The sequence below is a fragment of the Bradyrhizobium sp. HKCCYLRH3097 genome, assembly GCF_051167875.1.
GTDB lineage: Bacteria > Pseudomonadota > Alphaproteobacteria > Rhizobiales > Xanthobacteraceae > Bradyrhizobium.
The window spans coordinates 1023491-1078139 of sequence record NZ_JBNPTX010000001.1 but is presented as its reverse complement, the minus strand read 5'-3'; the positions used below and the strand labels follow the sequence as shown (position 1 = coordinate 1078139).

The window sequence follows — 54649 nt, the reverse complement described above, 5'->3', positions numbered from 1 at the left end:
GCCAGCGTCTCCGCGAACATGTGCCCGGTGTCGAGGAAGATCACCGGGATCGCCGGATCGACGTCGGACGTCACCTTCAGGAGCGCAGCCGACTCCGTTCCAAACGACGACACCACCGCCAGCCGCTCGCGACCGATCGCCGCGAGAGCAGCGGCAATGACCTCATGCGGCGCGGCGGTGCGCAGCGCGGCGTCGAGCGCCGCGACCGGGATCTCCGCAACGGAAGGCGATGCAGCCAGCGTGCTCACAGCCCGGCACTCTCCGAATGGCGCAGTTGCAGGCGCTGATGCAGCGCCGAGATCCGGCCGTCGCCGGTCGGCTGGTAGAACACCGAATAGCGCTTCACGGTCTCGGTGAACGCCTCGGCATCGGCCTGCTTCTTGACGTCGAAGGCATCGAAGCCGGCGCGCAGCATGAACACGAACTGATCGCGCAGCACCTGCCCCGTCGCGCGCAGCTCGCCGCGGAAGCCATGGCGCTCACGCAGCAGACGCGCCTGGGTATAGGCGCGGCCGTCGCGAAAACTCGGAAACACCAGCGCGACCAGCGCGAGCCGGTCGAGATACGGCACGAGATCGTCGACGTCGCGATTGTTCGGCCAGATCACGCCGAGCTTGCCACTGGAGCGGCTGACCAGCGCGTCGGGGCCGGCGAGAAAACGCGTCTCGGAGACGAGGATCGCGCCCTGCGCCGGCAGTTCGGCATCGTCGGTGAGGCGGACGAACGCGTCCGCGATGATGTGTCCGCCCTTAACGAGTGGCATAGACCCGCTCCCTGAATGGTTCGACCCCGAGCCGCTTCACCGTGTCGACGAACAGCTCCTCGGGGCTCGCGCGCAGCGCAAGATAGGCTTCGACGATGTCCTCGACGACATCGGCCACTTCGGCATAGGGCACCGCGGGTCCGATCAGGGTGCCGAGCACGGCGCCCTCGTCGGCACGGCCGCCGATCGTGATCTGATAGAATTCCTCGTTGTTCTTCTCGACGCCGAGGATGCCGATATGGCCGACATGATGGTGGCCGCAGGCATTGATGCAGCCGGAGATGTTGATGTGCAGCCGGCCGATCAGGTTCGCCGTGTCGTGATTGGCGAAGCGGCGCGTGATCTCCTGAGCGATCGGGATCGAGCGCGCGTTCGCCAGCGAGCAGTAGTCCAGGCCCGGGCAGGCGATGATGTCGGACACGAGGTTGACGTTGGGAATCGCGAGGCCAATGGCCTCAAGCGCCTTCCACACCGCCGGCAGGTCGCGCTTGCGGACGTGCGGCAGCGCCAGGTTCTGCTCATGCCCGACGCGGATCTCGCCGAACGAGTATTTGTCGGCGATGTCGGCCAGCGCATCCATCTGGTCGGCGGTCGCATCGCCAGGCGGCTTGCCGATGGGCTTCAGCGACACGGTCACGATGGCATAGCCCTGCACCTTGTGCGGGAACACCGAGTTCTTGCGCCAGGCCTCGAACTTCGGATCGTGCGCCGCCTGCTTCAGCTCCTCCGGCATGTGCGGCAGCGTCTCGTAGGCCGGATAGAAGAAGCGCGAGCGGATGTCCTCGATGATCCCCTGATCGAGCTTGAGCACGCCGTCGCGGATCTGCTGCCACTCCTCCTCGACCTCGGCGGCGAACTTCTCGATGCCGAGCTCATGGACCAGGATCTTGATGCGCGCCTTGTAGATGTTGTCGCGGCGGCCGTACTGGTTGTAGACGCGCAGGATCGCCTCGACATAGCTGAGAATGTCGTGGCCGTGGACGAACGGCTTGATGGTCTTGGCGATGAACGGCGTGCGGCCGAGGCCGCCGCCGACCAGCACCTCGAAGCCGGTTTCGCCCTGCTCGTTCTTCTTGAGACGCAGGCCGATGTCGTGGATCTTGATCGCGGCGCGGTCGTGGTCGGACGCCGTGATCGCGATCTTGAACTTGCGCGGCAGGAACGAGAATTCCGGGTGAAGCGTGGTGAACTGGCGCAGCAGCTCCGCCCAGATCCTGGGATCCTCGACCTCGCCCGGCGCGACGCCCGCCCACTGATCCGAGGTGACGTTGCGCATGTTGTTGCCGGAGGTCTGCATCGACTGGATGCCGACCTCGGCGAGGTCGGCCATCGCATCCGGCAGCTCGGCGAGCTTGATCCAGTTGAACTGGATGTTCTGCCGCGTCGTGAAGTGACCGTAGCCGCGGTCGTAGCGGCGCGCGACATGGGCCAGCCGGCGGAGCTGGTTCGACGCCAGCGTGCCGTAGGGGATCGCGATGCGATACATGTAGGCGTGGAGCTGCAGATAGACGCCGTTCTGCAGCCGCAGCATCTTGAACTCGTCCTCGGACAATTCGCCCGATAGGCGCCGCTTCACCTGGTCGCGGAATTCGGCGACGCGCTCGTTGATCAAGGTGCGGTCGATTTCGTCATAAGCGTACATGACAGGCCTTCAGACTTGAGCCGGGAGCGCGATGGAGGCGCCCGTGAGCCGGATGTGTTCGCGCATATTGCCGGGTTTGACCGCACCGTCGGCGCCCACCTCGACCGGCGCGATGTAGGGACCGATCGCACCGAGATCGTCGGCCACCGCTTCCGACAGCAGGGCGCGCGCCTCGTCGGCGGTGCGGACGATCGCCGCATCGGAGAGCTCATCCGACCAGCTCTTGGTGCCGGTGCGGTAGATCACCGCGCCATCCCAGGTCCGGTTCGCGGTGATGATCGAGGGACCGGTGATCTTGATCTTCTGTTGCAGCGGGGAGGTCATTCAGACGGGTTCCAGGAGTTGTGCGATCACGCCACTGATAGTCTGCTGACGCCACGGCGCGGAGTGCGCCACGACGTCACCGATGATGAGGATGGCCGGACCGCCATCGATTTGGCCGACGAGATCCGGCAACTGATCGAGCGTGCCGACCGCCGCCTGCGCATCGGGGCGCGTCACCTTCGCGAACACACCGACCGGCGTCTGCGGCGAGCGGCCCGCCGCGAGGAGCCCTGCGCGCACCGCCGGCGCCGCGGTCATGCCCATGTAGACGACGACGGTCATCTTGGTGTCAGTCAGCGCCGACCAGTCGACCGCCTCGGCATCGCGCTCCTTGTGCGCGGTGAGGAAGGTGATGCGCAGCGCCTTGCTGCGGAAGGTCAGCGGCACCTCGAACTGCGCGGCGGCGCCGAGGCCGGCGGTGATGCCGGGCACGATCGTGTAGGACACGCCCGCCTTGCGCAGCGCATCGACCTCCTCGCCGCCACGGCCGAACACGTAGGAGTCGCCGCCTTTCAGCCTGACCGCGCGCTTGCCCTCGCGTGCCGCTTCGATCAGCAGCCTGTTCACAGCGTCCTGGCCAATGCCGGGCTTGCCGACGCGGCGGCCGACCGGCACGCGCGAGGCATCGCGGCGGATGCGGTCAAGAATCTCAGGCGTGACCAGCTCGTCGTAGAACACGACATCCGCGTCCTGCAGCGCGCGCAGCGCCTTGATCGTCAGCAGGTCGGGATCGCCGGGACCGGCGCCGACCAAGGTCACATGGCCGTTGCTGCGGCCGGCATGATCGGCGCCCGCAAACGCCGTGGGATCGGCAATGCCATGCAGCGCCGCCTCCGCTTCCTGCTTGCGGCCCGCCAGCACCAGTGCACCGATCGGGCCGTCGACGATGCGCTCCCAGAAGCGGCGGCGCAGCGTCATCTCGGCGATCTGCGGGTTGATGGTCTTGCGGAAGTCGCCGATGAAGCTCGCGAGCTCGCCGATCCGCGCCGGCAGCAGCGCCTCGATGCGCTCGCGCACGCGGCGTGCCACGACGGGCGAGGAGCCGCCGGTGCCGATCGCCACCACCACGTCGCCGCGATCGACGATCGCCGGAAAGATGAAGCTGGAATGCGCGAGGTCGTCCATCACGTTGACGGGCAGACCAACGCTGCGCGCCCGCGCCGACATCGCAACGCCGATGTCGCCAGCGCCCGCGCACAGCACGGCGATGACGCCAGTGAGATCGGCGCTCAGCGGGTCGCCTTCGGCGCGCTCGATCTGGCCGTGCTGATCGCGCAGACCCGCGAGATCGAAGTCGCCGTCGGTGGCGAACCAGCGGATCCGTGCGCCCGCGGACAGCAACACGCGAAGCTTGGCGCGCACGAGCTCGCCCGCGCCGATCAGCAGCACGGGGCCGGTCTTCAGATCGAGAAACACCGGCAGATATTGCATTGCGTTCTTCAGCTTCGGCACTTGGGGGTTGACTGGAATTATTTTCTATATAAGTGTCCCGCCTACGACGTAAAGAGAAAATTATTCCTTGGCTCCGCCATAGAATTTTCTCCCAGGCAGGCGATGGCTGATAGCATGCACATTCTCACAAACGACGTTTCCAGAGATCGGTTGCCCTCCTCCGAGATCGAGCAAGCATCTTCCATGCCGCGCGTCCTCAACGCCGCACCGACGATGGACCATCTCGACGAGCTGGAGGCGCAGAGCATCTACATCCTTCGCGAGGCCTTTGCACGGCTGAAGAAGCTGGCGCTGCTGTGGTCGCTGGGAAAAGATTCCAACGTGATGATCTGGCTGGCGCGCAAGGCGTTCTTCGGCCGGGTGCCGTTCCCCGCCATGCATGTCGATACGGCCAAGAAGTTTCCCGAGATGTACGCCTTCCGCGACACCTACGCGAAGGAATGGGGCCTCGATCTCAAGGTCGAGCCGTGCCCGCCGATCGATGCCGTCGATCCCACCCTGCCGCCCGCCGCACGCTCGGCTGCGCGCAAGACCGAAGGCTTGAAGATGGCGCTCGCCAAGCATGGCTTCGACGGCCTGATCGCGGGCATCCGCCGCGACGAGGAGGCGACGCGCGCCAAGGAGCGCGTGTTCTCGCCGCGCGGGGCCGAGGGCCATTGGGATGTGCGCGACCAGCCGCCGGAATTCTGGGATCACTTCAACGCCTCGCCGCCGCAGGGCGCTCACTTGCGCATCCATCCGATCCTGCATTGGACCGAGGCCGACATCTGGGCCTACACGGCGCGCGAGAACATTCCGATCATCCCGCTGTATCTGTCCAAGAACGGCAAGCGCTATCGCTCGCTCGGCGATCAGGACATCACCTTCCCGGTCGCGTCGAACGCCTCGAACATCCCCGAGATTCTCGCCGAACTCGAAAGCACCAAGGTGCCCGAGCGTGCCGGCCGCGCGCTCGACCACGAGACCGAAGACGCCTTCGAGCGGCTTCGCGTCGCCGGCTATCTGTGAGGGGGAACGAGGCGATGAACATGCGAGTCCCGTCAGCCGTCCCCGCCACGCCGAACGGCACCACCCGTCCGCAGGTCCGCATCGTGATCGTCGGCCATGTCGACCACGGCAAGTCGACCTTGGTCGGCCGTCTGCTGCATGAGACCGGCAGCCTGCCCGAGGGCAAGCTGGAGATGCTGCAGGCCGTCTCCGCCCGCCGCGGCATGCCGTTCGAATGGTCGTTCCTGCTCGACGCGCTGCAGACCGAGCGCGACCAGGGCATCACCATCGACACCACGCAGATCCGCTTCCGCACCAATGCGCGCGAGGTCGTGCTGATCGACGCGCCCGGCCACGCCGAATTCCTGCGCAACATGATCACCGGCGCCTCGCAGGCCGATGGCGCGGTGCTGATCATCGACGCGCTCGAAGGCGTGCGCGACCAGACCCGCCGCCACGGCTATCTCCTGCATCTGCTCGGCGTGAAGCAGGTCGCGGTCGTCGTCAACAAGATGGACCGCGTCGATTTCGGCGAAGACCGCTTCGACGCGATCAAGGCCGAGATCTCGGCGCATCTCGAAGGCCTCGGCGTCAAGCCGGTCGCCGTCATCCCGATCTCCGCGCGCGACGGCGACGGCGTCGCCGAGCTGACCTCGCGGATCGGCTGGTACGACGGTCCGACCGTGGTCGAGGCGCTCGACGGGCTGGAGCCGGCCAAGCCGCTGTCGAGCCTGCCGCTGCGCCTGCCGGTGCAGGCGATCTACAAGTTCGACGACCGCCGCATCGTCGCCGGCCGCGTCGAGGCCGGCGAGTTGCGCGCCGGCGACGAGATCGTGATCATGCCCGCCGGCAAGATCGCCAAGATCAGGACCGTCGAGGGCTGGCCGCAGACCCCGGTGACCACGGCGCAGGGCGCGGGCCGCTCGGTCGGCATCACGCTCGATCGCGAGCTGTTCATCGAGCGCGGCGACGTCATCGCCCATGTCGGCCGCGAGCCGCAGGCGGCGCGCCGGCTGCATGCGCGCATCTTCTGGCTGCACGACCAGCCGCTGTCGAAAGGCGACAGCATCCTGGTCCGGCTCGGCACCCGCGAGGCGCGCGGCAGCGTCGTCGCGATCGCGAAGGCGGTCGACCCGGGCTCGCTGTCCAACGAAGAGAACGCTTCGATCGCGCGCAACCATGTCGGCGAGATCGAGATCGCACTGACCCAGCCGGTCGCCGTCGATCCCTACACCGAGAATGCGCGCACCGGCCGTCTCGTCATCGAGGTGCAGGGCCGCATCGCCGGCGGCGGGCTGGTGCTGTCGATCGCCGCTGGCAAGCGCGCCGCACCGGTCGACATCATGCCGGTGGAATCGGCGCTGCAGCCGCAGGAGCGCGCCGATCGCTATCGCCACAAGGGCGCCGTCGTGTGGATGACCGGCCTGCCCGGCGCCGGCAAGTCGACCCTGGCGCGCGCGCTGGAGCGGCGGCTGTTCAGCCGCGGCGGCGCCCCGGTGCTGCTCGACGGCGACACCGTCCGCGCCGGCCTCAACAAGGATCTCGGCTTCACGCCGGAGGACCGCGCCGAGAACATCCGTCGCCTCGCTGAGGTCGCGACCCATCTCGCCCGCAACGGCCACATCGCGATCGTCGCCGCGGTATCGCCCGCGCGCGAGGACCGCGCGGCTGCGCGCCGCGTCGCCGGCGACCTGTTCCGTGAGGTCTACGTCGCGACGGCCGCCGAGATCTGCGAGAGCCGCGACCCCAAGGGCCACTACGCCAAGGCCCGCGCCGGCAATCTGCAGAACTTCACCGGCATCGGCACCGACTACGAGCCGCCGCTCGATGCGGAGCTGGTGATCGACACCGCGACGCGCGGGATTGCGGACGCCACCGACGAGCTCGAGGCGCTGCTGTCGCGGACATCCGTGCTGTTCGACGACATCGCCGATCTCGGCGCGAATATCTGACGTCTGCTTCCAGACTTGTCATGCACTCCGTCATTCCGGGGCAAGGCCGCAGGCCTTGAACCCGGAATCTCGACATTGTCTTGCGCTCAATCCCCAATCACTTCGAGATTCCGGGTTCGATCGTCGACGCACAGCCGCTTCACGGCTGCGCATTGCCGATCGCCCCGGCATGACGGTGAAGCGCGACCCAGCTCAGCCGGACGCTACAGCGCGCCGACATAGGCGGTGAGATCGTCGAGCTCGGCCTCGGTCGGCAGTCGCGTCTCCATCTTCTTGGCATAGAACTCCCACATCAGCTTGACGGCGTCGCGCAGCGACGCCGTGCGGCCGTCGTGGAAATACGGCGCGGTCGACGCGGCCGCATGCAGGGTCGGCACCTTGAACTTGCCGCCGGTGCCGATGTCGTCTTTGCTCTTCTTGTCGAAGCTCGGCAATTGATGGCAGGTGCCGCAACCGCCGTCGCCGATATAGAGCTCATAGCCGCGCCTGACGGCCGCGCTGGCATCCTCCCTCGGCGTGCCGTCCCCCTTGACCTGCCAGTTCGCCGGATAGTTCAGCGTGCGCACATAGGCGACCAGCGCCGCCAGGGTCTCCGGCGACGGCTCCGGCCCCTTCATGCGGTTGACGATGATGCCGCGGATGCTGTCCTCCAGGGTCGGCGCCTGGCCGGCCCAGCCGAACACCGCGCGCTCGCCGACGCCCCACAGCGTCGGCGTATTCCGGCCATTGGGATCGCCGTCGGCGACCACGTCGAGGCCGACATAGGTCTTGTTGTTGGTATGCCCGGTCGAGAAGTGGCAGGTCGCGCAGGACGCCTTGCCGCCGCCGGAGAGGCTCGCGTCGTTGAACAGCTCCAGCCCCTTGGCGGCGAGCTCGGCTTCGGAGAGCTGGGCCGGTGGCGCCACGGCGGCGCCGACCGTGGTGGGCTCGGCCACCGGCGCCTCGGTCACGGCAGGTGCTGACGGCGCCTTCGGCTGCTTCCTCACCGCCGCGGTGGCGTGGCGGATTCTCGGCCTGTGCTCGGACGACGCCGCGTGCGCCGATTTCGGCTTCAACGCTGAAGCCAGCATTTGCAGCAAGGTCGGCTTCTGCGGAGCTGCCGCGAGATAGGGCGCTACAGATTTGTCCGCCGCAAGCGCGGGCAGGGCGAGCAGGCCAAGACACAAGACGACCGACCGCAGCCCCGTGAACGACATCGCCCGTCTCCCCCGACATCCCCTTGATGCAAATCGTTATCGATAGCTTTTACGTCCGAAGTGGGACTGTGCGGGGGCAATGAATCGGCGCAGGCGGGATTGAGCGGCGTCAGTGCACGGCCTGACCGCCATCGGCGGACGCGATGCCGGCGTGCGTCGAGAACAGCCGGCGCGGCGAATGTGAGAACCTGTCGCCTCCATCGACGACGGCGCGCCGGCGCGTCAGGCGATGCGCGCATCCTGGCCGGAGAACTACGGAGGAGTGCGCCGGCTCGTGCCTGGACAGCAGTTTGCCCACGGCGCGGCCGCCGCATCGGCAAGCAGAAATTAGCACTTGATCCGCACAGTTCACGCCACCCGCAGCAACGCGGTCGAGGCGCATGATGGAGCATCTGGCGGCCTATTGGTCGACGGCCGAACTGGAGACGAACGGGATTCTGCTGCTGCACCTGATGGGTGCGGCGGCCGTCGGCCTGCTGCTGGGCTACGAGCGCACCTATCACGGACGCGCGGCCGGCATGCGGACCTACGCCCTGGTTTGCGTCGCATCGACCTTGCTGACGGCGATCAACGGCTTTCCCGGCAGTTGGTATGGCGGAATGGCGGTGTCGCCGACCGTCTCCGATCCGACGCGCGTGATCCAGGGCCTGATGACCGGCATCGGCTTCCTCGGCGCCGGCGTCATCATCAAGGACGGCTTCACCATCCGCGGCGTGTCGACGGCCGCCTCGATCTGGATGACGTCGGCGATCGGCATCATCATCGGCATCGGCTTCTACGGCACCGCGCTTTGCGCCACGGCATTGTCGCTGGCCGCGATGACCCTGCTCGGCCAAGTCGAGAAATGGCTGCCGCATCAGACCACGCTGTCGCTGTCGGTCGTCTACCGCCATGGCCTGCAGCCGAGCGAGGCCGAATTGCGCGAATGCATGCGGGCCTATGGCTTCGACGTGCTGGACTGGTGCTACGAATACAGCGAGACGAAGCGGCAATTCCATTTCGAGCTGGTGCTGCAGGCCGCCGGCCGGTTTGAAACCGCCCAGATGGCGCGCGACCTGTCCGGCGCAGAGGACGTCGTCGAATTCCGCCTGGCGCCGTCGCGGACGTGAGGGTAGCGCGTAGCCGCATGAGCCAGGCGACATCCGGGACTGGTCTTGCCGTATCGCGGCACGCTCAAGCAACACGCCTGCGTCACATTCGGCAATGCGGTCCCTCAATGCCGCTTTATGGTCCCATCGGGCCGCCACCTTTTCGGCTTCAATGTTCAGTGCTATGTTCCCATCATGACAACCGCCGAAGAGATCGAAAAGGCCGTCCAACAGCTCAATCCAGACGAACTCGCGCGCTTTCGCGCATGGTTCGAACGGTTCGATGCTGCGTCATTCGATGCTGCGATCGAGCGTGATGCTCATACCGGGAAACTCGACGCCTTGGCGGACGAAGCTCTTGCGGCGCATCGAGCTGGCCGCTCCCGGCCATTGTGACCCATTTCGCATCTCCGAAATTTTGGGCGGCCTACGAGTTGCTGCCTGAAGCCATCAAAAGGCTCGCCGATCAGAATTTCGAGCTTCTGAAACGCGATCCACGTCACCCTTCACTCCAGTTCAAGAAGGTCGGACGGTTCTGGTCCGCTCGGGTCGGACTACGCTACCGAGCCCTCGCGACCGAGGTCGACGACGGCTATTTGTGGTTCTGGATCGGCTCACACGCCGACTACGACAAGCTCGTTGGATAGCCTAGGCGCGGACAAAGGAAAGCGCCATGCGGATTGATGGTTTGCTATTCATTCAGCGACGCGCCTGCGATCTTTTGCGACCATCGGGTGGGCAAAGCGGCGCGGGCAGGCGGCGCGTGCCCCCCATCTCAAACCGGTGAAGCATGGTGAGCACGGCGCTCCGCGCCTTTGCCCGGCCCACGAGCGACCTGCGCTTGCCTGCAGCAGAAGGTGTCGGATAGTTGGATGATGTCACAGACTTCAGACCAACTCCTTCAGAAAATTCTGGACTTCGTCAGGGCCGAGACCGGGATCCGCGAGCAAATCTCTGACGAGTCCGACATCGCCGGAGACCTCGGCGTCGACGGCGATGATGCGCGCGAATTCATGCTTGCATTCCAGCGGGCGTTCGACGTCGACCTGTCCGGCTTCGAATTCGACCGCCATTTCGGACCGGAGGGCCTGTCGCTGACCCGGCTTGTCCTGACCGTTCTTCGCCTGCGCCGCCCCCAGTTGCCGCTGACGATCGCCACACTCGTCGATGCCGCGAGACAAAAGCGCTGGCCCAATGAAGCGACATCGATCGCCGTCTCGCCGGAAGGCCGCACGGCACCGCCGGAGATGTGAGCCTGACCGCCGCGTTCCAAATCCAAGTCTGCCCCTATTGCGGAACGAGGCTATCGACCCTGGTCAAACCGTCGACCCTCAGGGCGTTCCGCGCATTAGCGCAGGATCATGGGCGGACGATTTTTGATAGGATTGAATCACGTCGTGCCAGGCATTGCGCTACATCATCATGGAAGACTGAGGAGTCTTGCGACATCGCTGGACTGACAAAGCGACACCAAAGGCGGCGCGTGACCACAGTGCCAGAGCAAGCAAGCCCTGACGTCCAACAGGGGAGGCCAAATGAGCCAATCATCGCACGTGGCTGCTGATGCCGTGTCATCGCAGGCGAAGACCTTGATGACATTGCTCGCGAGCATCAACCGCGACATGGCGAAGCTGGCACACGATCTTCGCCAGCGTCCATCAGTCGCTGAGGTCAGGCACGGCTGCGATCTCCGCGAGTACAAGGATGCGTTTCGTTATGAGGATCAACCCTTTTGCGCGTTCGAAGTCTATGTTGAAGCCGATCTTGTGGACGGCACTGCACGCTGGTGGCTCCTCGATGTCAACTGCACCCCAACGGGATGGGAACTCAGTCGCTCCATCACCCATGATAGCGCCGCGGGACAAGACACCGAAATGCTGAAGATGCTTTCCTCACCTCACTTCACCGAATTTGCTGCGCGAGCGCCCGTTGCGCTGTTCGAGCTGCTAGAACTCGCGCGGTCGGGTATCCCCGGCTCTGAGCAGGCATAGCACGGACGGCCCGGATCGACGCAGCGACCCGTCTGACGGTCACGAATGGCTTTTTGCATCCGCAAAACCCAACCGTTTCACGAATGCTGGCATTTGGGAGCACGGAGGGGAGTCGCTACCAAGTCAATTCCGGACGCCGCCATCGACCTGAGGAGCGGCCAAGCCCGCTTCCGGACCACGCCTACAGAGCACCCGCGCTCACGAGCGCGGTGCGGAGGTCGATCCGAGCAGCTTCCTCGCCTGTTCAGCGGCGCGATCCAATCTGATCCGGTCCTTGCCCTGGCCGATCTCATGGCGAAATTCCTTTAAGCTCTGAATTCTGACTTCTGTCAGAATCATCGGATCACGCCCGCGCGCCACATCGAAGCTCACGACAGAATGATCATCGACAAGGATGGTATAGACGTCTTCAGCCTGCTCGGGGATATGCCTCAGCACATGATGGATTGATCCTCCCGGACAGAGGCGATCAATCAGTGTCAGGAGCTCCGCACGACGTGCATCTTCCGGCAGCAGCGCATTGAGTTCGTATCGATCTTTCAGGCGAGCCATCGACATGGGCTCCGTTGTGCGAACACTCTGCCGGCGCGGACGTCATATTCGAAGGTTCTCACAAAGCCAACAGGCAAGACCAGATGGAAGCTCGGTCGGCACTAGCTCGCCAGCTTGCCCTGCCCCGAAGTCCGCAAAATCTGCCTGCGCAGAAAAGCCGAATTGCTCAGCCCCATCAACCCGATTTGCCCTGTCCAGTCCCCGCGCCAAAAATATTCTTCTTTCTTTTTTTCAGAAATCATGCTTATCTCTCCGCATCCCGTCCCACACGAGGGACAGTTCGCGACCGTCACGGACGTCGGGTGCGGGATGCGGTGGGCGCTTTGGGCTGCGGCGTGAGCAATCATGTCGACGGACAGTCCCGAGGCGCACGGCCAAGCCGTGGGGTCCTGGCATCCCGACGCTGATGCCACGCAAGCTGCGACGCCGACGCGTCGCGCGGGCAACGGTGACCAGAAAGCCCGGCGCACCGGGGAGACCACGGAGCAACCGTAGAGCCATCGCGCAGGGAAGGCCGGATGTCCGGCTGAACCTGTGGTGACTGCCGCCTGCATTTTTTTCTGCAGGCGGGCCATGGGTGCAGCCTGCACCCGGCCTTCCCTGCGCCTCTCGTGACCGAGAGGCGGCAAGTGTGCAAAGCTCGGACGCGAACAGGCGCCGCGAGGACGAAGTTGCATGAGCCATCACCACCACGAGCGATCACCTTCGTTGAGTTGTCCGCAGCCGTTTGGTGTACGTCGAAACGCCATTTGCGGCACGCTGTGCGTTGTCACCCTACCCTGGAGGGGGAGGGTGGCAGCGTGCCCGATCCGAGGGCTCTGCACGGCTGTGGGCTCGCGGCCGAACTCTGAGGCGGTCCTGCGAAATTACTTGTCATCACTCCGCCCGGAACCAGCCCGCCTGTCCGCTGCCCTCCCCCGACCAACTGCGATACCCCTCCCCCCTTTCGTGGCCCCCGCTTTGGCGCTAAATGCACTGCACACGCCGCCTTCGAGGCGGCCATTTCAGCACGCCCAAGACACGCGCAACGTCGCCCTATTCGAGAGAAACGTCTCATCATGACCCGTATCGACGCCCATGGACTGAAGATCGCCCCCGTTTTGTTCGACTTCATCGCCAAGGAGGCCGCGCCGAAGACCGGGATCGATCCGGACGCGTTCTGGGCCGGCCTTGCCGCGATCCTGCGCGATCTCGGCCCTAAGAACCGCGAGCTGCTCGCCTTCCGCGACGCCCTGCAGGACAAGATCGACGCTTGGCACCTCGCCAACAAGGGCAAGGCCTTCGACCTCGGCGCCTACACCGCATTCCTGAAGGAGATCGGCTACCTGCTGCCCGAGCCGGCCACGCACAAGGTCGAGACCGCCAATATCGACGAAGAGATCGGCAAGATCTGCGGGCCGCAGCTCGTGGTGCCGCTCACCAACGCCCGCTACGCGCTGAACGCGGCGAATGCGCGCTGGGGCTCGCTCTACGACGCGTTCTACGGCACCGACGCCATCCCGCACGATCCGAGCGAAGCGGGCAAGGGCTACAACAAGGCCCGCGGCGACAAGGTGATCGCCAAGGCCAAGGCCTTCCTTGACGCCGCCGTGCCGCTCGCCACCGGCAGCCACACCGACGTCACCGCCTACAGCGTCATTGCCGGCCAGCTCTCGGCCAAGCTGAAGAGCGGCAACGCCACTGCGCTCAAGAACGCCGACCAGTTCGCCGGCTATCAAGGCTCGGCCGACGCGCCCTCCGTGATCCTGCTTGCCAACAACGGGCTGCATGTCGAGGTCGTGATCGACCGCAGCCATGTCATCGGCAAGGACGATCCGGCCGGCGTCTCCGACATGATCCTGGAAGCCGCGGTCTCGACCATCCTCGACATGGAGGACTCGGTCGCCGCCGTCGACGCCGAGGACAAGGTGCTAGTCTACCGCAACACGCTCGGCCTGATGAACGGCACGCTGTCGGCCGACTTCGAGAAGGGCGGCAAGACACTCACCCGCGCGCTGAACAGCGACCGCAGCTACACCACGCCGTCCGGGGGCAGCCTCACGCTGCACGGCCGCAGCCTGCTGCTGATCCGCAATTGCGGGCATCACATGTTCACCGACGCCGTGCTCGACTCCCAGGGCAAGGAGGTGCCGGAGGGCATTCTCGACGCCGCCGTCACCGGCCTGCTCGCGATGCACGACCTCAAGGGTCTCTCCAAGGTCAAGAACAGCCGCACCGGCTCGATCTACATCGTCAAGCCGAAGATGCACGGCCCGGACGAGGTGGCGCTGACGGTCGAGCTGTTCGCGCGCGTCGAGAAGATGCTCGGCCTGCCCGAGAACAGCATGAAGGTCGGCATCATGGACGAGGAGCGCCGCACCACGGTGAACCTCAAGGCGTGCATCCAGGCCGCGTCCAAGCGCATCGTCTTCATCAACACCGGCTTCCTCGACCGCACCGGCGACGAGATCCACACCTCGATGGAAGCCGGTCCGATGATCCGCAAGAACGAGATGAAGGCGCAGCCCTGGATCAAGGCCTACGAGGATTGGAACGTCGACAACGGCCTGACCTGCGGCCTGCCTGGCCATGCCCAGATCGGCAAGGGCATGTGGGCCGCGCCGGACAAGATGGCCGACATGCTGGCGCAGAAGATCGGCCACCCGCAGGCCGGCGCCACCACCGCCTGGGTGCCGTCGCCGACCGCGGCGACGCTGCACGCTTTGCACTATCACCAGGTCAACGTTCACGCCCGCCAGGCGGAACTCGCGAAGGGCGGCCCGCGCGCCAAGCTCGGCGACATCCTCACCATTCCGGTGTCGCAGTCGAACTGGGCGCCCGACGACGTGCGCCAGGAGATCGACAACAACTGCCAGGGCATTCTCGGCTACGTCGTGCGCTGGATCGACCAGGGCGTCGGCTGCTCCAAGGTGCCCGACATCCACGATGTCGGCCTGATGGAGGACCGCGCCACCTTGCGCATCTCGAGCCAGCATCTCGCCAACTGGCTGCACCATGGCGTGGTCAGCAAGGAGCAGGTGATGGATTCGCTGAAGCGCATGGCCGTCGTGGTCGACAAGCAGAATGCCGGCGATGCGCTCTATCAGCCGATGGCGCCGTCGTTCGACGGCGTGGCGTTCAAGGCGGCCTGCGACCTCGTGTTCGAAGGCCGCACCCAGCCAAACGGCTACACCGAATACATCCTCACGGCGCGCCGCCGCGAGGCGAAGGCAAGCGCCTGATGCGAAAAGCCCCGGCCATCCGCCGGGGCTTTTTTTGATCTGCCGGAGGTAACATGATGCCAGATCATATCACCGCGATGAATCGAAGCAGCGAGATCACGCCGAGCACGATGACGATCACGCGGCAGATCTGCTTGGCCCGGCCGTCGATCGGCAGCAGGTTGATCAAATAGAGGATGAGGATGACGACGAGAAAGGTGACGAGAGCACTGACGAGCATGAATGAGCCCCTGAACGAGAGGAGGATGCGCTGGCGGTGATCAGCTAACACGCTCGGCGGCTGGTAGTTCCACTCCCGGAACCTGAGTGCTCAACGACTGTCTCCGTAGTTCAACGGAGCCAGCCCTCATCCAGATTTTTACGGGTCTGCGGTCAAATGCGGTGAATCGGAGATCAACATGCTGAACCGCCTGACCATTTCCACGACGTTGAAGGCCATCATCCTGGTGACGGCATGCCTGTTTGTCGGCCTGTTCGCCTCGCGGGCCTACAATTCGTGGCAGCAGCTCGAGCTCACCGCGCGCATCAGCTCGATCGTCGATGCCTCCGAAAGCATGTTCAAGGCGATGGACAAGCTGCGGGCCGACCGCTCGACCTCGAACCGCATGGTGACCGTGGACGAGAAGGTCGAGCCAGAGACCGAGCGATACGTCCGCGGCCTGCGCGACGTCGCCATGCCCGCCATGGGCCGCGCGCTGGGCACCCTTCCGGGCATCGAGTTTGCTGACAAGGCGGCGCTGCTCTCGCAATTCCAACAACTGCTGACAACGCTGAGCGATCAGCAGAGGGAATTCTGGCAGGAGGTCGCCAAGCCGAAGGCGTCGCGCCGATTGGCGCTCGGCAAGGAATACATGCAGACCGAGGACAGGCTGCTGGAGACGCTGGAGAAGATCCAGGCCATTCTCGCCGCCGAGGTCAACCATGCGGATCCGACCATCGATCAGCTGTTGCAGATCAAGCAGATCGCATGGCTGCTGCGCAACACCGCCGGCGATGCCTCCTTCCTGGTTTCGAACGGCCTCGCCGCAGGCAAGATCACGCCCGAGGCGCGGCTGAACTATACCAAAGCGGTCGGCGGCGCCGAGGCCGCATGGAAGGCGCTCGAACTCGCGACCAGCGGCGCAAAATGGCCGGCCGCGATGACGGCCGCGCTGGAGGCCACGCGCAAGGCCTATTTCGAGACCGAGTACACGGCGCTGCGCGATCGCCTCGTCAACGCGCTCGCGAGCGGCGAGACGCCAGAGATGGTCGCCAACAAATGGAGCCCGTTCACGGTCGGGCGCCTCAATGCGGCGGTTGCGGTCGCCGAGACCGCGCTCGAGACCGCAAGGACCTATATCGAGGAGCAGCATGCGGCGGCCATGCGGACCCTTGGGGTCGAACTCTGCCTCCTGATCGCGGCGACCGTGATCGGCGGCACCGCGCTGATGCTGGTGAGCCGCCGGGTGATCCAGCCCCTCAACAGAATGCGCGATGCCATGCTGGCGGTTGCGGGCGGCGACCTCAGCGTCGAGACGGGCTACATGCAGCGGCAGGACGAGATCGGTGCGCTGGCGGGCGCGCTCGAAACGTTCAAGCAGCAGGCCAAGGACAAGCTCGCGATCGAGGCCCAGGAGCGCCAACGCAACGAAACGACGGTCGCGCGCCAGCGGGCGATCGAAAGCTATGTGAGCGAGTTCGAGGGGCTGGTCCGCGACTCGCTCGAGCAGCTCGGCCGCGCCTCCACCGACATGCAGGCGACGTCCGCCGGACTGACCAACGTCTCGCGGCAGACCAATGCCCGCGCCGAGGAGGCCTCGAAGGCCTCCAGCGATGCGTCGACGAGCGTGCAGACGGTCGCCTCGGCCGCGGAGGAACTGAACGCCTCGATCGCCGACATCAGCAAGCAGGCGTCGCATGCGGCCGGAATCGCCAGCCGCGCAGTGGAGCAGGCCCGCATGACCGACGGCACGGTGCAGGGGCTGGCACAATCGGCCAATCGGATCGGCGAGGTGGTCGGGCTGATCAACAGCATCGCCTCGCAGACCAACCTGCTCGCGCTGAACGCGACCATCGAGGCAGCGCGCGCCGGCGAGGCCGGCAAGGGTTTTGCGGTCGTCGCCTCCGAGGTGAAGACGCTGGCGAGCCAGACCGCGAAGGCGACCGACGAGATTTCCGAGCAGATCGCCGACATCCAGCGCGTCGCCAATGACGCGATCGACGCGATCAAGCGCATCGGCGGCATCATTGGCGAGGTCAACGAGGTGGCGACTGCGATCGCCGCGGCGGTGCAGGAGCAAGGGGCGGCGACGCAGGAGATCTCACGCAGCACCCAGTTCGCCGCCGACGGCACCAAGAACGTTTCCGACAACATCACCGGCGTCAAGTCGGACGCCGATGCCGCTGCGGCGGCGGCCGACAACGTGCGCTCCGCCTCAGAGACGCTGGAGAGCCAGAGCAGGAATCTCGGTCATCAGGTCAGGGACTTCCTCGGCAAGATCCGCGCCGCCTGACGACCTCGCAGGATCAGTCGGACGCCGTCACCGGCGCGCGCTCGTATTTCGCGCGCAACGCCGCGGGCGCCGGCGAGAAGTTCAGCTCGGCGCGCTTGCCGCTGCCGGTCCGGTTGGCGACCTTGAGGCCGTCGTCGCTGGCGACGACGTCGCCCTTGCGCAGGGTCGGATCGTTGTCGATCGACACCTTGGCAAGGCCGAAATGGTCCTTGCCGTTGCAGGTGCAGCCGTCGACGATCTCGGTGCGATACTTGAAGGCGTTGGGCAGCGCCGAATACGGCTTGCCGCCATCGGTCTCGGCACCGTCGATCGAGCTGCCATAGACAATCTCGGTCTTGGCCGCCGGGCAGAAGCTGTTGCAGGCGGCTTCCTTGCTCTGGTCGCCGGTCGCGCCGAGCGGGAAGTAGCGGCCATCACAGGTGCGGACACACCAGGCGACGCTGCTGCTGCCGCCGCGATAGGTGACGTCGCCCCGCGGGGCCGGCCGTGGCGCCGGTGGCGCCTCGTCGGCGAACGGCATCCGGATATAGGGCGCCTGACGCTGCGGTGCGTTGAAGCCGCCGAACAGCGCCGAGAAAAAATCCTGCGCGCCCGCTGTGGTCGGCGCTGCCAACGCACCCGCGGTTGCCATGGTTGCCACTGCAATGGCGGCGAGTGCACGTCGACCGTTCATCATTCCGCTCCCATATCAATTGACGGCCGAGACGGGCAGCGACATCGCCTGCCGCCCCGACGGCAGCGACGTCACGCGCGGCGTACGGCCGGCATTGGTGCGCGCCTGCAGCGAGCCGGCCTTCGGCAGCACCACGACCTTCGTCCCCACCTGCACGCGGCTGAACAGGTCGGAAACATCCTCATTGGTCAGGCGGATGCAGCCCGACGACACGAACTTGCCGATCGTCGTGGGGTCGTTGGTGCCATGGATGCGATACTCGCTGGACCCGAGATACATGGCCCGGGCGCCGAGCGGATTGCCCGGGCCGCCGGCCATGAAACGCGGCAGATAGGGCTGGCGCGCGATCATCTGCGCCGGCGGATGCCAGTCCGGCCATTCCGCCTTGCGCGTCACCGTCTGGACACCCGACCAGGTGAAGCCCTGGCGCCCCACGCCGACGCCGTAACGCAGCGCGCGGCCGCCGCCGAGCACGTAGTACAGATAGGTATTGCCGGTATCGATGATGATCGTCCCCGGCGCCTCCCGCGTATCGAGATTGACGATCGTGCGCCGCAACCTGTCGGGCAGCCGGCTGTCCTCGTCCTGCTCCACGGCGGGTGCAGTCGCCTCGTCCGGCGGGAAGGCCTGCTGCTGTTCGACCGACGCATATCCGAGGCTCTGTGCGTGAGACGCGGTGGGACCAGCAACAAGAAGAACCGCGACGCAGGCGATCAGCGAAGCGGTCCGCGCAAAGCTGCGGTGATCGGAAACGAGCTGTGTCATGGAGTGCCCCTGTCAGACGAGCATCGCGGTACGATGCGTGATTGCTTTCCAAACGCCGAACGTCTCGCCGTAGTTCCGGCCCGGTGTGGTCGCCCTGCGTCAGTCAAGCGTATGAGTTCTCACGTTTGCGCGACGGAACCGGATGGCCCCTCGGTTGTTGGATGACGAGAACGTCACCACGCGAGCTGTGCGCGAACGACTCGATCGGGAGATTCATGGTGCGTGTACTTCCCACCGAGCGGCTGCTCGCCAGCGGGAACGACGATTCAGCCTTGAATGAAAGTCACCAAGAAGTACCGCCCGTGATCAGGCGGGCTGACGTCGTCGCCATCGCTCTCGTCATCCTCACGGCCGTCTGCGTGACGGGTGTCCTCTATGTCGCCCGGGGGTTTTTCCTGCCGATCGTCATGGCCTTCGTGGTCGGCACCATGCTGTCGCCGGCCGCCAACTTCCTCGAACGCCATCACGTGCCGCGCGGCGTCGGCGCCGTGTTGATCGTGATCGCCGTTGCCACCGGGCTCGCCTTCATCATTGGCCTGATTTCGGCGCCTGTGCTCGACTGGACCAATCGCCTTCCCGAGCTTGCCACGACGCTCAAGGCCAAGCTGCACGTCTTCGATCGACCGCTGGCGCTGTGGCACGAAATGCAGGCGGCCGTCGGCGGCGGAAGCGCACAAGCCTCGGCCAGCCTGGAGCTCCCCAAGTTCGATTGGGTTCAGCCAACGATCGAATTCCTGTCGCCGACCTTCACCGAATTCCTACTGTTCTTCGCGACGCTCGTGCTGTTCATCGCAAGCTGGCGCGATCTCCGGCGAGCGCTGATCATGACCTTTGGTGATCACGAGGCACGGCTGCGGACGCTGCGCATCCTCAATGAGCTCGAGCTGCACCTCGGCAACTACCTCCTAACAGTGACGCTCATCAACACCGGTGTCGGTATTGCCGCCGGCCTCGCCTGCGCCCTCGCCGGCATGCCCAATCCCGCCGGCCTCGGGGCGCTTGCGGCAACGCTGAACTTCATCCCCATCATCGGGCCGATCGCGATGTTCGCGGTGCTCGTCCTGGTCGGCGCAATCGCATTCCCGACCTTGAGCGCCGGCATGGTCGCGCCCGCCATCTTCGCCGTGATCACCTTCATGGAAGGCCACTTCGTCACGCCGACCATCATCGGCAGGCGGCTGGCTCTCAACGCACTCGCGGTGTTCATCGCGCTGGCATTCTGGACCTGGCTGTGGGGCCCGATGGGAGCCTTCCTTGCCTCGCCGCTCCTGATCGTCGCCCTCATCGTCAAGGAGCATCTGCTGCCGGACGACTCGCCGCAACTGCCGGCAGACTAATTCGGTTTCCACCGTCGGAACTTCGGCTGAGACCCCGCGTTTGTCGAGCAGACGCAATCACCTTGCTCCGGGAGCTTGCCATGCCACCGACTGACGGTGAGACCGCCCTGAAAGATCTCGTCGACAAAGCGAACTACGAACGCCTGCAGAAGGATGTCCACGCCGTGAAAAACGATATCGCAGCTCTCACCGAACAGATCACCGACGCGCTCAATGCTTTCGCTGGGCAGGCCAGCAAGCAGGCCCGCAGCGGCTATCGTCAGGCACGCGAGAACGTAGACCAGACGTTCGACGACATGTCCGAGCGCGGCACTGCGATGTTTGGTGCAGCCCAGGATGCCGCAAACTCGCTGGAGGAGCGCCTCGAGGACGTGATCTCCCATCGCCCACTCGCCACCGTGGGTCTTGCGCTCGGACTCGGATTTCTCATCGGCGCCGCCTGGAGACGCTGAGGGTTGGCCCCTGAAATCCAGAGGTCGTCTTGTTTCGGCGCCGCGTTTTCGGCGCCGATTTGAGTTTGTTGCGCAGATGAACGAGACGAGGAGGAGAATGACATGCTGCAGCGCCTGATTGCGGACTTCCAGGAATCGACCGGGCATGCCGTTCGGCTCACATCGCTCGCAATCGCTGCAGCGGTCGGACTGTTCGTAACCACGAGCTTTCTGTGCGCCGCAGCTTTTGTCGCCGTCCTGGATCGTTACGGGCTCGTGGCCGCGTGCCTCACAGGTGCCGCCATCTTCTTCGTGGTGACGTTGATGGCCGCAATCAGCTACATGGCGCGCAAGCGCGCAATCGAGAGTCGTGCCGCGCGAACCGCGGAAACGGCGCGGTCGGCAGTCCAATCTGCTTTCGCAGACCCGATGTTGTTGGCAAGCGGCCTGCAGATCGTCCGCATGATTGGCATCAAGCGGCTGATTCCCATTCTGGCTGTGGGCGGTCTGGCGCTCGGATTCATGGTCAGCCGCCCAGCCGCGGAGGAGCAAACTCCCGCAGAGTGAGGACTGCCCCTGACCGTCATCGGACGGCTTTTATCATTTGCCAGGCGTTGATCCGCCGCTTGAGCCGCGGGCCTGGTGCGAGGGGCTGTAACTAAGTCACACACCGTCCCGGTTGCAGGCGCTTGGCGATCTCCGTCAGCACGGACACCGACGGCTCGCACGCCACCGGATGCTTGACGGCCTGCCGCTCGTTGCCGGTGGTGATGAGCTGCGATCCCTGCGGCGATGGTAACGAGCCCGCGCTTACACCCGTGGGGTTGAAGGGAAGCCGCACCAAGAAGGAGGTCTCCGCGAAGGCTGCCAGCTTGATCGACACAGTCTGCGACGGCGCCGCAGTACCGTTTTGTTTGGCGCGGTCAGCCTTGGCGGCCCGGTTCACGTCATTCGCGGTTGCGACGATCGGCTGGGGAGAGGGGCTCTGAGCCGGCAGGTTGGCGCCAAGATCATGGCCTGAAGCCAGTTGCATTGCGCCCACGAGCATCGCGGAAGCCGCAAGCGAACCCAAAACGATAACCTTCCTGGTCTGCGACATGTCTCTGCTCCCCTCGCCGTAAGGCGATCGGCATACCAACGTAAGTCGCAGGAACTGGGTTCTCGGTTGGGCAAATCACTTAACCGTGTGTAAACTGCGGCGGTATTCTTCAATTTCATGGCGCCAAAAAATTCGATCTCACGCGGAACGACTTTTCGGGTCGCGCGTCATCTCGGCAGCCGGTTATTCCCCCTGCCCCATTGACCGGCGACGCGGGGCACCGCCGTGGTGATGCCGGCGGTGCCCCGCATTCTTTCCTGATCCACCCTTCCGGTCAGATCGCGGCCCCGACATTCGCGGCGCTTTATCCCCTTTTCGTCCCGGTTATATGTTGAAGCAGCGCGGCTGCGTTCATGGTCCGCGCACGTGGGGGCAGGGATGCTGAGCTCGCTGGATCGCGTCGGCGTATGGAGAGGGTTTGGACTGGCGCTGGTTCTCGTGTGCCTGTTTCCCGGGATTGCAGCGGCCGACGGCGCCAGGGAAACTTGGATCAAGAACCTCGTCGCACAATTGAAGGTTCAGCGTCGCTATCCGCCGCAGGCCTCGGATCAGGGCGGGACGGCCAAGGTCCTGTTTCACATCGACCGCGAAGGCCACCTCATCTCGGCGGTGCTGGCCGAAACGACCGGTGACCCCGCGCTTGACCAGGAAGCGCTCGCCATGGTGGAGCGAGCCCAACCATTTGCGCCACCGCCGCCGGAACTGGCGGACGGCGATCTCACTTTTCTCGTGCCGATCGTGTTCGCGCCTCGACGGACGTCCGCAATCATCCGGCTTGAGGAGACAACGTTGAAGCTCCAAGAGACCAAGCCGAATGACGCGACGCTGAAGGCACGGCTCAACGGCGTGTGCCGCGGCTGCTGATCTCGTCTTCGATGCTGCAACGAAATCCGGCGCGCTCCGTGAGGAACGCGCCGGGGCGACGTTGTGCGCGCGGCTTGATCAGGCCGCCGGCTTGGGCATCCTGTTGCGCGAGTTGCGCTGGAAGAACAGAGCCTGGCTGGCGACTGCCGACACCATGGCCGGCTGGAACGGCTTTGAGATCAGGAACGCCGGTTCGGGCCGCTCACCCGTGAGGAAGCGCTCCGGATAGGCGGTAATGAAGACCACCGGCACTTCGAAGGTGCGCAGCAGCTCGTTGACGGCATCCAGGCCGGACGAACCATCTGCGAGCTGAATATCAGCCAGGATCAGACCGGGCTTCTTGTTCTTGGCCAGAGCCACCGCGTCGGCATGGGTGCGGGCCACGCCGATCACGTTGTGACCGAGATTCTTGACGAGGCTCTCAAGGTCCATCGCGATGAAGGTCTCATCCTCGATGATCAGGACATCGGTGGCGATCTCGGCGGCGAGCTCACGTCCGGCTGCATCCGCCAGCCGGCGGGTTTCCGCGACGTCGATGTCGAGGATGAAGGCCACTTCCTCCTCGGGAAAACCCTCGAGCGAGAGCAGCAGGAAGGCCTGGCGGGGCAAGGGGGTGATGTTGGAGAGGCGCCGCTCCGGCGGCATCGGCAGAGTCGCCACTTCGGCGTCATCGTTGAGCGCCACCGAGTTCCAGATCTGCGTGAACAGCCGGAACAGCGCAGCCCGCGGGCCATAGCGCTCGTCCAGCAGAGCGGGATCCTGAATCAGCGCCTCGAGCATCGCTCCGACATAGGCGTCTCCGGAACCCTGGCTGCCGGTGAGGGCCCTCGCATACCGGCGCAACAGCGGCAAATGTTCAGCAACAAGCTGTGATCGGCTCATCCCCACTCCATTCGGTCATCTGGGCTTCCCGCCCGGGTTCCATGATGGGCTGATTACGCCCGAACCGACGAAAAGTTCCCCAAACGCGTGGAACTTTTATCGCCCCGTCGCATTAGTTCCCGACAGACCCTCTCGGTGGCGAGAATAATTCTTGAAGCTTCAGGGACTTAACTCTCGGGGAAACGTGGAAAAGGTCATGAAAGATGTAAAGTCTCAAGCCAGCAAGAATGCGGCACCGCGCAAGCCCGGCGGACTGAACGCGGAAATTCAATCCAGAATCGGTCATCAACTCCGCGCGATGTACGACGACGTCGTCCGTCAGGGAGTGCCGGACCGCTTCGCGGAACTGGTGCGGAAGCTTGATGCGCCGGCAGCACAGTCCCACGTGGAGAACGGCGGGGGATCCAACGACCAAACCGACGGGAGGGAGTGAATGCCTCTCACTGATTCCTTGCGGGACGATATCCTCGCGGCCGTCCCCAGCCTTCGCGCATTTGCGATTTCCTTGAGTGGTAACAGCGATCGTGCCGACGACCTCGTGCAGGAAACCCTGCTCCGGGCGCTGGCCAACATCGACTCGTTTCAACCGGGATCGAATCTGCCTGCCTGGCTGTTCACGATCCTGCGCAACCTGTTCCGATCCGACTACCGCAAACGCCGGCGCGAAGTGGAGGATGCCGAAGGGAACTACGCCAAGACGCTCAAGACGCATCCCTCGCAGGGCGCGCATCTCGAGTTCGAGGAGTTCCGCGCGGCGCTCGAGAAGCTGCCTCAGGACCAGCGCGAGGCGCTGATCCTGGTCGGTGCATCGGGCTTCTCCTACGAGGATGCGGCAGCGATCTGCGGCTGCGCGGTGGGCACCATCAAGAGCCGCGTGAACCGCGCGCGCTCGAAGCTGGCAGCGCTGCTCTATGTCGAAGGCGCCGAGGATTTCGGCCCGGACGAGACCGTGCGGGCGGTGATCGGCGGCAGCGGCGGCTGATCAGCCAAGCCGTCGCAAACGAACCAGCAAAGAGGCGGCTCGCGAAAGAGCCGCCTCTTCTTGTTGTTGTTGATCACTTGCACTCGGGCATCGTGCGCCCTGGCATCCTGTTTGCCGACGAGCGCTGCGGCTATCGCGCCGGATGCACCGGCGCGGAGAATTGCTCGGTGCGATCGCGCTCGGTCATGTCGATCACCGTCTCCATCGGAGCGGTCAGCTCATACACATAGCTCGCCTCGGTGAAGAAGCGCTTTGACGTGCCGCCGAGCGCCTCCGGTGCCACGCGATCGAGCAGGATCAGTCCGAAATCGCTGTCCGGCCGCCGCGTTGCTTCACTGGTGTTCAATTCCTCCCAACGGAAGTGGAAGACGGCATTCGGCTCCTCGCCGGTCACCTCCCATTTGGCGGTGATGTGCGGGTGCTTTCCCACGAGCGAGAGGCCTTCGTCCGAGTGCGAGGCGAGTTCGAAAAACAGCAGCGAGAGGCTCTGCGCGGCACGCGCGCTCACGGTGATGTCGGGTCCGTTGACCGCAATCCTGTCCGCATGCGGGATCGCGCGAGCTTCGAACAGTCCGCGCAATTGCACGCCTTGCCATTGGCTCTCGCTGAGCAGCGTGACGACGTTCGACATCGCATGGATCCGTCCGATCAGCAGCTCGCGTGCGACGTCCATGTCGCTGCCATGACGCAGCGTGCGCGTCACGATGGATTGGATCACCGCCAGGATGTTCTTGACCCGGTGGTTCAGCTCGTCGATGACCGCCGTCAGTCGGCGCTCGAAGCCGATCCGCACCTGGATTTCGCGGCTCAGGCGCAGATTGTTGTAGGCGACGTAGCCGAACAGGCCGCAGATGATACCGGTCAGCGCCATCCCGATGACGCCGACGATCGCCGCGGTCTGTTGCGCGCGCCGGACCGCATTGCCCTTGGCGTAATAGACCAGCGACCAGTCGTGATTGCCGAAGGCCACGGTGCGGGTCGACGACGGAGCAGGATCGTCGGGCCTGCGGGTCCGGCTCGTCACCGCCCCCTGGTCGTTGGCAACCAGCTCATCCGAGGCGTTGCGCGGATCCTTCAACGCCACCGAGAACAACGACAGATCGTCATTGGTGAGCAGCAGTGGCCCGATCTCGTAGGAAAACGTCACGAAGCCCGCCGGCGCAGTGGCACCTTGCGGGACGACCGGGGCTGCCAGCACGATCCCGATCGGACCATCGCTCCGCACCAGCGGAGTGGGATCGGATGCGACCGGCTTGCCCTCGGCCATGGCACGCGCGAGCATCGGTCCGACGATCGGCTGCCGGTCGAGTGCGATACCGGGAAGCTTCGAGGTCTCGGCATTGCGTGGCTCGAGATCCATCAGAACGTCCAACGGACGATCGACGTTCGGCCCGAGCGGCATGTCGTCGAAATTGCGAATGGTTGGATTCGGGAAGCCAGCCTGACGCAGCTCGGCTTGCGCGATGGGGAGCTCATCCGGCCGCAGCCGTGCGATCCACGACGCCACCACGAAGTCGGTCTTGAACGCGTAGATCGACGATCGCAGCGGCTCCAGCATATTGGCCTTGATCACGGAGGGAGCGCGGAACAGCCCGGAGGCCACCCGGGCCAGCAGCTCACGTTCGGTCAGCCGGTCCTGGACGAGGCTGGCATGGACGTCGATGGCACGGGCCAGCGCAATGCGATCGAGCGCCAGCTCCTGGTCGTGTACGCGATAGGCGGCCAAGCCGGACAGCGCCGTCCCGACCAGCGCGATCAAACCGATGATGACACCCAGCCGGAGCACTCGTTCACTCTGAAGTAAAGGGTTGGCGAAGGAGGAGACGAGTCATCCAATAACCGGGCCTGCAACTCAAGGACGCACCTCGGGGCGATCGGAAGTGATCGGAGCGATCAGCGGATAGCGATCCCAGGATACCAGTGCATCGGCGCCGAGACGCCTTGGGCAAGGCGCACCCCGGGTCGAGGCAACACCCGAGGGGTCAAGTTGTTCCGGCCGGATGAGGCTTTTTTGCGTCGGTCATTCCAGCAGACGCATCGAGCAACGAAGAGCCGTGCGACGCAGATCCGTCCCCGCGCTCAGGCCGACGGCTTCAGACCGCCCTTGGCTTCGATGAAGCCGATGATCCGGTCAAGCCCCTGGCTCTTCTTCAGGTTGGTCATGACGAAGGGCCGTGAGCCGCGCATGCGCTTGGCATCCGTCTCCATCTTCTCCAGAGAAGCGCCCACATGGGGTGCCAAGTCAATCTTGTTGATCACCAGAAGGTCGGAGCGGGTGATACCCGGTCCGCCCTTCGACGGGATCTTGTCGCCCGCCGCGACGTCGATGACGTAGATCGTGATATCGGCGAGTTCCGGCGAGAACGTTGCGGCGAGGTTGTCGCCGCCCGACTCGATCAACACCAGGTCGAGTCCGGGAAACTTGGCTCGCATGTCGGCCACGGCGGCGAGGTTCATGGACGCGTCCTCGCGGATCGCAGTATGCGGGCAGCCGCCGGTCTCCACGCCGGCGATACGATCCGGAGTCAGCGATCCCGAGCGAACGAGAAACTCCGCGTCCCACTTGGTGTAGATGTCGTTGGTGATCGCAGCGATGTCGTAGTGCTCCCGCATCGACTTGCAGAGCAGATCCATCAACGCAGTCTTGCCGGACCCGACCGGGCCACCGACGCCAACGCGGAGCGGACCGTGAGACGATGCCATGTCATTTATCCTTCTGTCGTGCGCGCGACCGCGCGGGGCCGTGATCGAGCAGCCGTTGCCCCGCTTCATCACGACCGAAACAGCCTTGTATATTGCGTCTCGTGATGAAGGCTTGCGAGATCGGAGCGGAACGTTGCGCCGCCGATGTGATCGAGCGAGGCGAGCAGAGCGCGGTCCGCCGTCGCGGCGACGACAGGTTCCAACGCGGCGAGCACGCGCTGGCTGTCGGTCTGCCCCAACGGTACGAGACGACTGCCGGCGGAAATCCAGTTCGACGTCAGGGCGTGCAGAAAGCCGTGCAGCAGGGGTCCCAGAGGAACGCCGTGAAGCGCGCCGACCAGCCCCACGGCGACCGGATAGACGATGGTCTCACAGCGCGCCACCGCCTCGTCGAGGCCTGCGCAGTTCCAGGCGGACCGCGCGATCTCGATGAAGGCCCGGCCCTGCGCGGTGGTTTCGAGCTGACGCTCGCGCGACGGTACGAACGCGGCCGCAAGCTCGGCCACCTCGCGGAGGCTGGCCATATCGTCGAGCTCGACCGCGCGATACGCGTGCGCGAGGAAAGCCGCGTCGCAGAAGCCGGAGCCGTTGGTCAGCATCGTCGCGAGCCAGCCGCGCAGCTCCGCCGCATCGCCGATGTCGCCTGCCTCCACGGCCCATTCGATGCCGCTCGAATAGGAGAAGCCGCCGATCGGAAACGCCGGCGACAGCCATGTCAGCAGCCGATACAGCGCAGCCGAATCCGCGGCCCTGATTGCAGCCGGCCGAGCCCCCTCCTCATTTGTGCTCATGAGCATGGGAATGACCGTGATCGTGATGGTCATGGCCGCAGTGCTCGTCATGCACGTGATGATCATGTGCATGGCCGTCGTCGTGGCCGTGATGCGCGTGATCGTGCCCGGCATGATCGTGATGATGATCGTGACCGTGGTGATCATGATCATCGTGGCCGTGCGCATGGCTGGGCTCGGCGTAGGCGCCGCCTTCCGGATCGAACGGTGCCTCGATCTCGATGACGCGCGCGCCGAGACCCTTGACCATGGCCTCGATCACGTGGTCGCGGCGGATGCGCAGGCTCTTGGCCATGATCTGCGTCGGCAGGTGCCGGTTGCCGAGGTGCCAGGCCAGCCGCACCAGATGATGCGGATCGGAAGCCCGGATCTCGAGCAGCGGCTCGGCCGCCGCCACGACCTCGATCAGCCGGCCGTCCTCCAGCACCAGGGCATCGCCACCGCGCAATGCGGTAGCGTGCTCGAGGTCCAGCAGAAACTCCAGCCCACGCGTTCCGGTCATCACCAGCCGCCGCCGGTGCCGGTCATCGAAATCGAGCAGGACGGAATCGGCGGCAGCCTCCTTCCAACGATGCTGCCCGAGCACGCGTGTCGCGCGGATCATGCTGAAACTCTCATTCTCTTATTGCGCTCACTCTTATTCCGCTCAGCGGACATCGACCTTCTCAGGCGTGATGATCTCGATCTTCGGCGGGGCCGACATGCATTTGACCGCGACGCGCCCGAACGTCTTCATGTGCTCGGTCGCGCGGTGCGGCACCAAGGCCTCGGCGTTCTCCCACTGCTCGACGAAGACCATCTTGCTCGGGTCGGTGACGCTCTCATGCAAATCATAGGCGATATTGCCGGGTTCTTTGCGGGTCCCCGCAATGCAGGCAGCCGCAGCGGCGATGAATTCCGCACGGGTTTCGGGCTTGATGGTCAAGGTGGCAACGACATAGATCACGAACTCGTCCTCCCGGTACTTTTCTGGTTCTGGTACCGGGCGGAAGCTTAGTACATGAAGTAGCGCTGCGCCATGGGCAGCACCTCGGCCGGCTCGCAGGTCAGGAGCTCGCCGTCGGCCCGCACCTCGTATGTCTCCGGATCGACCTCGATGTTGGGCGTCGCATCATTGTGGATCATGCTCTTCTTCGAGATCCTGCCGCGGGTGTTCTGCACCGCGTAGAGCTTCTTCGAAAGGCCGAGCTTGCGGGCGAGCCCGCCGGTGATGGCCGCCTTCGAGGTGAAGATCACGGACGAAGCCGTCAACGACTTGCCGAACGCGCCGAACATCGGCTGGTAATGCACCGGCTGCGGGGTCGGGATCGAGGCGTTCGGATCGCCCATGGGCGCGGCGACGATGGTGCCGCCCTTGATGACGCAGTCCGGCTTGACGCCGAAGAAGGCGGGCGACCACAGCACGAGGTCGGCGAGCTTGCCCTTCTCGACCGAGCCGATCAGCTTCGACACGCCATGCGCAATCGCCGGGTTGATCGTGTATTTGGCGATGTAGCGCTTGACGCGGAAATTGTCGTTGTCCTTGCCCTTGTCCTGCGGCAGCGCGCCGCGCTGCTTCTTCATCTTGTCGGCGGTCTGCCAGGTCCGGATGATGACCTCGCCGAGCCGGCCCATCGCCTGCGAATCCGATGACATCATCGAGAGCGCGCCGAGATCGTGCAGGATGTCCTCCGCCGCGATCGTCTCCTTGCGGATGCGGCTCTCGGCAAAGGCGAGATCCTCGGCGATCGACGGATCGAGATGGTGGCACACCATCAGCATGTCCAGATGCTCGTCGATGGTGTTGCGCGTGAACGGACGCGTCGGGTTGGTCGACGACGGCAGCACGTTCTTCAGCCCGGCGACCTTGATGATATCAGGCGCGTGCCCGCCGCCGGCGCCTTCGGTGTGGAAGGCGTGGATGGTGCGGCCCTTGAAGGCCTTGATCGTATCCTCGACGAAGCCCGACTCGTTCAGCGTGTCCGAGTGCAGCATCACCTGGACGTCGTGATCGTCGGCGACCGAGAGACAATTGTCGATCGCCGCCGGCGTCGTGCCCCAGTCCTCGTGCAGCTTCAGCGCACAGGCACCGGCCTTGACCATCTCGACCAGCGCGGCCGGGCGCGACGCATTGCCCTTGCCGGAGATGCCGAGGTTCACAGGAAACGCATCGAACGACTGCATCATCCGCCCGATGTGCCACGGGCCGGGCGTGCAGGTGGTCGCGAAGGTGCCGTGCGACGGGCCGGTGCCGCCGCCGAGCAGGGAGGTGACGCCCGACATCAGCGCGTGCTCGATCTGCTGTGGGCAGATGAAATGGATGTGGCTGTCGAAGCCGCCGGCGGTGAGGATCTTGCCCTCGCCCGCGATCACGTCGGTGCCGGGGCCGATCACGATGGTGACGCCGGGCTGGATGTCCGGATTGCCGGCCTTGCCGATCGCTGAGATCATGCCCTCTTTGATCGCGACGTCGGCCTTCACGACACCCCAGTGATCGACGATGAGCGCATTGGTGATGACCGTGTCGGCGGCGCCCTGCTTGTTGGTCGCCTGCGACTGGCCCATGCCGTCACGGATGACCTTGCCGCCGCCGAACTTCACCTCCTCGCCATAGGTGGTGAAGTCCTTCTCGACCTCGATGATCAGGTCGGTGTCGGCGAGCCGGACCTTGTCGCCGGTCGTGGGACCGAACATGTCGGCGTAGACGGAACGCTTGATCTTGACGGACATCGTTGGCCCCCAATTAGCTCTGCTTGTCGTGATGTCGAGACACCGGCGATCGGCTCACAGCGTTCCCCGCGCATTCGCAACCGTCTCATCGAACAGCACATCGAGCCGCGGGTTGACACCGCGGCAGCCGGCGACGACCTGCTCGGCCCAGCCGAGATACTCCATCAGCTCGAGCTGCTGCTCCAGGTCCGGCTCGAAGAAGATGCGGGCGCGGATGTTGCTGATCTTGTCGGCGATCTTGATCTGCTTGGCACCAGCGGACTTGCCGGGCGCGGCGATGACCTGGACCTGGCGCCGCTCGCTCTTCGGCAGGGTCATGTCATCAGTGACTTCCACGACGAGGTCGGCGACACGACACCCAAAGCGCTCCGCCAGCTCATCAGCGGCCGTATCGGTGTCCTCGATGGTGTCGTGCAGCCAGCCTGCCGCGACGAGCTCGGCATCCTCGCCGTCGCAGGTTGCCGACAGGATGTTTGCGACCTCGGCGAGATGATTGATGTAAGGCTCATCGTCGCGGCCCTTGCGCTGCTGGCCGGCGTGACGGCGCGCCGCCAGCTCGGCGGCTTCGGAAACGAGGCACAATCCGGTCAGCATCGGCTTACAACTTGCCCATGACGTCGCCGCGGAAGCCATAGACCATGCGCTTGCCGGCGAGCGCGACCAGTTGCACGTCGCGGGTCTGGCCCGGCTCGAAGCGCACGGCCGTGCCGGCCGCGATGTCGAGCCGCATGCCGCGCGCGCGTCTGCGGTCGAACTTCAGCGCCGGATTGGTCTCGAAGAAATGGTAGTGCGAGCCGACCTGGATCGGCCGGTCGCCGGTGTTCGCGACCGACAGGGTCACGGTCTTGCGGCCGGCATTGAGCTCGATCTCGCCGTCTTGGATGAAGAGTTCGCCGGGGATCATGAGTTACCTCGCAGGTTTCCATGCGTCATGGCCGGGCTTGACCCGGCCATCCACGTTTTTCCATTCAGATCGAACAGCGTGGATGCCCGGGTCAAGCCCGGGCATGACGACCGAAAGAGTTGGGCTCGCTTCACCGGATCGGCTCGTGCACCGTGACCAGCTTGGTGCCGTCCGGAAACGTCGCCTCGACCTGGATGTCGTGGATCATCTCGGGGATGCCGGGCATCACTTGATCACGGGTCAGGACCTGGGCGCCGGCCTGCATCAGCTCGGCCACGGTGCGGCCGTCACGCGCGCCTTCCAGGATGAAGTCGGAGATGATCGCGACCGCTTCGGGGTGGTTCAGCTTGACGCCGCGATCGAGCCTGCGGCGGGCCACGATGGCGGCCATCGAGATCAGGAGCTTGTCCTTTTCGCGGGGAGACAGGTTCATGCGGACTCTCTGGTGATGGTCTTCTGGTAGTCATCAGTTGGTAAACGTCTAGTTGAGCCACAGCCGCGGCAGCGGTCCATTCGAAGCACAGCCGAGCACCGCCATCATGTCGGCGCGCAGGCTTGCGGCATCTTGGGCACAGAAGCGGGCCATTGCAAATCCATTCCAGGCCGACAGCGCGACCTCTCCCCGGAAGGCCGGCAGGCTCTCTCGGATGCGCTCGACCAGCGCGGCGTCGCCCGGCACGATCAGCGCGGTCCCGATGGCCGCGCCGCCGTTGGCGATGGCCGGCTGCGCCAGCTTGTCGCCGATGTCGCCGTCGAGGCGGACCGTCTCGGCGAACACCAGCTTGCCGCCGCGCCGCACCCGCCAGCGATCGACGAACTCGCCCTCGCGCATGCGCTCGCCCATGGCCGTGCGGCCGAGCACGACGATCTCGCACAACAACAGCGAGGCGGTATCGGCAAGGTCGATGTCGATCCGGCGATGGATGCGAGAGCGGTCGAACAGGATGGTCTCCTGCGGCAGCCAGGAGATGTGGGCACCCGCATGGGCGGTCAGCGCGATATCGAGCTCTGCGGGCTTGCCAGCGGCGCGATAGACCTTTTCGGCCGCGGCGCTCGACAGCGTGACGCGGCTGCCCTCGCCGGCCGCGACCTCGATCGCAAAGCGGTCGCCGCCGGCGATGCCGCCGGCCGTGTTGACGAACATCGCCGACAGGCCATCGTCCTCGGGCGAGGGAAAGCGCACCCGCAGCGAGCCGGATTCATGCAGATGATGGCGCCGCGTCACGCCGTCCTGCAGCCGCACGTCGAAGCGCACCGCGCCTCGGGCGCGGTTGGCCTCGAAGATGTCGGCAGCGGCGCTGGCGGGATCGGCCCGCATCGATCCCCTCCCCTGGGACCAGACGCGGGCGAGACCGCGTCGAGAAGCTACGTGATGATCACAGCGCCATCTGGCGGCTGATCTCGGCCTGATCGAGATTGGCGCGGGTGCAGGTGAACTTCACCGCGCCGCGATCCATGACGGCGAAGTTGTCGCCGAGTTCGCAGGCAAAGTCGAGATACTGCTCGACCAGGACGATCGCGATATTGCCGAGATTGCGCAGATACGAGATCGCCCGGCCGATGTCCTTGATGATCGAGGGCTGGATGCCCTCGGTCGGCTCGTCGAGAAGCAGGAGCTTTGGCCGCATCACCATGGCACGGCCGATCGCAAGCTGCTGCTGCTGGCCGCCGGAAAGATCGCCGCCGCGGCGGCCGAGCATCGATTCCAGCACCGGAAACAGCGAGAACACGTCGTCCGGGATGCTGCGATCGCTGCGCTTCAGCGGTCCGAAGCCGGTCTTGAGGTTCTCCTCCACCGTGAGCAGCGGGAAGATCTCGCGACCCTGCGGCACAAAGCCGATGCCCTTGCGCGCCCGTTCATAGGGCTTGAGATGGGTGATGTCGGCGCCATCGAAGGTGATGCTGCCGGAGGCCAGCGGATATTGTCCGACCAGCGCCCGCAGCAGCGAGGTCTTGCCGACGCCGTTGCGCCCGAGCACGCAGGTGACCTTGCCGGGCTCCGCCGCGATCGAGACGCCGCGCAGCGCCTGGGCGGCGCCGTAATAGAGGTTGATGTCCTTGACGTCCAACATCGCCTAGCGCCCCAGATACACTTCGATCACCCGATCGTTCGACGACACCTGATCGATGGTGCCCTCGGCCAGCACCGTGCCTTCGTGGAGGCAGGTGACCTTGACGCCGAGCTCGCGCACGAAGGTCATGTCGTGCTCGACGACCATGACGGTATGATCCTCGTTGATTTCCTTGAGCAGCTCAGCCGTCTGATGCGTCTCGACGTCGGTCATTCCAGCGACCGGTTCGTCGACCAGCAGCAGCTTCGGGTCCTGTGCCAGGAGCATGCCGATCTCCAGCCACTGCTTCTGGCCGTGCGACAGGCTGCCGGCGAGCTTGCGTCTGGCATCCTTGAGCCGCACGGTCTCGAGCACCCGGTCGATCTGCTCGGACTCGCTCCTCGAGCCGCGCCAGAACAGCGTGCCCTTGACGCTGTGATCGACATTGAGCGCGAGCAGCAGGTTGTCCTCGACCGACTGGCTCTCGAACACCGTCGGCTTCTGAAACTTGCGGCCGATCCCGAGCTCGGCGATGCGGGTCTCGTCGAGGCGGGTGAGATCCGTCTTGCCGTCGAACAGCACCGTGCCCTCGTCGGGCTTGGTCTTGCCGGTGATGATGTCCATCATCGTGGTCTTGCCGGCCCCGTTCGGGCCGATGATGGCGCGCATCTCGCCGGGCTCGAGCGTCAGCGAGAGATTGTTGATGGCGTGGAAGCCGTCGAACGAGACGTGCACGCCGTCGAGATAGAGCAGCGACGACGTCGCGCGGGTGTCCATCACGTTCATGCGCTCACTCCGCCATCTTGGGTTCGGTGACGCCGTCCTCGCGGGCGGCGCTCTCGGCGTTCAGCCTCCTGCTGCCGAGCTGATCCCACCAGGAATTGAAGGTGCCGATGATGCCTTTGGGCAGCAGCAGAGTGACGAGCACGAACAATGCGCCGAGCATGAACAGCCAGTAGGGCGCCAGCACGCCCGAGGTGAAGAACGTCTTCGCGTAGTTCACGACGACGGCGCCGAGCGCAGCACCTACGAGCGTGCCTCGGCCGCCGACCGCGACCCAGATCACGGCCTCGATCGAATTGCCGGGCGCGAACTCGGATGGGTTGATGATGCCGACCTGAGGAACGTAGAGCGCGCCTGCGACGCCGGCCATGCACGCCGACAGCGTGAACACGAACAGCTTGTAGGACTCGACACGATAACCGAGGAAACGCGTCCGCGACTCGGCGTCGCGGATCGCGATCAGCACCTTGCCGAGCTTCGACGACACAACGGCCCGGCAGATCAGGAACGCCAGAATGAGCGCGAGACAGCTCAGCGCGAACAGCGCGGCGCGGGTGCCTTCCGCCTGGACGTTGAAGCCGAGGATGTCCTTGAAGTCCGTCAGGCCGTTGTTGCCGCCGAAGCCGAAATCATTGCGGAAGAAGGCGAGCAGCAGCGCGTAGGTCATCGCCTGGGTGATGATCGACAGATACACGCCGGTGACGCGCGAGCGGAAGGCGAGCCAGCCGAAGCAGAAGGCGAGCAGGCCGGGCACCACGAGCACCATCAAAGCCGCGAACCAGAACATGTCGAAGCCGTGCCAGTACCAGGGCAGCTTGGAATAATTCAGGAACACCATGAAGTCCGGCAGGATCGGATTGCCATAGACGCCCCGGGTGCCGATCTGGCGCATCAGATACATGCCCATCGCATAGCCGCCGAGCGCGAAGAACGCGCCGTGACCGAGCGAGAGGATGCCGCAATAACCCCAGATCAGGTCGATGGAGAGCGCCAGGATCGCGTAGCAGACATATTTTCCCCACAGCGCGACCAGATAGGTCGGCACCTGCAGCGCCGAACCGGCCGGCAGCAGCAGGTTGGACAGCGGGATCAGCACGCCGCAGGCGGCGACGACGAGCACGAAGACGGTCGCAGCGCGGTCCAGCGACCGGGTGAGGACGTGCGGCATCATGCTTCCACCGCCCGGCCCTTGAGCGCGAACAGCCCGCGCGGGCGCTTTTGAATGAACAGGATGATCAGCACCAGGATCGCGATCTTGCCGAGCACGGCGCCGGCGACCGGCTCCAGGAACTTGTTGGCAATGCCGAGCGTGAAGGCGCCGACCAAGGTGCCCCAGAGATTGCCGACGCCGCCGAACACCACGACCATGAAGGAGTCGATGATGTAGCTCTGGCCGAGATTCGGACTGACATTGTCGATCTGCGACAGCGCCACCCCGGCGATGCCGGCAATACCGGAGCCGAGCCCGAAGGTGAGCGCATCGACCCGCGAGGTCGCGATGCCCATCGACGCCGCCATGCGCCGGTTCTGCGTCACTGCACGCATCTCCAGGCCGAGCGCGGTGTAACGCAGCATCGCCAGCAGGATGGCGAACACGGCCATCGTGAAGCAGAGGATCCAGAGCCGGTTGTAGGTGATGGTGATCTGGCCGAGTTCGAACGCACCGCTCATCCAGGAGGGATTGCCGACCTCGCGGTTGGTCGGACCGAACGCCGTGCGCACCGCCTGCTGCAGGATCAGCGACAGGCCCCAGGTGGCGAGCAGCGTCTCCAGCGGACGCCCGTAGAGGAAGCGAATGATGGTACGCTCGATCAGCACGCCGATCGCGCCGGCCACCAGGAAGGCGAGCGGGACGGCAATCAGCAGCGAATAGTCGAACAGCGCCGGGTAGCGCGTGCGGATGACCTCCTGGACGACGAAGGTGGTGTAGGCGCCGAGCATCACCATCTCACCATGGGCCATGTTGATGACACCCATGACGCCGAAGGTGATGGCAAGGCCGATGGCCGCCAGCAGCAGCACCGAGCCGAGCGACAGGCCGTACCAGGCGTTCTGCACGCCGGACCAGATTGCGAGCGAGCTCTGGATCGACGAGATCGCGCTCGCCGCGGCCTTGGCGACGGTTGCCGGCTGGTCCGCGCCGCCGATCTCCGTCAGCAGCGCCAGGGCTTCCTGGTCGCCGCGCGCCCTCACGGTGGCGACGGCTTCGAGCTTGTCGACCTCGCTGGCGTCAGACTTGAACAGGAGGATGGCGGCACGCGCCTCGGTCAGCGCCTGCTTCACGGCGCGATTGGTTTCCTTGGCGAGCGCCGACTCCACCGTCGGCAACGTCGCCTCGTCATGCGACTTGAACACCGATCTTGCGGCGGTCAGGCGCGTGTTGGTATCCGGCGACAGCAGCGTCAAACCACCGAGCGCGGCATCGACGCTGCGGCGCAGCCGGTTGTTGAGGCTGACGGCGGCGGCATTGTCGGGCAGTTTGTCGACGGCGGCGCCGGTGGCAGCATCGATGATCCTGCCGTCGGCCTGCTTGATGAAGACCTTCTTGGTGTCGGCATCGAACATCAGCCGCTCGTCCTGGAGCGCGCTGATGATCGGGAAAGCCAGCGGGTTGCCCGACACGGCGATCTCGCCGACGGCCTCGTCCGTGTCCGAGAAATCATCGTTCGCGAACTTCGCGACGGACTCTTCGAAACTGGCTGCGAAGGCGGGAACGGAAACGGCGATCAGGGCGAGCAAAACAAGCAGACGGCGAATGATCGCCAGAAAAAGAGCAGGCACTGGACAACCCCGGCAGGAGTTCAGGAGGTCAGGAGAAGGCGGCAACATCGCCGCCTTCTCCTGTCGTCATGGTCGCGTCAGGTCGAGATCAGGAGCCCGAGCCCAGGCACTTGTTGGTCTTGACGTTGAAATTGCCGCACTTCTTGCCGACCCAGTCGCCGATCAGGTCCTTCGAGCCCTCGAGCTCCTTCGACCAGGCGTCGCCGGGGACGAGGTCCTTGGTCTTGTAGACGACACTGAACTGGCCATCGCCCTTGATCTCGCCGATGAACACCGGCTTGGTGATGTGGTGGTTCGGCAGCATCTTCGACACGCCGCCGGTCAGATTCGGCGCCTCGGTGCCCGGGAGAGCGTCGATGACCTTGTCCGGATCGGTCGACTTCACCTTCTCCACCGCCTTCACCCACATGTTGAAGCCGATCACATGCGCTTCCATCGGGTCGTTGGTCACGCGCTTCGGGTTCTTGGTGTAGGCCTGCCAATCCTTGATGAACTTCTCGTTGGCCGGGGTCTTGATCGACTCGAAATAGTTCCAGGCGGCGAGATGGCCGACCAGCGGCTTGGTGTCGATGCCGGCGAGCTCTTCCTCACCCACCGAGAACGCGACGACCGGAATGTCCTTGGCCTTGATGCCCTGGTTGCCGAGCTCCTTGTAGAATGGAACGTTGGCGTCGCCGTTGATGGTCGAGACCACGGCGGTCTTCTTGCCGGCCGAGCCGAACTTCTTGATGTCGGCGACGATCGTCTGCCAGTCGGAGTGACCGAACGGCGTGTAGTTGATCATGATGTCGTCCTGAGCCACGCCCTTGGACTTCAGGTAGGCTTCCAGGATCTTGTTGGTGGTGCGCGGATAGACGTAGTCGGTCCCGGCCAGCACCCAGCGCTTCACCTTCTCTTCCTTCATCAGGTAGTCGACCGCCGGGATCGCCTGCTGGTTCGGCGCCGCACCGGTGTAGAACACGTTGCGCTCGCTCTCCTCGCCCTCGTACTGGACCGGGTAGAACAGGATGCTGTTGAGCTCCTTGAACACCGGCAGCACCGACTTGCGCGACACCGAGGTCCAGCAGCCGAACACGACCGCGACCTTGTCCTTGGTGATCAGCTCACGCGCCTTCTCGGCGAACAGCGGCCAGTTCGAAGCGGGGTCGACCACGACGGCCTCGAGCTTCTTGCCGAGTACGCCGCCCTTCTTGTTCTGTTCGTCGATCAAGAACAGGATCGTGTCCTTCAGCGTGGTCTCGCTGATGGCCATGGTGCCGGACAGAGAATGCAGAACGCCAATCTTGATGGTGTCGTCAGCGGCCTTGGCCGGGCCAAAGCCGGCTGCGCCGAGCGCCAGGCCGGCAGCAGCAGCCAGCCAGCGACGGCGGCTGAACGGCGCCGTTAATTCCCGAGTGAGTCGAGTAAGCATGAGGTAATATCTCCCTGACGCAGACCTGCTTCGCAGCCAAGGCGGCCGGCGGTCTGCGCAGGCAGAATCGCAAGAAGTGTGCCATGCCGTGCACATCTGGTAAGGCATTGACATAAAAGTGGAACTGGGCGTTCTCGCAGAGAGGTACCGCGACCTTCTGCTGCCGGATTGAGCAAGCAAGATGATTAATCAGATGGCATACAGCGCAGGATTTGTGCACTTTGTTTTGAATGGCTAAATTTAAAGCAGCCGAGTACCACCCGGAAAGCCAATCCGTTGCGCACCGGCCTTGAAAGTGCCGTCCATCTGTTCCATATAGCTGGTAGATCAAGGCGAATCGGCCGGATCTTTGCAAGCCGCGTGTTCTTTAGCTCGACCAGAGCTTCTGGCTTCGCATTCTCACCCATCCAATCTAGGCGCTCCAAACACGCGGGTGTCTCTCAACCACCCACCCGCGTCCGGCTGCCTGCCGACACGGGCCTTATCCTCTTATGGAAAGCCCCATCTTTTGACATCCTTCCAGGATTTTAACCTCGCCGACGCGCTGACGCGCGCGCTGAAGGAAGAGAACTACACCACCCCTACCCCGATCCAGGCCCAGACCATCCCGCTCGCGCTCGAAGGCCGCGACGTGATCGGCATCGCCCAGACGGGAACCGGCAAAACGGCCTCGTTTGCGCTGCCGATCCTGCACCGCTTGCTGCTGAACCGGATCAAGCCGCAGCCGAAGACGGCACGCGTGCTGGTGCTGAGCCCGACCCGCGAATTGTCGGGTCAGATCCTCGACAGCTTCAACACCTATGGCCGGCACATCCGGCTGAGCTCGGCGCTCGCGATCGGCGGCGTGCCGATGGGGCGCCAGGTCCGCGCTATCATGCCCGGCCTCGAAGTGCTGGTTGCCACCCCTGGCCGGTTGCTCGATCTGGTTCAGAGCAACGCTTTGAAGCTGACCCATGTCGAGTTCCTGGTGCTCGATGAAGCCGACCGCATGCTCGACATGGGCTTCATCAACGACATCCGGAAGATCGTGGCCAAGCTGCCGATCAAGCGGCAGACGCTGTTCTTCTCGGCCACCATGCCTAAGGACATCGCCGAGCTCGCGGACGCCATGCTGCGCGACCCCGCGCGAGTCGCGGTGACCCCCGTCTCCTCGACGGTCGAGCGCATTGCCCAGCGCGTCATCCACGTTGACCACTCGGCCAAGCCGAACCTTCTGGCTCAGTTGCTCAAGCAGGAGCCGGTCAACCGCGCGCTGGTGTTCACCCGCACCAAGCACGGCGCCGACAAGGTCGTGAAGAGCCTCGAAAGAGCCGGCATCCCCGCCCAGGCGATTCACGGCAACAAGTCGCAGAACCACCGCGAGCGCACCCTGGCGGCGTTCCGCACCGGCGAGATCCGAACCCTGGTCGCAACCGACATCGCGGCCCGCGGCATCGACGTCGACGGCGTCAGCCATGTCGTCAATTTCGACCTGCCGAACGTGCCCGAGACCTACGTCCACCGGATCGGCCGCACGGCGCGCGCCGGCGCCGAGGGCGTTGCGATTTCGCTCGTGGCCGGATCGGACGAGCTGTCCTACCTTCGCGACATCGAACGGCTGATCAAGATCTCGCTGCCGCGCGACGATCGCCGCACGCCCGGCCTCCGCGAGGCCGCTGCACCGGCCAAGCCGCCTCAGCGCGGTGGCCGTCCTGGCATGCAGAATGCGCGGACCAACGACGGTGGCACCGCCGCAAAAGGCCCTCGCCGTCACCGTCGTTCCAATGCTAAGATGGCGCCTCTGCCAGGCAATCGTCAGGAGCCCCAGCGGCCGTCGCAAGGCGGCGGCAAGGCCGGGTCGATTCAAGGCGTTGCTTTCCTGCATCGCGAGGGCAGACCCAAAAACCACGCTCAAAACCGCAACCAACGGCCAAACTAGACGTCTATCGATCTGGAGAAAGACATGGCTAAGGAAGAGCTGATCCAGTTCGAAGGGCTGGTCACCGAAATCCTTCCCGACGCACGCTATCGGGTACAACTCGACGCGGGGCACGAGATCGTCGCCTACACCGCGGGCAAGATGAAAAAGAATCGCATCAAGACGCTCGCGGGAGACCGCGTGACGGTCGAGATGTCGCCCTACGACCTCGAAAAGGGCCGGCTGATCTTCCGCCACAAGGACGAGCGTCCCAGCTCGCCCGGCGGTCCTCCGCGTGGCGCAGCGCAGCGCGGCGGCCAGTTCCGTCGGCGCTAGGGGCATTGGGGCGGAGCAATGTTCCGCCCGGCCCGGCGGATTGATCAAGCCTTGCGCAATCAGCGACAATTCAGCGCGTCGGCGTCGAGCCGGCGCGTCAAAAAATCATGCACTCTCGCGCAGCTCAGGATTGTTTTGCGCGGGCATTTCCAATAATATATCCCGCAATCGATTTTCGGCCGGACGAGATTAGCTATTACCGGTACAGCCGGTTCAGACGCTGACGACCCTTCCAAAAATTCGATCTAACCAGCCCAGGAGACTGGGCTACGCATTTGGTATCTGAGAAGGGAACTACCCCGTGAGCATGGGAACCGTGAAGTGGTTTAACGCAACCAAGGGCTATGGCTTCATTCAGCCGGACGACGGCGGCAACGACGTGTTCGTGCACATCAGCGCCGTCGAGCGCGCTGGTCTCGGCACGCTGCGGGAAGGCCAGAAGATCTCCTACGAGATCGTGGCGGACCGCCGTTCGGGCAAGTCGTCGGCCGACAATCTCCGCGCCGCCAATTGAGCGACGCCGGGCGATCGCGCATGCGATTGCCCATCTGGACAACGAAAGGCCGCCTTGCGCGGCCTTTTTTATTGCCTTGATTGTTTGCCGCCGAGTTCTGCTCGTCCAAATGACCGTAGTGTCGGTCGCTCCGGTTCGCAGGCGCGTATGCGACTGCGGCCCCGGGGCCGGGCGGGCTCCGTTGCGGCAGCCCTCACCTCAGCAGGAAGTCGCCGGGCTATACATCACACAGGTCGACTGCCGCGGGCGGGTATAGGCGACGTCGCTGAGATTGACGCCCGTCTTGCCCATGACGTAGCCGATCGTCGGAACGTACTGGTAGTTCACCTCGCTGAAGATCAGATAGGTGCCGGACACCAGCAATTCAGCCGGCACGCCGACCGTCATGCCGACGGTTCGCGGCGTCGATCCCTTGCTCCACTTCACCGTCGCCTGCTTGGTGGTGGGATCGACATAGAGCTCGGTGATCGTCGCATTCACCGGCGTCGTGGAATACGGGTACATGATGCCGGTCGAGGCGGCGAAGAAGTTCGACATGTCGCTGTCGCCAACCGAGGTCGATTGCGAGGTCAGATCCGACAGGGTGCGCGCCATCAGGGTGACCTTGCGGTCGACGGCGATGGCCGAGCAGAATTCGACCGTGCCGAAGAACATCACCAGCATCAGCGGCACGATGAATGCGAACTCGGTGGCCGCGACACCGCGACAATCGGCAGCGAAGGCGTCGATGCGACGCCACAGGCGCAGGCTCGAAGACATACCCGGCATTCTTCCCAACGGCATGATGAATTCCTGGTGTTCCTCAGACGCAGCTCGCGAGGTCAGTGTTATGAATACGGCTCGTTCTTAAATGCGGCCGTACCCACCAGCAGCCGCTTGCTGCCGCTCAGATTGGCGATGTTGTAGCCGAGCCCCGTCACGAAGATCGGCCATTGATAGAACAGCCTGACGACGACGATGTCTCCGGCGGCGCCCGGGCTGTAGGTCATGTTGTTGACGAAGTTGCCGCTGTTGTCGATCTGGTTGCTGATGGAGACGCTCCCGAACGAGGAGTAGCTCTTCACGTCGATATAGATCTTGTTGCAGTCGAACAGCGCGGGAACCTGGGTGCAGACGTAACTCGCGAACTGCGACTGCGTATAGGCGCCCTGTTGCGCCTGTCCGGTCAGGATCATGCGCGCCGAGTCCTGCGTGATCGTCTCGAGCACCTGGCCGGCAAAGAACATCAGCGCCGTTTCGATGATCGCGAACAGCAGCGCAAAGAAGACCGGCGCGACCAGCGCGAATTCGAGCGCGGCCGATGCCCGCCGGTTGCGCCGGAAGCGGCGCAACAGCCGGCGCATCGAAGCGGTCAAGGAGACGGGGGCTTGCATGGGGTCATCCGGACTGGGAAGGCACATCAACCTGGGTGAAACGAATAGCGGAAACTCCTTGGGAAAGAGTTTCCTACAATACGGACAGTATGGCCCGCCGCATCAACGTCCCGCTAACCATGCTTGGGGGTTCGCTCGCGGTCGGCCCTCCGAGGCAGCGCGCCACCTGCCCGACCCGATCATCGAAACCAAACGAACCGGGCGATCCAGCCGCAGCACCGGCGGCGAGGCTCACCGCATCGTCGGTGCGGAGGCGCGTGGAGATGCGGTCAGGCGCTGCCATCGACCCGGCCAAGCATGGCCAGGCCAGCGTTCAGTTGGTCTTCGAGGCCGCCGCCGCGTTGCCGCTCGCCGTGCTGGACATCGTTCCAGCCTGGTCGAGCACCGATTTGAAGTAGTTGTCGCCGTCGCCCAAGGTCACCCGGCGCTGGCAGATCGGCATGCAGCTATAGGTCTCGCGATCGACGCCCCGATACACCGTCACGAGCTGGTCGGTGGGTCCGGCGACCTGGATCTGGCGATCGATCAGCACCTGTCCGCCGCGATCCATCGCAATGAAGTTGGTGGCACCGTAGCTCTTGCCGGTGACGACGATGATGCCGCCGCTCTGCAAGGTCACATCGGCGATCATCGGATTGCCGACGACGAGCGTCGCGACCCGGTCGGGCAACTTGACCAGCTTGGCCTGGTCGACATTCACGGCGATGGCGGGATCAGGCTCCGCCAAGGCGGCAGCCGGCCACAGCAGCACCGCGGCGACAGCCGCCCGCAATGCGAGGGAAACACTAGAACGACGCGACACAAAGAGCGACATACTCAACCCCGGGACATTGACGAGCCGTCTCAAGCGATACGCAGCGGTGACGGCGCCCGACGCGGCAAATCTGCGCTCAATTGGTGAATGATCTGCAAACGTCGCGACGAAGCCTCGGGCGGTTGCAGAACACGTCATCTTCGGAACGGAAACGCGAGCTGACCGCCGAACTCACCGGGCATCGTCGCCTCGTCCTTGCCGTAGGCCATGGGCAACTGCCCCTCCGGCACCCGGAACGTGCCGAACAGGATGTCCCAGATCGGGAACGTGCCGGCGAAATTGGTGTTGCCGCCCTGCTCCATCGACGTGTGGTGCCAGCGATGGAAGACGGGTGTGGCGAGGACATATTTCAGCGGGCCCAGCGTCCAGTTGAGATTGGCGTGGACGAAGGCCGAATGGAACGTCGTGAACGGTCCGACCCAGATCATGACGTTGGGCGAGATGCCGGCCATCAAGAGGATGACGTCGACCGCGATCGTGCCGAGGATCAGGTTGATCGGATGGAAGCGGGCCGCCGAAATCCACTCGAGATCCTCCGACGAATGGTGAACCGCGTGGTATTTCCAGAACTCGCCGCCATGGAACAGACGATGCGTCCAGTACAGCATGAAGTCGGAGAGCACGAGGAAGAGCCCCCCCTGCAGCCATTCGGGAAGCTGCGCCAACGGGCCGTGCCCGTTTTCATAGAAGGCGATCAACTCGTCGGCGTCGCGGATCTTGAAGACAACGCTGGCGCCGAGCACGAGAAAGCCGATGCGGAGCACCCGCGCGAACACCGGCACGAAGAACCAGTAGACCACGTCGGTGACGAGCTCGCGCTTCTGCCACCACGGCTTGCCGGGATTGCAGGCCCAGAAGTGACTGAGCACCGAGAACACCACTGCCAGCATCAAGGTGATCGGCAACACCTTCTCGATGGTCTGGCCGAGCATCAGCGCGACTTCCCATGGCAGACCGGACATCACATTCCTCATCTCATGAACTGTTCCGAGGGGTACTCCCTGGCGCTTAAGGAGCCGTGAACCTGCGCGCCCGCAGAACCGCCCTGCCGATCGGCCCAGCGCGATCGACCTCGAGCCACATGCTCCACCAGCCAGGTCGACACGGCCCCATGCATATCGTGTGGATAGTGTGGAATGCGGAGCAGGCCTGGCGATGGATGGGGCCGGGCATGACGGCCCCATCCCTGCGCCCGTCTTTTCAGCGAGACCGACTGCGGCGTGGCCATGCGTTATTTCGAATGGTCGTGCCGCGCTTCATCCAATGTTTACTCTGCACAATAACAGCCATTTGTCGCCGTGTTTCGGCGACCGAATTAACTACGCCGAAATTCCTGCCCCCTACGGTGGCCGCATGGTCACGGTGCTGAGAACGCCGCAACGACCAGAGTTTGTTCGACCAGCCACGTGTACATGGAGTTACCTATGAAGAATCTTCTTGCTCGCTTCGTGAAGGATGAATCCGGCGCGACCGCGATCGAATACGGTCTGATCGCCGCCGGCATCTCGCTCGCGATCATTGCCGCGGTGAACGGTCTCGGCTCCAGCCTGAGCTCCAAGTTCGGCGCGATCAACACCTCGCTGAAGTAAGCGGTCGTCACGGCCGAGCAAAAAAGGCCCCGGACATCCGGGGCCTTTATCATTTCCACATTCAGCTTCGCGGCGTTCAGTGATGCGTAACCACGTTTTGTCCGCAGCCGCGTCCCGGCCTCCGTCCAGCGGGGCCGACGTCGCCTTGCGTTGGATCTGCGGCGGCCTCGGCCTGTCCATCCTCGCTCTGGCGGCCCGCATCGTCAGCGTCTGGTGAGAATGACAACCAGCCAGCCATTCCGGCTGTTTCCCGATCGTTTATTTCTTGCAGCTAGGCTCTGGCGCAGCGACGCACCCATGCCCCGCGTCGATGCCATTGAGAGCCCATGACCCTCGATCTCGCGCGCCTTCTGCTGTTTCCGGCCCTGATGGCCTTTGCCGCGGCGAGCGACCTGTTCACGATGACCATTTCGAACCGGGTCTCCCTGGCGCTCGTCGCCGGCTTCCTGGTTCTGGCGCCGCTGAGCGGGATGAGCATGGCTGACATGCTGATGCATCTGGGCGCGGGCGCGACCCTGCTGGTGATTGCTTTCACCTGCTTTGCATTCGGCTGGATCGGCGGCGGTGACGCCAAGGTCGCATCCGCCGCCGCCCTGTGGTTCGGCTTCGCCCACCTGATGAACTACCTGTTGTACGCCTCGATCTTCGGCGGCGTGCTCACCCTCGCCCTCATGCAGTTCCGGCAATGGCCGTTGCCCTACATGCTGGCAGGGCAACCCTGGCTTGCACGCCTGCACGCCAAGGAGAGCGGCGTGCCCTATGGCATCGCGCTCGCCCTGGGCGCTCTGATGGTCTATCCGGAGACCGATTGGGTGAAGGCGATCGACGCTGCGCGCCTTGCATTGCTCTGAACACACCGTGTCAACGCGGTGTTAAGGCGATTTAGATACGCCTCATTAACCATGCTTTGACGAATAACTGCTCAACTCCCATCACGGCGGCGGAAACGTCGCGGCGTCATGTGGAAAGTGAAGCGTATGAATACCGCACGCATTGTGGTTCTGACCATCGCTGTAGGCGCTGGCGGCGTGGCCGCATATCTCGCGAGCGGGTCCGACGACCGGCCGGCTCAAGTCGCCGCGCCCGCGCCGCAGATGCCGACCGTCGACGTTCTCGTCGCCAAGGGCGACATCGCCCTCGGCCAATCCCTCAAGCCCGAAGATCTGCAGTGGCAGAGCTGGCCGGCGGCCACGGCCAGTGCCAGCTTCATCCGCCGCAACGAGCGGCCTGAAGGACAGACGCAGATAACCGGCACGATCGCGCGGGCGCCGTTCATTGCCGGCGAGCCCATCCGCGAACAAAAGCTCGTCAAGGCCGACGGCTCGGGCTTCATGGCCGCGATCCTGCCGGCCGGCATGCGCGCCGTTTCCACCGAGATTTCTCCGGAGACCGGCGCCGGCGGCTTCATCCTGCCGAACGACCGCGTCGACGTGATCCTGTCCAAGCGCGAACGCAATCCGGATCAGCCCAACGCGGGCGACGTCGTCAGCTCCGATATCATCCTGTCGAACATCCGTGTGCTGGCGATCGATCAGGCCCCCAAGGAAAAGGACGGCCAGACCACGGTGGTCGGCAAGACCGTCACGCTGGAGCTGAAGCCGGAACAGGCCGAGACGCTCGCGCGTGCCCGTCAAACCGGAACGCTGTCCCTGGCGCTCCGCAGCATCGCCGACGTCAACGTGGCCGAGCGCCGCACGGACGAGACCAGCCGCAAGCGCAGCGACAGCGTTGCCGTCGTCCGCTTCGGCATTCCCAGCACGATGACGACGCAGAAGTGAGCAAGAGGACCACCCAGATGACCTGCAGCGAAAATCAGCGGAAGATGCGGACCCTGCTGGTCCGCGCGCTGTCGTTTTCGGCCGCCGCTGCGCTGACCCTCAATCCGGCGATCGCGCCGGTGATCGCGGCAGACTATCGCCCGGCGACTGCAGCCGCCGCCGCGGACGGCCAGATCAATGCACGTTTCCTTGCGCTCGGCATCGGCAAGTCCGTCGTCATCGATCTGCCGCGCGACATCAAGGACGTTCTTGTCGCTGATCCGAAGATCGCGAATGCCGTCGTGCGCTCCTCTCAGCGCGCCTACATCATTGGTGCGGCGATCGGTCAGACGAATATCGTCTTCTTCGACGCGCAGGGCCAGCAGATCGCGGCCTACGACATCGCGGTCAAGCGCGACCTGAACGGCGCCCGGGCGGCGCTGAAGCAGTTGCTGCCGAATGCCGATATCCAGATCGAGGGCCTCGCCGACAGCATCGTGCTGACCGGCTCGGCGTCGAGCCAGATCGAAGCCCAGCAGGCCGGCGAACTGGCCGCCCGGCTCGCCGGCGGCGCCGACAAGGTCGTCAACTCGATCACCGTGCGCGGCCGGGACCAGGTGATGCTGAAGGTGACGGTCGCCGAGGTGCAGCGCTCGGTCGTCAAGCAGCTCGGCATCGATCTCTCCGGCCAGCTCAACTACGGAACTGCTGTCGTCAAATTCGCGAACTCCAATCCGTTCACCGCCTACGGTAGCAATCTCGTCTCCAACAACGCCGTGACCGCAGCGTTGGGCGGGGCGACCCCGACGGTGCAGGCGACGCTGCGCGCGATGGAGAACGCGGGCGTGATCCGTACGCTCGCCGAACCCAATCTGACCGCCATCTCGGGCGAATCCGCGACCTTCATCGCCGGCGGCGAGTTTCCGGTTCCCGCCGGTTACTCCTGCGATCCGACGACCCATGTCTGTACGACGCAGATCAGCTTCAAGAAGTTCGGCATCTCGCTCAACTTCACGCCCGTCGTGCTCAGCGAGGGCCGGATCTCGATGCGGGTGATGACCGAGGTCTCGGAGCTCTCAAACGAGAACTCGATCACGCTGTCGCAAGCCGTCAGCTCGACGACGGTCAACTCGTTGACGGTTCCATCGATCAAGACCCGGCGCGCCGAGACCACGCTCGAAATTCCCTCCGGCGGCGCCATGGCGATGGCCGGCCTGATCCAGCAGCAGACCAAGCAGGCGATCAGCGGCATGCCGGGCCTGATGCAGCTGCCGGTCCTCGGCGCGCTGTTCCGCAGCCGCGACTACGTCAACAACCAGACCGAACTGATGGTTCTGGTGACGCCGTTCGTCGTCCGCGCCGTGGCACAGAAGGATCTCTCCCGCCCTGACGACGGCTTTGCGGCCGCGTCCGACCCCCAGGCCGATCTCCTGGGTAGCATCAACCGCATCTACGGCGTACCCGGCCGGGTCGAACCCGGACGCAACTATCGCGGCACCTATGGCTTCATCACGGACTGAGCCGGGACAAGGACCTGCAACGATGACCACCACATCCAGCCCCGCCCGATACCGACGCCTGCCCCTTGCCGCAGCGCTCGCCGGAGCCGCAGCCCTGCTCGGCGCCTGCAACTACACCAGAGACGCCGCCACCACGGCGAGCATCCCCGACGACTACCGGCTGCGCCACCCGATCGCGATCCAGGAGGCCCCGGACTCCCTGGTGGTCTTCGTCGGCCAGGGTCGTGGCGGCCTGACGGCCGAGCAGCGCGCCGACGTGATGGGACTGGCCCAGAGCTGGATTCGCCAAGGCACGGGCGCCATCAGCGCCGACGTACCGAGCGGCACCCCCAACGCACGGGCGGCCGCTGACTCGATGCGGGAGATTCACTCCCTGCTGGCCGCCGCCGGCGTCCCGCCGCACGGCATCACCGTACGCAACTATCAGCCGAAGGACCCGCGCCAGATGGCCGCGATCCGGCTGAGCTATCCAAAAATGTCGGCCACGGTGGGGCCCTGCGGGATCTGGCCGGATGACCTCGGGCCGTCGATCAAGAACAAGAACTGGTTCGACAACAAGCCTGACTGGAACTACGGCTGCGCCTACCAGCGCAACATGGCGGCAATGGTCGCCAACCCGTCGGATCTCGTGCAGCCGCGATCCGAAACGCCGTCCTATACCACCCGGCGCACGGCATTGTTCGACAAATATCGCAAGGGACAATCAACCGCGATCACGTATCCAGAGGCCGATAAGGCCAAACTCAGCGACACAGGCAAATGATCAGCTACGCCCGACAGACCCAAGAGGAGCAGCCTGACGTCGTGCCGCCGCCGGCCGACGATCACATCGCGCCCGCGCCGCGCGTGTCCGTGCAGGCGTTCTGTGAGACGGTGGAAACCGCCGCGACGGTTCAGGCCGCCGGTGAGGACCGGCGCCTCGGCAAGGCCCATCTGAAGGTTCAGATGGGTGGCATGGCGGCGGCGATCGAGGCCTACCGGTCTGCCCCGACCCCGAACGTCATCATCCTGGAGACGGATGCACGCACCGACATCCTGGCCGGCCTGGATCAGCTCGCGACGGTTTGCGACCCGGGCACGCGCGTCGTCGTGATCGGCCGCGTCAACGACGTCACGCTGTATCGCGAGCTGGTTCGGCGCGGCGTCAGCGACTATGTGCTGTCGCCAGTGACGCCGATCGACGTCGTCCGCTCGATCTGCAACCTGTTCTCCGCGCCGGAAGCCAAGGCCGTCGGGCGCATCGTTGCGGTCGTCGGCGCCAAGGGCGGCGTCGGAGCTTCGACCCTCGCCCATAACATCGCCTGGGCGATTGCGCGCGACCTGTCGATGGACTCCGTGGTGGCAGATCTCGATTTGGCGTTCGGCACCGCCGGCCTCGACTACAACCAGGATCCCGCGCAGGGCATCGCGGACGCCGTCTTCTCACCGGACCGGATCGACATCGCCTTCATGGACCGGCTGTTGTCGAAATGCACCGATCATCTGAGCCTGCTGGCCGCGCCTGCGACGCTCGACCGGGTCTACGATTTCGGCGCCGAGGCATTCGATGCGGTCTTCGACACGCTGCGGGCCTCGATGCCATGCATCGTGCTCGATGTTCCGCATCAATGGGCAGGCTGGACCAAGCGGGCGCTGATCTCCGCGGACGACATCCTGATCGTCGCGGCGCCGGATCTCGCCTCGCTGCGCAACACCAAGAACATGTTCGATCTCCTCAAGGCCGCCCGGCCGAACGATCGCATGCCGCTCTACTGCTTGAACCAGGTCGGCGTTCCCAAGCGGCCCGAGATCAATGCGAGCGAGTTCGCCAAGGCGATCGAAAGCCCGCCGATCGCAACGATCCCGTTCGAGCCGCAGATCTTCGGCGCGGCCGCCAACAACGGCCAGATGATTGCGGAGATGTCTCCCAGCCATCGGACGACGGAGATGTTTCTCCAGATCGCGCAGCGGCTCACCGGCCGCAGCGAGACAAAGAAGCCGAAAGGCTCCTTCCTGTCGCCTCTGCTGGACAAGCTGAGGGCGAAGTAAGCACGCGTGGAGTTCTAAGTCGTGTTTGGTAAGCGTAGCGGATTGGACAACGATACCAGGGCCCTCAGGCCGGCCGCGCCGGCGCCCGAGCCGGCGCCGGCTGCACCACGCGCGGCGTCTCCGGCCGTGCCGTCGCCACCTCTGGCTCCGACCCGGCAGGCTCCGCCGCCGCCACCACCGGTTGTCGAGGCCCGGCGTTCGGACAGTTACTATCAGGTCAAGGCGACGATCTTCGGGGCGCTGATCGAAGCGATCGATCTCGCTCAGCTGGCCAAGCTCGACGGCGAATCCGCGCGCGAGGAAATCCGCGACATCGTCAACGAGATCATCGCGATCAAGAATATCGTGATGTCGATCGCCGAGCAGGAAGAGCTGCTCGACGATATCTGCAACGACGTGCTCGGCTATGGCCCGCTGGAGCCGCTGCTGTCGCGTGACGACATCGCCGACATCATGGTCAACGGCGCCGGTACGGTCTTTATCGAAGTCAACGGCAAGATCCAGCGCACGGGCATCCGGTTCCGCGACAACCAGCAGCTCCTGAACATCTGCCAGCGCATCGTCAGCCAGGTCGGCCGCCGCGTCGACGAATCCTCACCAATCTGCGACGCGCGTCTCGCCGACGGCTCGCGCGTCAACGCCATCGTTCCGCCGCTGGCGATCGACGGCCCCGCGCTCACCATTCGTAAGTTCAAGAAGGACAAGCTGACGCTCGATCAGCTCGTCAAGTTCGGCGCGATCTCGCCGGAGGGCGCGGAGATCCTGCAGATCATCGGCCGCGTCCGCTGCAACGTGCTGATCTCCGGCGGTACCGGTTCGGGCAAGACCACGCTGTTGAACTGTCTGACCAATTATATCGATCACGACGAGCGCGTCATCACCTGCGAGGACGCCGCCGAGCTCCAGCTGCAGCAGCCACATGTGGTGCGCCTCGAAACCCGGCCGCCCAACATCGAGGGCGAAGGCCAGGTGACGATGCGCGAGCTGGTGAGAAACTGCCTGCGTATGCGGCCCGAGCGCATCATCGTCGGCGAGGTCCGCGGACCCGAGGCCTTCGACCTGCTGCAGGCCATGAACACCGGTCACGACGGATCGATGGGCACGCTGCACGCCAACAACCCGCGCGAAGCGTTGTCCCGCTGCGAATCCATGATCACGATGGGCGGCTTCTCGCTGCCGTCGCGGACCATCCGTGAGATGATCTGCGCCTCGATCGACGTCATCGTCCAGGCGGCACGCCTGCGCGACGGCTCCCGCCGCATCACGCACATCACCGAGGTGATGGGCATGGAAGGCGACACCATCATCACCCAGGACATCTTCCTCTACGACATGATCGGCGAGGACGCGAACGGCAAGATCATCGGGCGCCACCGCTCGACCGGTATCGGCCGGCCGCGGTTCTGGGAACGTGCGCGCTACTACGGCGAAGAGAAGCGGCTTGCGGCTGCACTCGATGCCGCCGAAGTTGCGAGCAAGGACTGAGGAGAGACCCCATGAAGCTTCAGGCTCTCGCCCTTGCCTTCCTCGCCGCCACCGCGATCGGCGGCATCGCCTGGGTGTTCCTTTATCCCCTGCTGTCGGGTGAGCGGAAGGCCGAGCAGCGGCGCAGCACCGTCGCCAAGTCCGAGCCGGTGGTCCGACAGGCCGAACGCAGCCAACGCTCGCGCCGCGAGCAGGTCGAGTCCTCGCTGAAGGATCTCGAGGCGAAGGCCCAGAAGCAGAGCAAAGTCCCGCTGAACATGCGGATTTCGCAGGCTGGACTCGACTGGACCGTGCAGAAATTCTGGATCGTTTCCGGTGTCCTCGGCTTCGTCGTCTGCGCCGTTGCCTTCTTCGCCGGTGGCGGCCCGCTCGGCGCGCTCGGGCTCGGCTTCGCCGCCGGTCTCGGTCTGCCGCGTTGGATCCTCGGCTACCTCAAGAAGCGTCGCGAGAAAAAATTCCTGGCGGCATTGCCGGACGCCGTCGACGTGATCGTGCGCGGCATCAAGGCGGGCCTGCCGCTGTTCGAATCCATCAAGGTCGTCGCCGCCGACGCGCCGGAGCCTTTGCGCAGCGAGTTCCTCGGGATCATCGAGACCCAGGCGATCGGCATGCCGCTCGGCGAGGCTTGTGCGCGGCTCTATGAACGGATGCCGCTTCCCGAAGCCAACTTCTTCGGCATCGTCATCGCGATCCAGCAGAAGTCGGGCGGCAATCTCTCCGAAGCGCTCGGCAACCTCTCGAAGGTGCTGCGCGACCGCAAGAAGATGAGCGAGAAGATCCAGGCGATGTCGATGGAGGCCAAGGCGTCCGCGGGCATCATCGGATCGCTGCCGCCGATCGTGATGCTGCTGGTCTATCTGAGCACGCCCGACTACATCTCGTTGCTCTGGACCCATCCGACCGGCCAGTTGATGCTGGTCGGCTGCGTGATCTGGATGTCGATGGGCATCCTGGTCATGAAGAAGATGATCAATTTCGATTTCTGAGGTGGACCATGGTCGACATTCTGGTCTCCAAGCTGCACGACCCGCACTTCATGACGATGTTCTTCGCCGCCATCGCGGCGACGGCCACCGTCTATACGCTGATCATGCCGCTGTTTGCAGGCGAGAACCTGAACAAGCGCATGAAGGCGGTCGCCAGCGAACGCGAGCGGATCAAGCAGCGCGAGCGCGAGCGGTTGAACGCCGGCGAGAAGGTCTCGTTGCGGCAGACGCCGAAGCAGCTCATCTCTCGTGTGGTGGAGGATTTCAACCTCACCAAATGGCTCGCTCAGGAGGCGGCCCGCGAGAAGCTCATCATGGCGGGCTACCGCGGCCAGGCGCCCTACATCACCTTCCTGTTCGCGCGCCTGGTGACGCCGCTGGTTCTGTTCGTCGGTTCCGTGCTGTACGTCTTCGTGATCGCGCATCTGCAGAAATCGATGCCGGTCAAGATCGGCATCTGCGTCGGCATGGCCTATCTCGGCCTGCAGGCTCCGATGCTGTTCCTGAGCAACGCGATTTCCAAGCGGCAGCTGTCGATCAAGCGCGCGTTTCCCGACGCGCTCGACCTGCTGCTGATCTGCATCGAATCCGGCATGTCGATCGAGGCCGCCTTCCGCCGCGTGGCGATCGAGATCTCGAGCCAGTCGATCGCGCTGTCGGAGGAGTTCACGCTGACCACCGCGGAGCTCTCCTACCTGCAGGACCGCAAGGTGGCCTACGAGAACCTCGCCCGGCGCACCGGCCTCGAAGGCGTGAAGTCGGTCTGCCTCGCGCTCCAGCAATCGGAGCGCTACGGCACCCCGCTCGGGCAATCGCTGCGCGTGATGGCGCAGGAAAATCGCGACATGCGCATGAACGAGGCCGAGAAGAAGGCGGCCGCGCTGCCGCCGAAGCTGACGGTGCCGATGATCCTGTTCTTCCTGCCGGTGCTGTTCGTGGTCATTCTGGGACCGACCGGCATCAAGGTCGCGGCCATGCAGTAGAGGTAGACCGCTCGCGAAAAATTTCGCTTGCGGTCGCGGCTCTACGCTGGAAGCTAGGCGGCGCATGATCGAGGTCTCCGCCTGATGTCCGACAAGCTCCGCCGCGCCGATGGCGCCCGCGTCCTCGCCGATCTGAACGCACTGCGCGCCTTCGGCACCTACAAGACCGGCGTGCACCGGCCGACCTTCTCCGACGCCCATCGTCAATCGCTCGCTTGGCTCGCCGAGCGCCTGCCCGACGCGCAGCTGACGCCTGATATCGACGGCATCGGCAACGTGCTAGGCACCAGCGCCAAGCCAGGCCCCAAGCTGCTGGCCGGATCGCATCTGGAGAGCCAGAACCAGGCCGGCTGGCTCGATGGCCCGCTCGGTGTCGTCTACGCGCTGGAGGCGGCGCGCGTGCTCAATCCCGATCCGTCCATTGTCGGTGCGGTGGAGGTCGCCTCCTGGTGCGACGAGGAGGGCCATTTCGGCAGCATGCTCGGCAGCCGGTCCTATGTCGGCGACGTCAGCGAGGCCGAAATCGATGCTGCCCGCGACC

At 64.7% G+C, this 54649-nt stretch carries 60 protein-coding genes (2 of these 60 cut by a window edge); 28 read left to right on the top strand and 32 right to left on the bottom strand.

From position 1 onward, the window contains the following. The 5 genes in view from ACQR0U_RS04870 to cysG are tightly spaced (at most 9 nt apart) and all read right to left on the bottom strand, a layout consistent with a single transcriptional unit that may run on beyond the window. On the bottom strand, positions 1-248 hold the 5' portion of the coding sequence (locus ACQR0U_RS04870) for a phosphoadenylyl-sulfate reductase (RefSeq protein WP_315713860.1). It extends 478 nt beyond the left edge of the window; the window shows 248 of its 726 coding nt (coding positions 1-248); it begins with the start codon at positions 246-248; the stop codon falls past the left edge of the window. Then, the gene (locus ACQR0U_RS04865) at positions 245-763 is read right to left on the bottom strand and encodes a DUF934 domain-containing protein (RefSeq protein ID WP_316194808.1); all 519 of its coding nucleotides are present in this window, start codon (positions 761-763) and stop codon (positions 245-247) included. Before ACQR0U_RS04865 ends, ACQR0U_RS04870 begins: the two co-directional genes overlap by 4 nt. Then, positions 750-2405: a nitrite/sulfite reductase gene (locus ACQR0U_RS04860; protein ID WP_434872089.1), complete on the bottom strand. Its 1656-nt coding sequence runs from the start codon at positions 2403-2405 to the stop codon at positions 750-752. The genes ACQR0U_RS04865 and ACQR0U_RS04860 overlap by 14 nt, the downstream gene beginning before the upstream one ends. Positions 2406-2414: 9 nt before the next feature. Next, positions 2415-2729, bottom strand: coding sequence for a DUF2849 domain-containing protein (locus ACQR0U_RS04855; RefSeq protein ID WP_315713857.1), 315 nt, complete (start codon positions 2727-2729; stop codon positions 2415-2417). Further along, positions 2730-4160, bottom strand: a complete 1431-nt coding sequence (gene cysG, locus ACQR0U_RS04850; protein WP_315826003.1) for a siroheme synthase CysG — start codon at positions 4158-4160, stop codon at positions 2730-2732. A 204-nt stretch (positions 4161-4364) separates the two neighbouring features. Between cysG and cysD the strand changes: the two genes are divergently transcribed. Both cysD and cysC read left to right on the top strand, forming a co-directional pair. Next, the gene (gene cysD, locus ACQR0U_RS04845) at positions 4365-5189 is read left to right on the top strand and encodes a sulfate adenylyltransferase subunit CysD (RefSeq protein ID WP_315713855.1); all 825 of its coding nucleotides are present in this window, start codon (positions 4365-4367) and stop codon (positions 5187-5189) included. Positions 5190-5203: 14 nt separating this feature from the next. Beyond that, positions 5204-7120, top strand: coding sequence for an adenylyl-sulfate kinase (gene cysC / locus ACQR0U_RS04840; protein WP_316169494.1), 1917 nt, complete (start codon positions 5204-5206; stop codon positions 7118-7120). Positions 7121-7323: 203 nt separating this feature from the next. Here the strand turns inward: cysC and ACQR0U_RS04835 are convergent, their stop codons facing one another. Then, a complete protein-coding gene (locus tag ACQR0U_RS04835; RefSeq protein WP_316169495.1) occupies positions 7324-8316 on the bottom strand; it encodes a cytochrome-c peroxidase in 993 nt (330 codons plus the stop codon). A 380-nt stretch (positions 8317-8696) separates the two neighbouring features. Here ACQR0U_RS04835 and ACQR0U_RS04830 point away from each other — a divergent pair, with 380 nt between their 5' ends. From ACQR0U_RS04830 to ACQR0U_RS04810, 5 genes are all read left to right on the top strand, one after another. Beyond that, positions 8697-9425 carry an MgtC/SapB family protein gene (locus ACQR0U_RS04830; protein WP_316169496.1) on the top strand — a complete coding sequence of 243 codons (729 nt, stop codon included), beginning with the start codon at positions 8697-8699 and terminating at the stop codon, positions 9423-9425. Between the two features lie 45 nt (positions 9426-9470). Continuing rightward, entirely contained in the window at positions 9471-9800 is a 330-nt protein-coding gene (locus ACQR0U_RS04825; protein WP_316169497.1) for a hypothetical protein, read from the top strand. Continuing rightward, positions 9797-10051 carry a ParE family toxin-like protein gene (locus ACQR0U_RS04820; protein WP_316169498.1) on the top strand — a complete coding sequence of 85 codons (255 nt, stop codon included), beginning with the start codon at positions 9797-9799 and terminating at the stop codon, positions 10049-10051. The genes ACQR0U_RS04825 and ACQR0U_RS04820 overlap by 4 nt, the downstream gene beginning before the upstream one ends. A 225-nt stretch (positions 10052-10276) precedes the next feature. Beyond that, complete coding sequence (locus tag ACQR0U_RS04815; protein ID WP_315813925.1) at positions 10277-10657, top strand: DUF1493 family protein; 381 nt, start codon at positions 10277-10279, stop codon at positions 10655-10657. Positions 10658-10939: 282 nt separating this feature from the next. Next, the gene (locus ACQR0U_RS04810) at positions 10940-11395 is read left to right on the top strand and encodes a hypothetical protein (protein ID WP_316169499.1); all 456 of its coding nucleotides are present in this window, start codon (positions 10940-10942) and stop codon (positions 11393-11395) included. Positions 11396-11593: 198 nt separating this feature from the next. Here ACQR0U_RS04810 and ACQR0U_RS04805 read toward each other — a convergent pair whose 3' ends face one another. Continuing rightward, complete coding sequence (locus ACQR0U_RS04805; protein ID WP_316169500.1) at positions 11594-11947, bottom strand: hypothetical protein; 354 nt, start codon at positions 11945-11947, stop codon at positions 11594-11596. Between the two features lie 101 nt (positions 11948-12048). After that, the gene (locus ACQR0U_RS04800; protein ID WP_316169501.1) at positions 12049-12189 is read right to left on the bottom strand and encodes a hypothetical protein; all 141 of its coding nucleotides are present in this window, start codon (positions 12187-12189) and stop codon (positions 12049-12051) included. A gap of 816 nt (positions 12190-13005) precedes the next feature. Here ACQR0U_RS04800 and ACQR0U_RS04795 point away from each other — a divergent pair. Next, a complete protein-coding gene (locus ACQR0U_RS04795; RefSeq protein WP_316169502.1) occupies positions 13006-15168 on the top strand; it encodes a malate synthase G in 2163 nt (720 codons plus the stop codon). A 64-nt stretch (positions 15169-15232) separates the two neighbouring features. Here ACQR0U_RS04795 and ACQR0U_RS04790 read toward each other — a convergent pair whose 3' ends face one another. Then, the gene (locus tag ACQR0U_RS04790) at positions 15233-15388 is read right to left on the bottom strand and encodes a Thivi_2564 family membrane protein (protein ID WP_315713847.1); all 156 of its coding nucleotides are present in this window, start codon (positions 15386-15388) and stop codon (positions 15233-15235) included. A 178-nt stretch (positions 15389-15566) separates the two neighbouring features. Here ACQR0U_RS04790 and ACQR0U_RS04785 point away from each other — a divergent pair, with 178 nt between their 5' ends. Next, on the top strand, positions 15567-17660 hold the full coding sequence (locus tag ACQR0U_RS04785; protein WP_315713846.1) for a methyl-accepting chemotaxis protein: 2094 nt from the start codon (positions 15567-15569) through the stop codon (positions 17658-17660). Positions 17661-17673: 13 nt separating this feature from the next. On the opposite strand, the gene ACQR0U_RS04780 is transcribed toward ACQR0U_RS04785, so the two are convergent. Together ACQR0U_RS04780 and ACQR0U_RS04775 are read right to left on the bottom strand one after the other, a co-directional pair. Then, positions 17674-18333, bottom strand: a complete 660-nt coding sequence (locus tag ACQR0U_RS04780; protein WP_315713845.1) for a DUF2865 domain-containing protein — start codon at positions 18331-18333, stop codon at positions 17674-17676. Between the two features lie 15 nt (positions 18334-18348). After that, positions 18349-19098 carry a L,D-transpeptidase gene (locus ACQR0U_RS04775; RefSeq protein WP_316193507.1) on the bottom strand — a complete coding sequence of 250 codons (750 nt, stop codon included), beginning with the start codon at positions 19096-19098 and terminating at the stop codon, positions 18349-18351. 218 nt (positions 19099-19316) lie between these two features. Here ACQR0U_RS04775 and ACQR0U_RS04770 point away from each other — a divergent pair, with 218 nt between their 5' ends. The 3 genes from ACQR0U_RS04770 to ACQR0U_RS04760 all read left to right on the top strand — a co-directional run bounded on the left by ACQR0U_RS04770 (position 19317) and on the right by ACQR0U_RS04760 (position 21433). After that, entirely contained in the window at positions 19317-20435 is a 1119-nt protein-coding gene (locus ACQR0U_RS04770) for an AI-2E family transporter (protein WP_315713843.1), read from the top strand. Positions 20436-20515: 80 nt separating this feature from the next. After that, positions 20516-20887, top strand: coding sequence for a DUF883 family protein (locus tag ACQR0U_RS04765; protein ID WP_315713842.1), 372 nt, complete (start codon positions 20516-20518; stop codon positions 20885-20887). 102 nt (positions 20888-20989) lie between these two features. Further along, a complete protein-coding gene (locus ACQR0U_RS04760; RefSeq protein WP_316169505.1) occupies positions 20990-21433 on the top strand; it encodes a hypothetical protein in 444 nt (147 codons plus the stop codon). A gap of 91 nt (positions 21434-21524) precedes the next feature. On the opposite strand, the gene ACQR0U_RS04755 is transcribed toward ACQR0U_RS04760, so the two are convergent. After that, complete coding sequence (locus ACQR0U_RS04755) at positions 21525-21965, bottom strand: hypothetical protein (RefSeq protein ID WP_316191675.1); 441 nt, start codon at positions 21963-21965, stop codon at positions 21525-21527. Between the two features lie 378 nt (positions 21966-22343). Here ACQR0U_RS04755 and ACQR0U_RS04750 point away from each other — a divergent pair, with 378 nt between their 5' ends. Next, positions 22344-22829 (top strand): energy transducer TonB family protein, encoded by a 486-nt coding sequence (locus tag ACQR0U_RS04750; protein ID WP_434842663.1) that lies wholly within the window; start codon positions 22344-22346, stop codon positions 22827-22829. A 78-nt stretch (positions 22830-22907) separates the two neighbouring features. Here ACQR0U_RS04750 and ACQR0U_RS04745 read toward each other — a convergent pair whose 3' ends face one another. Continuing rightward, a complete protein-coding gene (locus ACQR0U_RS04745; protein ID WP_315713838.1) occupies positions 22908-23711 on the bottom strand; it encodes a response regulator in 804 nt (267 codons plus the stop codon). Positions 23712-23907: 196 nt separating this feature from the next. Here ACQR0U_RS04745 and ACQR0U_RS04740 point away from each other — a divergent pair, with 196 nt between their 5' ends. Both ACQR0U_RS04740 and ACQR0U_RS04735 read left to right on the top strand, forming a co-directional pair. Beyond that, positions 23908-24144: a NepR family anti-sigma factor gene (locus tag ACQR0U_RS04740; protein WP_315734569.1), complete on the top strand. Its 237-nt coding sequence runs from the start codon at positions 23908-23910 to the stop codon at positions 24142-24144. Beyond that, a complete protein-coding gene (locus ACQR0U_RS04735) occupies positions 24145-24693 on the top strand; it encodes a sigma-70 family RNA polymerase sigma factor (protein WP_006612137.1) in 549 nt (182 codons plus the stop codon). It begins immediately after the preceding gene. Between the two features lie 130 nt (positions 24694-24823). Here the strand turns inward: ACQR0U_RS04735 and ACQR0U_RS04730 are convergent, their stop codons facing one another. The 15 genes from ACQR0U_RS04730 to urtA all read right to left on the bottom strand — a co-directional run bounded on the left by ACQR0U_RS04730 (position 24824) and on the right by urtA (position 38826). Continuing rightward, positions 24824-26479, bottom strand: coding sequence for a CHASE domain-containing protein (locus ACQR0U_RS04730; protein ID WP_315713836.1), 1656 nt, complete (start codon positions 26477-26479; stop codon positions 24824-24826). 293 nt (positions 26480-26772) lie between these two features. Continuing rightward, on the bottom strand, positions 26773-27396 hold the full coding sequence (gene ureG / locus ACQR0U_RS04725) for an urease accessory protein UreG (protein ID WP_315713835.1): 624 nt from the start codon (positions 27394-27396) through the stop codon (positions 26773-26775). A gap of 68 nt (positions 27397-27464) precedes the next feature. Further along, the gene (locus ACQR0U_RS04720; protein WP_315714368.1) at positions 27465-28187 is read right to left on the bottom strand and encodes an urease accessory protein UreF; all 723 of its coding nucleotides are present in this window, start codon (positions 28185-28187) and stop codon (positions 27465-27467) included. Next, entirely contained in the window at positions 28174-28791 is a 618-nt protein-coding gene (gene ureE, locus ACQR0U_RS04715) for an urease accessory protein UreE (RefSeq protein WP_315713834.1), read from the bottom strand. The genes ACQR0U_RS04720 and ureE overlap by 14 nt, the downstream gene beginning before the upstream one ends. 42 nt (positions 28792-28833) lie before the next feature. Further along, the gene (locus tag ACQR0U_RS04710) at positions 28834-29133 is read right to left on the bottom strand and encodes a putative quinol monooxygenase (protein ID WP_315713833.1); all 300 of its coding nucleotides are present in this window, start codon (positions 29131-29133) and stop codon (positions 28834-28836) included. 47 nt (positions 29134-29180) lie between these two features. Further along, entirely contained in the window at positions 29181-30896 is a 1716-nt protein-coding gene (ureC, locus tag ACQR0U_RS04705; protein WP_315713832.1) for an urease subunit alpha, read from the bottom strand. A gap of 54 nt (positions 30897-30950) precedes the next feature. Continuing rightward, complete coding sequence (locus ACQR0U_RS04700) at positions 30951-31490, bottom strand: HD domain-containing protein (RefSeq protein ID WP_316193502.1); 540 nt, start codon at positions 31488-31490, stop codon at positions 30951-30953. Between the two features lie 4 nt (positions 31491-31494). Continuing rightward, on the bottom strand, positions 31495-31800 hold the full coding sequence (locus ACQR0U_RS04695) for an urease subunit beta (protein ID WP_315713829.1): 306 nt from the start codon (positions 31798-31800) through the stop codon (positions 31495-31497). A gap of 130 nt (positions 31801-31930) precedes the next feature. Further along, entirely contained in the window at positions 31931-32233 is a 303-nt protein-coding gene (locus ACQR0U_RS04690; RefSeq protein WP_315713828.1) for an urease subunit gamma, read from the bottom strand. Between the two features lie 48 nt (positions 32234-32281). Then, on the bottom strand, positions 32282-33118 hold the full coding sequence (locus tag ACQR0U_RS04685) for an urease accessory protein UreD (protein ID WP_316200332.1): 837 nt from the start codon (positions 33116-33118) through the stop codon (positions 32282-32284). Between the two features lie 58 nt (positions 33119-33176). Next, positions 33177-33872, bottom strand: a complete 696-nt coding sequence (urtE, locus tag ACQR0U_RS04680) for an urea ABC transporter ATP-binding subunit UrtE (RefSeq protein WP_315713826.1) — start codon at positions 33870-33872, stop codon at positions 33177-33179. Between the two features lie 3 nt (positions 33873-33875). Continuing rightward, positions 33876-34637 carry an urea ABC transporter ATP-binding protein UrtD gene (gene urtD / locus ACQR0U_RS04675; RefSeq protein ID WP_434872088.1) on the bottom strand — a complete coding sequence of 254 codons (762 nt, stop codon included), beginning with the start codon at positions 34635-34637 and terminating at the stop codon, positions 33876-33878. 4 nt (positions 34638-34641) lie between these two features. Next, complete coding sequence (gene urtC, locus ACQR0U_RS04670) at positions 34642-35805, bottom strand: urea ABC transporter permease subunit UrtC (RefSeq protein WP_315713824.1); 1164 nt, start codon at positions 35803-35805, stop codon at positions 34642-34644. Further along, positions 35802-37415 (bottom strand): urea ABC transporter permease subunit UrtB, encoded by a 1614-nt coding sequence (gene urtB / locus ACQR0U_RS04665; protein ID WP_410051200.1) that lies wholly within the window; start codon positions 37413-37415, stop codon positions 35802-35804. Before urtB ends, urtC begins: the two co-directional genes overlap by 4 nt. Before the next feature lie 88 nt (positions 37416-37503). Continuing rightward, positions 37504-38826 carry an urea ABC transporter substrate-binding protein gene (gene urtA, locus ACQR0U_RS04660; RefSeq protein ID WP_315713823.1) on the bottom strand — a complete coding sequence of 441 codons (1323 nt, stop codon included), beginning with the start codon at positions 38824-38826 and terminating at the stop codon, positions 37504-37506. A gap of 508 nt (positions 38827-39334) precedes the next feature. Here urtA and ACQR0U_RS04655 point away from each other — a divergent pair. The 3 genes from ACQR0U_RS04655 to ACQR0U_RS04645 all read left to right on the top strand — a co-directional run bounded on the left by ACQR0U_RS04655 (position 39335) and on the right by ACQR0U_RS04645 (position 41573). Continuing rightward, a complete protein-coding gene (locus ACQR0U_RS04655; protein ID WP_316191679.1) occupies positions 39335-40744 on the top strand; it encodes a DEAD/DEAH box helicase in 1410 nt (469 codons plus the stop codon). Positions 40745-40768: 24 nt separating this feature from the next. Further along, positions 40769-41059 (top strand): translation initiation factor IF-1, encoded by a 291-nt coding sequence (infA, locus tag ACQR0U_RS04650; RefSeq protein ID WP_315804701.1) that lies wholly within the window; start codon positions 40769-40771, stop codon positions 41057-41059. Positions 41060-41360: 301 nt separating this feature from the next. After that, the gene (locus ACQR0U_RS04645; protein WP_006612155.1) at positions 41361-41573 is read left to right on the top strand and encodes a cold-shock protein; all 213 of its coding nucleotides are present in this window, start codon (positions 41361-41363) and stop codon (positions 41571-41573) included. A 198-nt stretch (positions 41574-41771) separates the two neighbouring features. On the opposite strand, the gene ACQR0U_RS04640 is transcribed toward ACQR0U_RS04645, so the two are convergent. From ACQR0U_RS04640 to ACQR0U_RS04625, 4 genes are all read right to left on the bottom strand, one after another. Continuing rightward, positions 41772-42332: a TadE/TadG family type IV pilus assembly protein gene (locus tag ACQR0U_RS04640; RefSeq protein WP_315713820.1), complete on the bottom strand. Its 561-nt coding sequence runs from the start codon at positions 42330-42332 to the stop codon at positions 41772-41774. 68 nt (positions 42333-42400) lie between these two features. Further along, on the bottom strand, positions 42401-42946 hold the full coding sequence (locus tag ACQR0U_RS04635) for a TadE/TadG family type IV pilus assembly protein (RefSeq protein ID WP_315713819.1): 546 nt from the start codon (positions 42944-42946) through the stop codon (positions 42401-42403). A 313-nt stretch (positions 42947-43259) separates the two neighbouring features. After that, complete coding sequence (locus tag ACQR0U_RS04630) at positions 43260-43760, bottom strand: pilus assembly protein N-terminal domain-containing protein (protein WP_434872087.1); 501 nt, start codon at positions 43758-43760, stop codon at positions 43260-43262. Positions 43761-43894: 134 nt separating this feature from the next. Continuing rightward, positions 43895-44722 carry a sterol desaturase family protein gene (locus ACQR0U_RS04625; protein WP_434872086.1) on the bottom strand — a complete coding sequence of 276 codons (828 nt, stop codon included), beginning with the start codon at positions 44720-44722 and terminating at the stop codon, positions 43895-43897. 462 nt (positions 44723-45184) lie between these two features. Here ACQR0U_RS04625 and ACQR0U_RS04620 point away from each other — a divergent pair, with 462 nt between their 5' ends. From ACQR0U_RS04620 to ACQR0U_RS04575, 10 genes are all read left to right on the top strand, one after another. After that, positions 45185-45349 carry a Flp family type IVb pilin gene (locus ACQR0U_RS04620; protein WP_231317342.1) on the top strand — a complete coding sequence of 55 codons (165 nt, stop codon included), beginning with the start codon at positions 45185-45187 and terminating at the stop codon, positions 45347-45349. A 326-nt stretch (positions 45350-45675) separates the two neighbouring features. After that, positions 45676-46200 carry an A24 family peptidase gene (locus ACQR0U_RS04615; protein WP_315734617.1) on the top strand — a complete coding sequence of 175 codons (525 nt, stop codon included), beginning with the start codon at positions 45676-45678 and terminating at the stop codon, positions 46198-46200. 126 nt (positions 46201-46326) lie between these two features. Further along, positions 46327-47127 carry a Flp pilus assembly protein CpaB gene (gene cpaB, locus ACQR0U_RS04610; RefSeq protein WP_315713815.1) on the top strand — a complete coding sequence of 267 codons (801 nt, stop codon included), beginning with the start codon at positions 46327-46329 and terminating at the stop codon, positions 47125-47127. Between the two features lie 17 nt (positions 47128-47144). Further along, positions 47145-48626 (top strand): type II and III secretion system protein family protein, encoded by a 1482-nt coding sequence (locus tag ACQR0U_RS04605; protein ID WP_315714366.1) that lies wholly within the window; start codon positions 47145-47147, stop codon positions 48624-48626. Between the two features lie 22 nt (positions 48627-48648). After that, a complete protein-coding gene (locus ACQR0U_RS04600) occupies positions 48649-49389 on the top strand; it encodes a CpaD family pilus assembly protein (RefSeq protein WP_315713814.1) in 741 nt (246 codons plus the stop codon). Next, positions 49386-50654: an AAA family ATPase gene (locus ACQR0U_RS04595; protein ID WP_315713813.1), complete on the top strand. Its 1269-nt coding sequence runs from the start codon at positions 49386-49388 to the stop codon at positions 50652-50654. The genes ACQR0U_RS04600 and ACQR0U_RS04595 overlap by 4 nt, the downstream gene beginning before the upstream one ends. A 21-nt stretch (positions 50655-50675) precedes the next feature. Further along, positions 50676-52139, top strand: coding sequence for a CpaF family protein (locus ACQR0U_RS04590; protein WP_315713812.1), 1464 nt, complete (start codon positions 50676-50678; stop codon positions 52137-52139). Between the two features lie 11 nt (positions 52140-52150). Further along, entirely contained in the window at positions 52151-53125 is a 975-nt protein-coding gene (locus ACQR0U_RS04585) for a type II secretion system F family protein (protein WP_315713811.1), read from the top strand. A gap of 8 nt (positions 53126-53133) precedes the next feature. After that, positions 53134-54108 carry a type II secretion system F family protein gene (locus ACQR0U_RS04580; protein ID WP_315753445.1) on the top strand — a complete coding sequence of 325 codons (975 nt, stop codon included), beginning with the start codon at positions 53134-53136 and terminating at the stop codon, positions 54106-54108. Positions 54109-54192: 84 nt separating this feature from the next. Next, a protein-coding gene (locus tag ACQR0U_RS04575; protein WP_315825980.1) for a Zn-dependent hydrolase crosses the window boundary here: on the top strand, positions 54193-54649 show its 5' portion. It continues 785 nt past the right edge of the window; only the first 457 of its 1242 coding nucleotides appear in the window; its start codon is at positions 54193-54195; its stop codon lies beyond the right edge, outside the window.

What these genes read in the sequence shown, in the direction of transcription:
- ACQR0U_RS04865 (WP_316194808.1), bottom strand. Translation starts at nt 763, where the DNA reads ATGCCACTCGTTAAGGGCGGACACATCATCGCGGACGCGTTCGTCCGC.
- ACQR0U_RS04860 (WP_434872089.1), bottom strand. Translation starts at nt 2,405, where the DNA reads ATGTACGCTTATGACGAAATCGACCGCACCTTGATCAACGAGCGCGTC.
- ACQR0U_RS04855 (WP_315713857.1), bottom strand. Translation starts at nt 2,729, where the DNA reads ATGACCTCCCCGCTGCAACAGAAGATCAAGATCACCGGTCCCTCGATC.
- cysG (WP_315826003.1), bottom strand. Translation starts at nt 4,160, where the DNA reads ATGCAATATCTGCCGGTGTTTCTCGATCTGAAGACCGGCCCCGTGCTG.
- cysD (WP_315713855.1), top strand. Translation starts at nt 4,365, where the DNA reads ATGCCGCGCGTCCTCAACGCCGCACCGACGATGGACCATCTCGACGAG.
- cysC (WP_316169494.1), top strand. Translation starts at nt 5,204, where the DNA reads ATGAACATGCGAGTCCCGTCAGCCGTCCCCGCCACGCCGAACGGCACC.
- ACQR0U_RS04835 (WP_316169495.1), bottom strand. Translation starts at nt 8,316, where the DNA reads ATGTCGTTCACGGGGCTGCGGTCGGTCGTCTTGTGTCTTGGCCTGCTC.
- ACQR0U_RS04830 (WP_316169496.1), top strand. Translation starts at nt 8,697, where the DNA reads ATGATGGAGCATCTGGCGGCCTATTGGTCGACGGCCGAACTGGAGACG.
- ACQR0U_RS04815 (WP_315813925.1), top strand. Translation starts at nt 10,277, where the DNA reads ATGATGTCACAGACTTCAGACCAACTCCTTCAGAAAATTCTGGACTTC.
- ACQR0U_RS04810 (WP_316169499.1), top strand. Translation starts at nt 10,940, where the DNA reads ATGAGCCAATCATCGCACGTGGCTGCTGATGCCGTGTCATCGCAGGCG.
- ACQR0U_RS04805 (WP_316169500.1), bottom strand. Translation starts at nt 11,947, where the DNA reads ATGGCTCGCCTGAAAGATCGATACGAACTCAATGCGCTGCTGCCGGAA.
- ACQR0U_RS04800 (WP_316169501.1), bottom strand. Translation starts at nt 12,189, where the DNA reads ATGATTTCTGAAAAAAAGAAAGAAGAATATTTTTGGCGCGGGGACTGG.
- ACQR0U_RS04795 (WP_316169502.1), top strand. Translation starts at nt 13,006, where the DNA reads ATGACCCGTATCGACGCCCATGGACTGAAGATCGCCCCCGTTTTGTTC.
- ACQR0U_RS04790 (WP_315713847.1), bottom strand. Translation starts at nt 15,388, where the DNA reads ATGCTCGTCAGTGCTCTCGTCACCTTTCTCGTCGTCATCCTCATCCTC.
- ACQR0U_RS04785 (WP_315713846.1), top strand. Translation starts at nt 15,567, where the DNA reads ATGCTGAACCGCCTGACCATTTCCACGACGTTGAAGGCCATCATCCTG.
- ACQR0U_RS04780 (WP_315713845.1), bottom strand. Translation starts at nt 18,333, where the DNA reads ATGAACGGTCGACGTGCACTCGCCGCCATTGCAGTGGCAACCATGGCA.
- ACQR0U_RS04775 (WP_316193507.1), bottom strand. Translation starts at nt 19,098, where the DNA reads ATGACACAGCTCGTTTCCGATCACCGCAGCTTTGCGCGGACCGCTTCG.
- ACQR0U_RS04765 (WP_315713842.1), top strand. Translation starts at nt 20,516, where the DNA reads ATGCCACCGACTGACGGTGAGACCGCCCTGAAAGATCTCGTCGACAAA.
- ACQR0U_RS04760 (WP_316169505.1), top strand. Translation starts at nt 20,990, where the DNA reads ATGCTGCAGCGCCTGATTGCGGACTTCCAGGAATCGACCGGGCATGCC.
- ACQR0U_RS04755 (WP_316191675.1), bottom strand. Translation starts at nt 21,965, where the DNA reads ATGTCGCAGACCAGGAAGGTTATCGTTTTGGGTTCGCTTGCGGCTTCC.
- ACQR0U_RS04750 (WP_434842663.1), top strand. Translation starts at nt 22,344, where the DNA reads ATGCTGAGCTCGCTGGATCGCGTCGGCGTATGGAGAGGGTTTGGACTG.
- ACQR0U_RS04745 (WP_315713838.1), bottom strand. Translation starts at nt 23,711, where the DNA reads ATGAGCCGATCACAGCTTGTTGCTGAACATTTGCCGCTGTTGCGCCGG.
- ACQR0U_RS04740 (WP_315734569.1), top strand. Translation starts at nt 23,908, where the DNA reads ATGAAAGATGTAAAGTCTCAAGCCAGCAAGAATGCGGCACCGCGCAAG.
- ACQR0U_RS04735 (WP_006612137.1), top strand. Translation starts at nt 24,145, where the DNA reads ATGCCTCTCACTGATTCCTTGCGGGACGATATCCTCGCGGCCGTCCCC.
- ureG (WP_315713835.1), bottom strand. Translation starts at nt 27,396, where the DNA reads ATGGCATCGTCTCACGGTCCGCTCCGCGTTGGCGTCGGTGGCCCGGTC.
- ACQR0U_RS04720 (WP_315714368.1), bottom strand. Translation starts at nt 28,187, where the DNA reads ATGAGCACAAATGAGGAGGGGGCTCGGCCGGCTGCAATCAGGGCCGCG.
- ureE (WP_315713834.1), bottom strand. Translation starts at nt 28,791, where the DNA reads ATGATCCGCGCGACACGCGTGCTCGGGCAGCATCGTTGGAAGGAGGCT.
- ureC (WP_315713832.1), bottom strand. Translation starts at nt 30,896, where the DNA reads ATGTCCGTCAAGATCAAGCGTTCCGTCTACGCCGACATGTTCGGTCCC.
- ACQR0U_RS04700 (WP_316193502.1), bottom strand. Translation starts at nt 31,490, where the DNA reads ATGCTGACCGGATTGTGCCTCGTTTCCGAAGCCGCCGAGCTGGCGGCG.
- ACQR0U_RS04695 (WP_315713829.1), bottom strand. Translation starts at nt 31,800, where the DNA reads ATGATCCCCGGCGAACTCTTCATCCAAGACGGCGAGATCGAGCTCAAT.
- ACQR0U_RS04690 (WP_315713828.1), bottom strand. Translation starts at nt 32,233, where the DNA reads ATGAACCTGTCTCCCCGCGAAAAGGACAAGCTCCTGATCTCGATGGCC.
- ACQR0U_RS04685 (WP_316200332.1), bottom strand. Translation starts at nt 33,118, where the DNA reads ATGCGGGCCGATCCCGCCAGCGCCGCTGCCGACATCTTCGAGGCCAAC.
- urtE (WP_315713826.1), bottom strand. Translation starts at nt 33,872, where the DNA reads ATGTTGGACGTCAAGGACATCAACCTCTATTACGGCGCCGCCCAGGCG.
- urtD (WP_434872088.1), bottom strand. Translation starts at nt 34,637, where the DNA reads ATGAACGTGATGGACACCCGCGCGACGTCGTCGCTGCTCTATCTCGAC.
- urtC (WP_315713824.1), bottom strand. Translation starts at nt 35,805, where the DNA reads ATGATGCCGCACGTCCTCACCCGGTCGCTGGACCGCGCTGCGACCGTC.
- urtA (WP_315713823.1), bottom strand. Translation starts at nt 38,826, where the DNA reads ATGCTTACTCGACTCACTCGGGAATTAACGGCGCCGTTCAGCCGCCGT.
- infA (WP_315804701.1), top strand. Translation starts at nt 40,769, where the DNA reads ATGGCTAAGGAAGAGCTGATCCAGTTCGAAGGGCTGGTCACCGAAATC.
- ACQR0U_RS04640 (WP_315713820.1), bottom strand. Translation starts at nt 42,332, where the DNA reads ATGTCTTCGAGCCTGCGCCTGTGGCGTCGCATCGACGCCTTCGCTGCC.
- ACQR0U_RS04635 (WP_315713819.1), bottom strand. Translation starts at nt 42,946, where the DNA reads ATGCAAGCCCCCGTCTCCTTGACCGCTTCGATGCGCCGGCTGTTGCGC.
- ACQR0U_RS04630 (WP_434872087.1), bottom strand. Translation starts at nt 43,760, where the DNA reads ATGTCGCTCTTTGTGTCGCGTCGTTCTAGTGTTTCCCTCGCATTGCGG.
- ACQR0U_RS04625 (WP_434872086.1), bottom strand. Translation starts at nt 44,722, where the DNA reads ATGTCCGGTCTGCCATGGGAAGTCGCGCTGATGCTCGGCCAGACCATC.
- ACQR0U_RS04620 (WP_231317342.1), top strand. Translation starts at nt 45,185, where the DNA reads ATGAAGAATCTTCTTGCTCGCTTCGTGAAGGATGAATCCGGCGCGACC.
- ACQR0U_RS04615 (WP_315734617.1), top strand. Translation starts at nt 45,676, where the DNA reads ATGACCCTCGATCTCGCGCGCCTTCTGCTGTTTCCGGCCCTGATGGCC.
- cpaB (WP_315713815.1), top strand. Translation starts at nt 46,327, where the DNA reads ATGAATACCGCACGCATTGTGGTTCTGACCATCGCTGTAGGCGCTGGC.
- ACQR0U_RS04605 (WP_315714366.1), top strand. Translation starts at nt 47,145, where the DNA reads ATGACCTGCAGCGAAAATCAGCGGAAGATGCGGACCCTGCTGGTCCGC.
- ACQR0U_RS04600 (WP_315713814.1), top strand. Translation starts at nt 48,649, where the DNA reads ATGACCACCACATCCAGCCCCGCCCGATACCGACGCCTGCCCCTTGCC.
- ACQR0U_RS04595 (WP_315713813.1), top strand. Translation starts at nt 49,386, where the DNA reads ATGATCAGCTACGCCCGACAGACCCAAGAGGAGCAGCCTGACGTCGTG.
- ACQR0U_RS04585 (WP_315713811.1), top strand. Translation starts at nt 52,151, where the DNA reads ATGAAGCTTCAGGCTCTCGCCCTTGCCTTCCTCGCCGCCACCGCGATC.
- ACQR0U_RS04580 (WP_315753445.1), top strand. Translation starts at nt 53,134, where the DNA reads ATGGTCGACATTCTGGTCTCCAAGCTGCACGACCCGCACTTCATGACG.